Annotated in this window: 52 protein-coding genes and 5 tRNA genes (1 of these 57 running past the window's edge); 24 read left to right on the top strand and 33 right to left on the bottom strand. The window is 40.3% G+C overall.

What is annotated here, in order from left to right:
* Both bamA and BLQ87_RS28285 read right to left on the bottom strand, forming a co-directional pair.
* Window positions 1-1,871, bottom strand: the 5' portion of a protein-coding gene (gene bamA / locus BLQ87_RS28290; RefSeq protein ID WP_074612264.1) for an outer membrane protein assembly factor BamA. Its footprint begins 673 nt before the window's first position; 1,871 of the gene's 2,544 nt are visible here — the first part of the coding sequence; its start codon is at window positions 1,869-1,871; its stop codon lies beyond the left edge, outside the window.
* 310 nt (window positions 1,872-2,181) lie between these two features.
* Window positions 2,182-4,134, bottom strand: coding sequence for a KUP/HAK/KT family potassium transporter (locus BLQ87_RS28285; RefSeq protein WP_074612263.1), 1,953 nt, complete (start codon window positions 4,132-4,134; stop codon window positions 2,182-2,184).
* 197 nt (window positions 4,135-4,331) lie between these two features.
* On the opposite strand from BLQ87_RS28285, the gene BLQ87_RS28280 reads away from it, so the two are divergent.
* From BLQ87_RS28280 to bcp, 4 genes are all read left to right on the top strand, one after another.
* Window positions 4,332-4,844, top strand: a complete 513-nt coding sequence (locus BLQ87_RS28280) for a T9SS type A sorting domain-containing protein (protein WP_245723947.1) — start codon at window positions 4,332-4,334, stop codon at window positions 4,842-4,844.
* An 89-nt stretch (window positions 4,845-4,933) separates the two neighbouring features.
* On the top strand, window positions 4,934-5,545 hold the full coding sequence (locus BLQ87_RS28275) for a fumarylacetoacetate hydrolase family protein (protein ID WP_074612261.1): 612 nt from the start codon (window positions 4,934-4,936) through the stop codon (window positions 5,543-5,545).
* A 5-nt stretch (window positions 5,546-5,550) separates the two neighbouring features.
* Complete coding sequence (locus BLQ87_RS28270; RefSeq protein ID WP_083362093.1) at window positions 5,551-7,272, top strand: M23 family metallopeptidase; 1,722 nt, start codon at window positions 5,551-5,553, stop codon at window positions 7,270-7,272.
* 4 nt (window positions 7,273-7,276) lie between these two features.
* On the top strand, window positions 7,277-7,738 hold the full coding sequence (bcp, locus tag BLQ87_RS28265; protein ID WP_074612260.1) for a thioredoxin-dependent thiol peroxidase: 462 nt from the start codon (window positions 7,277-7,279) through the stop codon (window positions 7,736-7,738).
* Window positions 7,739-7,787: 49 nt separating this feature from the next.
* Here bcp and BLQ87_RS28260 read toward each other — a convergent pair whose 3' ends face one another.
* Entirely contained in the window at window positions 7,788-9,290 is a 1,503-nt protein-coding gene (locus tag BLQ87_RS28260) for a response regulator (protein ID WP_074612259.1), read from the bottom strand.
* 178 nt (window positions 9,291-9,468) lie between these two features.
* Window positions 9,469-10,752 (bottom strand): sugar MFS transporter, encoded by a 1,284-nt coding sequence (locus BLQ87_RS28255; protein ID WP_074612258.1) that lies wholly within the window; start codon window positions 10,750-10,752, stop codon window positions 9,469-9,471.
* Between the two features lie 242 nt (window positions 10,753-10,994).
* Between BLQ87_RS28255 and BLQ87_RS28250 the strand changes: the two genes are divergently transcribed.
* The 6 genes from BLQ87_RS28250 to BLQ87_RS28225 are packed head-to-tail and all read left to right on the top strand — an operon-like array spanning window position 10,995 to window position 15,748.
* Window positions 10,995-11,840: a transketolase gene (locus tag BLQ87_RS28250; protein ID WP_074612257.1), complete on the top strand. Its 846-nt coding sequence runs from the start codon at window positions 10,995-10,997 to the stop codon at window positions 11,838-11,840.
* A gap of 4 nt (window positions 11,841-11,844) precedes the next feature.
* Window positions 11,845-12,804 (top strand): transketolase family protein, encoded by a 960-nt coding sequence (locus BLQ87_RS28245; protein ID WP_073232523.1) that lies wholly within the window; start codon window positions 11,845-11,847, stop codon window positions 12,802-12,804.
* Window positions 12,805-12,856: 52 nt separating this feature from the next.
* Window positions 12,857-13,417 carry an RNA polymerase sigma factor gene (locus BLQ87_RS28240; RefSeq protein ID WP_074612256.1) on the top strand — a complete coding sequence of 187 codons (561 nt, stop codon included), beginning with the start codon at window positions 12,857-12,859 and terminating at the stop codon, window positions 13,415-13,417.
* Window positions 13,418-13,451: 34 nt separating this feature from the next.
* Window positions 13,452-14,078, top strand: coding sequence for a hypothetical protein (locus tag BLQ87_RS28235; protein ID WP_143010565.1), 627 nt, complete (start codon window positions 13,452-13,454; stop codon window positions 14,076-14,078).
* A gap of 11 nt (window positions 14,079-14,089) precedes the next feature.
* On the top strand, window positions 14,090-14,539 hold the full coding sequence (locus tag BLQ87_RS28230) for a hypothetical protein (RefSeq protein ID WP_074612254.1): 450 nt from the start codon (window positions 14,090-14,092) through the stop codon (window positions 14,537-14,539).
* Window positions 14,540-14,554: 15 nt separating this feature from the next.
* Window positions 14,555-15,748 (top strand): aspartate aminotransferase family protein, encoded by a 1,194-nt coding sequence (locus BLQ87_RS28225; RefSeq protein ID WP_074612253.1) that lies wholly within the window; start codon window positions 14,555-14,557, stop codon window positions 15,746-15,748.
* 5 nt (window positions 15,749-15,753) lie between these two features.
* On the opposite strand, the gene BLQ87_RS28220 is transcribed toward BLQ87_RS28225, so the two are convergent.
* From BLQ87_RS28220 to BLQ87_RS28205, 4 genes are all read right to left on the bottom strand, one after another.
* The gene (locus tag BLQ87_RS28220) at window positions 15,754-16,674 is read right to left on the bottom strand and encodes a DUF58 domain-containing protein (RefSeq protein ID WP_074612252.1); all 921 of its coding nucleotides are present in this window, start codon (window positions 16,672-16,674) and stop codon (window positions 15,754-15,756) included.
* 66 nt (window positions 16,675-16,740) lie between these two features.
* Complete coding sequence (trxA, locus tag BLQ87_RS28215) at window positions 16,741-17,058, bottom strand: thioredoxin (protein ID WP_074612251.1); 318 nt, start codon at window positions 17,056-17,058, stop codon at window positions 16,741-16,743.
* Window positions 17,059-17,192: 134 nt separating this feature from the next.
* The gene (dnaE, locus tag BLQ87_RS28210) at window positions 17,193-21,623 is read right to left on the bottom strand and encodes a DNA polymerase III subunit alpha (RefSeq protein WP_074612250.1); all 4,431 of its coding nucleotides are present in this window, start codon (window positions 21,621-21,623) and stop codon (window positions 17,193-17,195) included.
* Between the two features lie 95 nt (window positions 21,624-21,718).
* Complete coding sequence (locus BLQ87_RS28205) at window positions 21,719-22,219, bottom strand: lipocalin family protein (RefSeq protein WP_245723946.1); 501 nt, start codon at window positions 22,217-22,219, stop codon at window positions 21,719-21,721.
* Window positions 22,220-22,450: 231 nt separating this feature from the next.
* Between BLQ87_RS28205 and mdh the strand changes: the two genes are divergently transcribed.
* Together mdh and BLQ87_RS28195 are read left to right on the top strand one after the other, a co-directional pair.
* Window positions 22,451-23,389: a malate dehydrogenase gene (mdh, locus tag BLQ87_RS28200; protein ID WP_074612249.1), complete on the top strand. Its 939-nt coding sequence runs from the start codon at window positions 22,451-22,453 to the stop codon at window positions 23,387-23,389.
* A 5-nt stretch (window positions 23,390-23,394) separates the two neighbouring features.
* Window positions 23,395-23,820 carry an aspartyl protease family protein gene (locus BLQ87_RS28195; protein WP_074612248.1) on the top strand — a complete coding sequence of 142 codons (426 nt, stop codon included), beginning with the start codon at window positions 23,395-23,397 and terminating at the stop codon, window positions 23,818-23,820.
* A 60-nt stretch (window positions 23,821-23,880) separates the two neighbouring features.
* Here BLQ87_RS28195 and BLQ87_RS28190 read toward each other — a convergent pair whose 3' ends face one another.
* Entirely contained in the window at window positions 23,881-24,303 is a 423-nt protein-coding gene (locus BLQ87_RS28190; RefSeq protein ID WP_074612247.1) for a hypothetical protein, read from the bottom strand.
* Window positions 24,304-24,407: 104 nt separating this feature from the next.
* The gene (gyrB, locus tag BLQ87_RS28185; protein WP_074612246.1) at window positions 24,408-26,366 is read right to left on the bottom strand and encodes a DNA topoisomerase (ATP-hydrolyzing) subunit B; all 1,959 of its coding nucleotides are present in this window, start codon (window positions 26,364-26,366) and stop codon (window positions 24,408-24,410) included.
* A 257-nt stretch (window positions 26,367-26,623) separates the two neighbouring features.
* Between gyrB and BLQ87_RS28180 the strand changes: the two genes are divergently transcribed.
* From BLQ87_RS28180 to BLQ87_RS28170, 3 genes are all read left to right on the top strand, one after another.
* Entirely contained in the window at window positions 26,624-27,223 is a 600-nt protein-coding gene (locus BLQ87_RS28180; protein WP_074612245.1) for an OmpH/Skp family outer membrane protein, read from the top strand.
* 109 nt (window positions 27,224-27,332) lie between these two features.
* The gene (locus BLQ87_RS28175) at window positions 27,333-27,821 is read left to right on the top strand and encodes a nucleoside deaminase (RefSeq protein ID WP_074612397.1); all 489 of its coding nucleotides are present in this window, start codon (window positions 27,333-27,335) and stop codon (window positions 27,819-27,821) included.
* Between the two features lie 2 nt (window positions 27,822-27,823).
* Window positions 27,824-28,549 (top strand): EcsC family protein, encoded by a 726-nt coding sequence (locus BLQ87_RS28170; protein WP_074612244.1) that lies wholly within the window; start codon window positions 27,824-27,826, stop codon window positions 28,547-28,549.
* A 1-nt stretch (window position 28,550) separates the two neighbouring features.
* Here BLQ87_RS28170 and BLQ87_RS28165 read toward each other — a convergent pair whose 3' ends face one another.
* Window positions 28,551-28,952, bottom strand: a complete 402-nt coding sequence (locus BLQ87_RS28165; protein WP_074612243.1) for an RNA-binding S4 domain-containing protein — start codon at window positions 28,950-28,952, stop codon at window positions 28,551-28,553.
* 78 nt (window positions 28,953-29,030) lie between these two features.
* Here BLQ87_RS28165 and BLQ87_RS28160 point away from each other — a divergent pair, with 78 nt between their 5' ends.
* From BLQ87_RS28160 to miaA, 6 genes are all read left to right on the top strand, one after another.
* Window positions 29,031-29,849 carry a 2,3,4,5-tetrahydropyridine-2,6-dicarboxylate N-succinyltransferase gene (locus BLQ87_RS28160; RefSeq protein ID WP_074612242.1) on the top strand — a complete coding sequence of 273 codons (819 nt, stop codon included), beginning with the start codon at window positions 29,031-29,033 and terminating at the stop codon, window positions 29,847-29,849.
* 4 nt (window positions 29,850-29,853) lie between these two features.
* Window positions 29,854-30,981, top strand: coding sequence for a glycosyltransferase family 4 protein (locus BLQ87_RS28155; protein ID WP_074612241.1), 1,128 nt, complete (start codon window positions 29,854-29,856; stop codon window positions 30,979-30,981).
* A 6-nt stretch (window positions 30,982-30,987) separates the two neighbouring features.
* Window positions 30,988-31,554, top strand: coding sequence for an L-threonylcarbamoyladenylate synthase (locus BLQ87_RS28150; RefSeq protein ID WP_074612240.1), 567 nt, complete (start codon window positions 30,988-30,990; stop codon window positions 31,552-31,554).
* Window positions 31,555-31,579: 25 nt separating this feature from the next.
* On the top strand, window positions 31,580-32,986 hold the full coding sequence (locus BLQ87_RS28145; RefSeq protein WP_074612239.1) for a CCA tRNA nucleotidyltransferase: 1,407 nt from the start codon (window positions 31,580-31,582) through the stop codon (window positions 32,984-32,986).
* A gap of 70 nt (window positions 32,987-33,056) precedes the next feature.
* Window positions 33,057-33,713 (top strand): IS1096 element passenger TnpR family protein, encoded by a 657-nt coding sequence (locus BLQ87_RS28140; protein ID WP_074612238.1) that lies wholly within the window; start codon window positions 33,057-33,059, stop codon window positions 33,711-33,713.
* A gap of 9 nt (window positions 33,714-33,722) precedes the next feature.
* On the top strand, window positions 33,723-34,634 hold the full coding sequence (gene miaA, locus BLQ87_RS28135) for a tRNA (adenosine(37)-N6)-dimethylallyltransferase MiaA (RefSeq protein ID WP_074612237.1): 912 nt from the start codon (window positions 33,723-33,725) through the stop codon (window positions 34,632-34,634).
* On the opposite strand, the gene BLQ87_RS28130 is transcribed toward miaA, so the two are convergent.
* From BLQ87_RS28130 to rpsU, 18 genes are all read right to left on the bottom strand, one after another.
* Window positions 34,631-34,945 (bottom strand): DUF3467 domain-containing protein, encoded by a 315-nt coding sequence (locus BLQ87_RS28130; RefSeq protein WP_074612236.1) that lies wholly within the window; start codon window positions 34,943-34,945, stop codon window positions 34,631-34,633. The two genes, miaA and BLQ87_RS28130, sit on opposite strands and share 4 nt — an antisense overlap.
* 90 nt (window positions 34,946-35,035) lie before the next feature.
* Window positions 35,036-39,322, bottom strand: a complete 4,287-nt coding sequence (rpoC, locus tag BLQ87_RS28125; RefSeq protein WP_074612235.1) for a DNA-directed RNA polymerase subunit beta' — start codon at window positions 39,320-39,322, stop codon at window positions 35,036-35,038.
* Between the two features lie 91 nt (window positions 39,323-39,413).
* A complete protein-coding gene (rpoB, locus tag BLQ87_RS28120) occupies window positions 39,414-43,217 on the bottom strand; it encodes a DNA-directed RNA polymerase subunit beta (RefSeq protein WP_074612234.1) in 3,804 nt (1,267 codons plus the stop codon).
* A 154-nt stretch (window positions 43,218-43,371) separates the two neighbouring features.
* The gene (gene rplL / locus BLQ87_RS28115) at window positions 43,372-43,746 is read right to left on the bottom strand and encodes a 50S ribosomal protein L7/L12 (protein ID WP_074612233.1); all 375 of its coding nucleotides are present in this window, start codon (window positions 43,744-43,746) and stop codon (window positions 43,372-43,374) included.
* A 63-nt stretch (window positions 43,747-43,809) separates the two neighbouring features.
* Window positions 43,810-44,331, bottom strand: a complete 522-nt coding sequence (gene rplJ, locus BLQ87_RS28110) for a 50S ribosomal protein L10 (RefSeq protein WP_074612232.1) — start codon at window positions 44,329-44,331, stop codon at window positions 43,810-43,812.
* A gap of 2 nt (window positions 44,332-44,333) precedes the next feature.
* Window positions 44,334-45,032 (bottom strand): 50S ribosomal protein L1, encoded by a 699-nt coding sequence (rplA, locus tag BLQ87_RS28105; protein WP_069382436.1) that lies wholly within the window; start codon window positions 45,030-45,032, stop codon window positions 44,334-44,336.
* Between the two features lie 23 nt (window positions 45,033-45,055).
* Window positions 45,056-45,499 carry a 50S ribosomal protein L11 gene (rplK, locus tag BLQ87_RS28100; RefSeq protein ID WP_073232496.1) on the bottom strand — a complete coding sequence of 148 codons (444 nt, stop codon included), beginning with the start codon at window positions 45,497-45,499 and terminating at the stop codon, window positions 45,056-45,058.
* Window positions 45,500-45,578: 79 nt separating this feature from the next.
* Window positions 45,579-46,121, bottom strand: a complete 543-nt coding sequence (gene nusG, locus BLQ87_RS28095) for a transcription termination/antitermination protein NusG (protein ID WP_073232495.1) — start codon at window positions 46,119-46,121, stop codon at window positions 45,579-45,581.
* Window positions 46,122-46,130: 9 nt separating this feature from the next.
* The gene (gene secE / locus BLQ87_RS28090; RefSeq protein ID WP_062550292.1) at window positions 46,131-46,328 is read right to left on the bottom strand and encodes a preprotein translocase subunit SecE; all 198 of its coding nucleotides are present in this window, start codon (window positions 46,326-46,328) and stop codon (window positions 46,131-46,133) included.
* Window positions 46,329-46,341: 13 nt separating this feature from the next.
* Window positions 46,342-46,412: transfer RNA gene (locus tag BLQ87_RS28085), tRNA-Trp, on the bottom strand.
* A gap of 116 nt (window positions 46,413-46,528) precedes the next feature.
* Window positions 46,529-47,716, bottom strand: a complete 1,188-nt coding sequence (gene tuf / locus BLQ87_RS28080) for an elongation factor Tu (RefSeq protein WP_074612231.1) — start codon at window positions 47,714-47,716, stop codon at window positions 46,529-46,531.
* Between the two features lie 122 nt (window positions 47,717-47,838).
* Window positions 47,839-47,910 (bottom strand) — tRNA-Thr (locus BLQ87_RS28075).
* 100 nt (window positions 47,911-48,010) lie between these two features.
* Window positions 48,011-48,083 (bottom strand) — tRNA-Gly (locus tag BLQ87_RS28070).
* Window positions 48,084-48,093: 10 nt separating this feature from the next.
* Window positions 48,094-48,176 (bottom strand) — tRNA-Tyr (locus BLQ87_RS28065).
* A gap of 41 nt (window positions 48,177-48,217) precedes the next feature.
* A tRNA-Thr gene (locus tag BLQ87_RS28060) sits at window positions 48,218-48,290 on the bottom strand.
* Between the two features lie 207 nt (window positions 48,291-48,497).
* Complete coding sequence (gene hpf, locus BLQ87_RS28055; protein ID WP_074612230.1) at window positions 48,498-48,845, bottom strand: ribosome hibernation-promoting factor, HPF/YfiA family; 348 nt, start codon at window positions 48,843-48,845, stop codon at window positions 48,498-48,500.
* A gap of 14 nt (window positions 48,846-48,859) precedes the next feature.
* Complete coding sequence (locus BLQ87_RS28050) at window positions 48,860-49,744, bottom strand: tyrosine-type recombinase/integrase (RefSeq protein ID WP_074612229.1); 885 nt, start codon at window positions 49,742-49,744, stop codon at window positions 48,860-48,862.
* Window positions 49,745-49,881: 137 nt separating this feature from the next.
* Window positions 49,882-50,076: a 30S ribosomal protein S21 gene (gene rpsU, locus BLQ87_RS28045; RefSeq protein ID WP_062551169.1), complete on the bottom strand. Its 195-nt coding sequence runs from the start codon at window positions 50,074-50,076 to the stop codon at window positions 49,882-49,884.
* 140 nt (window positions 50,077-50,216) lie between these two features.
* On the opposite strand from rpsU, the gene BLQ87_RS28040 reads away from it, so the two are divergent.
* Window positions 50,217-50,588, top strand: a complete 372-nt coding sequence (locus tag BLQ87_RS28040; protein WP_074612228.1) for a hypothetical protein — start codon at window positions 50,217-50,219, stop codon at window positions 50,586-50,588.
* 93 nt (window positions 50,589-50,681) lie between these two features.
* On the opposite strand, the gene BLQ87_RS28035 is transcribed toward BLQ87_RS28040, so the two are convergent.
* Window positions 50,682-51,854 carry an acyl-CoA dehydrogenase family protein gene (locus BLQ87_RS28035; protein ID WP_074612227.1) on the bottom strand — a complete coding sequence of 391 codons (1,173 nt, stop codon included), beginning with the start codon at window positions 51,852-51,854 and terminating at the stop codon, window positions 50,682-50,684.
* A 199-nt stretch (window positions 51,855-52,053) separates the two neighbouring features.
* Here BLQ87_RS28035 and BLQ87_RS28030 point away from each other — a divergent pair, with 199 nt between their 5' ends.
* Window positions 52,054-53,100, top strand: a complete 1,047-nt coding sequence (locus tag BLQ87_RS28030) for an ATP-binding protein (protein ID WP_083362092.1) — start codon at window positions 52,054-52,056, stop codon at window positions 53,098-53,100.
* On the opposite strand, the gene BLQ87_RS28025 is transcribed toward BLQ87_RS28030, so the two are convergent.
* The 3 genes from BLQ87_RS28025 to BLQ87_RS28015 form a co-directional block, all read right to left on the bottom strand.
* On the bottom strand, window positions 53,101-53,844 hold the full coding sequence (locus BLQ87_RS28025) for a LuxR C-terminal-related transcriptional regulator (protein WP_245723945.1): 744 nt from the start codon (window positions 53,842-53,844) through the stop codon (window positions 53,101-53,103).
* A gap of 438 nt (window positions 53,845-54,282) precedes the next feature.
* Window positions 54,283-54,810: an adenine phosphoribosyltransferase gene (locus BLQ87_RS28020; RefSeq protein ID WP_074612225.1), complete on the bottom strand. Its 528-nt coding sequence runs from the start codon at window positions 54,808-54,810 to the stop codon at window positions 54,283-54,285.
* Window positions 54,811-54,812: 2 nt separating this feature from the next.
* On the bottom strand, window positions 54,813-55,727 hold the full coding sequence (locus tag BLQ87_RS28015) for a ComEA family DNA-binding protein (RefSeq protein WP_074612224.1): 915 nt from the start codon (window positions 55,725-55,727) through the stop codon (window positions 54,813-54,815).
* An 81-nt stretch (window positions 55,728-55,808) separates the two neighbouring features.
* Here BLQ87_RS28015 and BLQ87_RS28010 point away from each other — a divergent pair, with 81 nt between their 5' ends.
* Window positions 55,809-57,560, top strand: a complete 1,752-nt coding sequence (locus BLQ87_RS28010; RefSeq protein ID WP_074612223.1) for a lysophospholipid acyltransferase family protein — start codon at window positions 55,809-55,811, stop codon at window positions 57,558-57,560.
* The last annotated feature ends 111 nt before the right edge of the window (window positions 57,561-57,671 follow it).

Genomic DNA, 57,671 nt, shown 5'->3' with positions numbered 1-57,671 from the left:
AAGACCGGGTGGTCGCGGGAATCTCTGCTCAGTTCCTGTGATAAACTGATATTATATGCTGTCCCTATATTAAACTTATATCCGGAATAATTGTTCAGGATATATTGCTGGAAACTTAAAGCGTGGCTCAACTGGAAATAGTTATCCGGAAAGTTTAACTTTCTACCCAAACTTACCGTTACCCCATTTAAACGGATTCTACCTGGTGCAGTATTGGCTACAGAGCTGTAAACCGACTGCATGGAAGTAAAGCCGCTGAGTCCAAAACTGATTGGTTTTTTACCACCTAACCATGGCTCAGAGAAAGAGAAACTGTACGACTGATAGTATTTACCATTAGTTTGTCCGCGTAAGCTCAGCTTCTGGCCGTCACCTCTTGGCGTTGCGCCACGCCAGTCGCCGTTAAGCAGGTTCTTTAAGGAGAAGTTATTGAAAGTAAGACCTAGAGTACCGATGATGTTACCACCGCCAAAACCACCTGATAGCTCTACCTGATCTGAAGGTTTTTCCTCTACTGCATATTCAATATCTACGGTTCCATCTGCCGGATTTGGTTTAGGTGTAGGTACTGTTTTCGACTCATCGAAGTTCCCCATCTGCCCGATTTCACGAATGCTACGCATCAATAAATCTTTAGAGAATTTATCTCCAGGTTTAGTACGGACATCACGCAATACCACTCTATCATTGGTGATGGTGTTTCCTTTAACCGTAATTCTGTTATTCGTATACTGAGGACCTTCATAGATACGCACTTCCACATCAACGGTATCACCATAGATTTTAGTCTGAACCGGATCTACGTTAAAAGTTAAATAACCATCATTCAGGTATAAACTCGATACATCATCACCGTTAGGGCTACCTCTTAATTTCTTTTCCAGTTTCCCCTCGCTAAATACCGCTCCTTTTTCAAGGCCAAGAATTTGCTCCAACTGTTTTCCGGTATATTTTGCATTACCAGCCCAGGTGATATTTCCGAAGTGATATTTAGGTCCTTCAAACATATCCAGCTTAATGCCTACTGCTTTATCGCTATACTGATATACGCTGTCTTTAAGAATCACCGCATCACGGTAACCTTTATCCTGCATTTTGGCAACCAGTGCTTTCTTATCTTCTTCGTATTTCTCTTTATTGAATTTACCCGAACCAAAGATTTTATAGAACGCCTGCTGCTTTGTCTTCTTCAAAAACTTGCGAAGCTTCGCATCGGAAAACGCCTGATTTCCGGTAAAGTTAATTTCATGGACTTTTACCTTACGGCCTTTGTCTACACTAACTTCCAGGATGACATGGTTTTCCTGATTCGGATCAACCTTGGTTTTATACGTTACCGCAGTAAAGAAATACCCTTTTTCCAATAAATACTTTTTGATCGTATTTGTAGTGGTATTGTAAAGGTTATCATTGATGATCGTCTTGGTCGCTTTCGCATTTAGCTTTTCCAGAATGTCTGTTTTCTGAGACTTGCTAAGCCCCTGAATATCAAAAGTACTCAAACGCGGACGTTCCACTACTTCGATATCGAAGAAAACAGAATCACCCTCAATTTTAACAACATCCAACTGCACATCATCAAATAAACCTTGTTCCCAAAGGATTTTAATGGCATTGGCAGTAGCCTCACCAGGAAGCACAATACGCGCGCGCCTAGTCAGTTTTGAAAGGGTAATGATCACATCTTTATCTAAAAATTTCGCTCCTGTAAGTGTCACATCTGCAATGATATACTCCTTTGGGTTAAAATAATTCAGATCCAGACCATTAACTTTTAATGTAGGAGTTGCAGGATTGGACTGTGGACGGATCTGTGCCATTGTTGGTAAACCAATCAATAACAGCAATAGAAGTTGATATGTATTTTTCATTTGCGGGCTTAAAATGGACCGCAAACTAGCTTTATCATATGTTAAATTAATTTAAAGTATGTTAAACAACACTAAAGAATGTTAACAAATGTTAAGAGGTAAATTCAACTCCTTGCTAAAGGACATACCTTATTTTTTTATCAAAAGACAGAGATTTTCGCAGATCATCGTCTCAAATTTCCTATGCAACTCAACACAGGTTTAAATCAGACTATTTCTCCAAAAGTAAATCCACAAAAAAACTCTATAAAATATAAAAGGGCTCCTGCCTGGAGCCCTTTACATTCAATTTTAGTCGTTTTAATAGGCCCTATACCGGAAGCCTCGTCAATTCAATATCATCTGGCGTAACAAAGATCAACGGAACTTTTTCTACATCCACATAGCTGGAATCAAGACCAAAACTTCTTTCTTCAGAAAGACTGAAACGTTTCAGAATAAAGTAATAATCCATTACACTACGCTCATAAAAGCTCAGCTTCGAGAACTTAGACAAATGCTTTTCTAAGAGTACAAACCTGAAATCTCCCGCAATTTTATGCTTATTCAGTGAGGTATACTGACTGGTAATATCGACTTCTCCATTTTTCACCAGGTCTTCAATTACCTTTCTATACAGTAGATTTACGCTCTGCTCTACCCGGAATCCCAATTTAAAGTCGATCCGGATCAGCTTACCTGGAATCAGGAATTCCACTTTATATTCCCTTGTATAAGGTTCATCCACTACATCAACATGAACCAACCAGTATATATCTGCCCGTTTGGGTTCCTTTTGAATAATAGAGTAAATAATTTTTGATTCAATCTCTGTTTTAAAATTTGCGCTGGTCAGATAAACCAATTGAGAAGAATATTTAGGCACGGATTCATCCACACTCAGTTCAGAAATGATCTGATAGTAGTCTTCGATCTCTACATATTTAACAAATCTGTTTTTAATTTTTCTGGCAACATACCAGCTCCACATTACGGTAAACAGTGCTGAGCCGATCAATACGGTCATCCAGCCGCCGTGGAAGAATTTCGCAAGGTTACCGATAAGGAAGGTAGATTCGATGACGCCATAAATGGCTAAAAATATCAAAATCACATATAACGGTACCTTTTTACGTTTCATATAAGCCGCTACCAATATCGTAGTAGACAAGAAGGTCAGGTTGATAGCCAATCCATAAGCCCCCTCCATTGCCCCTGATTTTTTGAAAATCAATACGATCGCCACACAACCGATCCAAAGTAACCAGTTGATTGAAGGTACATAAATCTGACCCTTCTGATTACTTGGATAATTGATCCTTACCTTCGGCCATAAGTTTAATCTTACTGCCTCAGAGATCAGTGTAAATGATCCTGTAATCATCGCCTGACTGGCAATAACCGCAGCTAATGTAGCTAGGGCAACCATAAATAGTAAATAAGCAGGAGGAACAATTTCAAAGAAAGGGTTTAGCTCTACTTCATAATGAGGTCTGTGTAATACCCATACTCCCTGACCAAGATAATTCAGAATTAACATCGCTTTTACAAACACCCAACTCACCCTGATGTTGTTCTTTCCACAGTGCCCCATATCTGAATACAAGGCCTCTGCCCCGGTAGTACATAAAAAAACACCACCCAAAATGAGCAATGCTGCAGGGTTATTGACTAATAATACAATAGCATAATAAGGGTTCAACGCTTTCAAAATGCTGAAATCCTGAACAACAAACAAAATTCCTAATAATCCTAATGCACTGAACCATAAAAACATTACTGGGCCGAAAAGCTTCCCAACCAGGTTCGTTCCAAACTGCTGAATGATAAACAAAATGGAAATGATAATGATGACGATAGGAATAACAGGAACATCAGGAAATTTTAACTGTAGGCCTTCTATAGCCGTGGTTACCGTGATACTGGGGGTAATAATCCCGTCTGCCAGCATTGCACATCCTCCTATAACGGCAGGAATGACGAGCCACTTGGCATTCTTTCGGACCAGGGAGTATAGAGAAAAAATTCCTCCCTCCCCTTTATTGTCTGCTTTAAGCGTAATGACAACGTATTTAATCGTCGTCTGTAAGGTAAGCGTCCAGATGATACAGGAAATTGCACCGAGCACTAATTCCGGGGTGACCGTCTGTCCGGCACCCTTTACCGCTGTGAAAATTGCCTTTAATGTATAGAGTGGTGAAGTACCAATATCCCCATAAACAATCCCAAGACTAATGAGTAACCCTCCGGCACTGAGCGCATTTAAATTTTTTTGATTTGACACTTTCTTCTAATTATGCGGTAAAATTACAGTAAATAAACAAATTTACAATCCCATAAAATGCAGGAGGCTCTCCTTTTTCTATAAAATGCCAAATGTAAGGAACGACGTAAGTTGTTAAATATTGTTAAATATTTAATAAGTAAACAAAATCATTGATTTTTTTGTTTTATTATTTATATTTTTGGCATTATCCAAACATGAATAGAAAACTACGAATAGCGCTGCTCTTAAACATTTCTTGCATTTTATGCATGAGTGTCTTCTGTAGCCTTAATGTTTTCGCTCAGCGTTCAGATAGCACCATCTCCAATGTAAGGGCAAAAAAGATTTATAAAACGCCTCAGATCAAAGCTAACATTCCTACCTATAAGCCCCGCTCTACTTTTGGCTATATTCCTTACAACGATGTTGCCAATACAAAGACCGCTTCCAATATCAAGCAGGACAAAATCCTTACTGTACTAAAAGTGTATCCAAATCCGGTAAGTGATCAGATTAATCTGATCCTAAGGTTAGACCGTGAATCGAATCTCTCGGTAAAAATAATGGATCTTCTGGGTAATGAAGTAGTGACCCTCTCCAATGAACGTATACCCTCCGGTGAGCAAACAAAAAGTTATACGATTCCCAACCGCTTAAACAGCGGTATCTATTTCCTAAAGATCGTTTCCGGATCTGAAACTGTGGTAAAACGCATATCGGTTCTATAATTCCCCCTATTCTTTAGTATTTTTGGCCTTGAGGAAACTTTCGGGATTTTATCTTGTTAGCTACATAATCATTAAACACAAATCTGAAGATGAAGATAATTGCCATTGGCCGTAACTATGTTGCGCATGCCAAAGAATTAAACAACCCCATTCCGGGAACACCGGTTATATTTCTTAAACCGGATACTGCAGCACTGAAAGACAACAAACCTTTTTATATCCCTGACTTTTCATCAGATATTCATTACGAACTGGAAGTTGTCCTTAAAATCTGTAAAGAAGGAAAACACATTTCAGAAAAGTTTGCACCGAACTATTATGAGGAACTGGGACTCGGCATTGATTTTACGGCAAGAGACATTCAGGCCATCCATAAAGAAAAAGGATTGCCATGGGAACTCGCTAAAGCGTTTGACCATAGCGCAGCCTTCAGCAACTTTATCCCAAAAACAGAAATTGAAGATATATACAACCTTCCCTTTGAACTTAAAATCAATGGAACATCCAAACAAAATGGAAATACGAAAAACATGATCTTCTCTTATGAGCACATCATTTCCTTTGTCTCGAAATACATCACCTTAAAAAAAGGAGACCTTATCTTTACAGGAACCCCCGAAGGTGTGGGCCAGGTTCATCAGGGCGACAAACTGGAGGCCTGGATGGCCGGACAGCAATTACTTAATTTCGATATAAAATAGCTTCAATGATTAAAGCAAAACTCCTACTTCTTTCGCTGGTATTCCTGACCGGCTCTGCACAGGCTCAACAAATTTTCAGCAATAACAAATACCCACTGGTGGATTTCAGATCGCCCCTGGACATCATTCCTCCGGCACTGGCAGGTTCATTCGGAGAACTCAGGCCCAACCATTTCCATTCAGGAATGGACTACCGTACCAATCAACGGGAAGGATATCCTGTATATGCGATCGCAGATGGCTATATCTCCCGCCTCAGGGTACAAAACAGCGGCTTTGGACTTGCATTATACATCAACCATCCGAATGGATACACCTCAGTATATGGTCATTTACAACGCTTTAACCCGAAAATCGCAACACAGGTAAAGACCATACAATATCAGAAGAAGTCTTATGAAATAGATGAATTCCCAAATTCAATACAAATTCCGGTACGTAAAGGAGAAGTGATCGCCTATACGGGAAATACAGGGAGTTCAGGAGGTCCACATTTACACTTTGAAGTGAGGGATACCAAAACTGAAGCTACCATCAATCCTCAATTGTTTGGCTTCGAGATTCCAGACAATATTCATCCCGTGATCTATTCGATGTATGTATACCGACTGAATAAAAAAAGCTTTAATGAATTTACACCCAAACAATATTTCCAGGTGATTGGTGGGGCAGGTAATTACAAACTAAACAAGGTAAATACCATCAACCTCAGCGGAGAAGTCGGTTTTGGAATTATCGCAACCGATAAGCACAATGGTGCTTCGGGTACCAATGGTGTTTATTCCATAGAATTGGAACTGGATGGCAAGACGGTATTCACTTCCTCCTTAGAGAAATTTAAATTTGAAAATAGTAAAGCCATAAATTCTCATATTGATTATCCTACATTTATCAATACGCGGAAAAGCATTCAAAAAAGCTTTGTGGACCCTGGAAATCCATTAACTATTTACAGTAATCTGGTCAATAACGGAAGGATAGATTTCTCAGATGGAAAGCTTCACGAGTTAAAATACATCATTACAGACTCGAAAGGGAATAAGAGTATCCTTCCATTTAATGCGCAGGCAGACAGCAAATCGACCATCAGTACCCCGGAGCAGAATCCTGGAACACTTTATTCCTATGCCAATCAAAATGAATTCAACAATGGAGAAGTAAAAGTGATTTTCCCTAAAGGAACGCTATATAATGACTTGAATTTCCATTACAAAACTTTGCCAAAGCCTGCTGGAAATGCCTATTCTGCTGTTCATCAGATCCAGAATAGCCTGACCCCGCTTCATACCGGTTTTGAAATCTGGATTAAAGCAGATAGCAGCTTGAGTAAATATAAAGAAAAGGCGCTGATCGTAAATACAGGCAGGTCTTCTCAGGGTGGCTACTTTGAGAATGGGTATGTAAAAGCAAAGCCCCGGAACTTTGGTGCTTTTTTCATCACCATAGACACCCTCCCTCCAACACTCACACCGATCAACATTAGCGATGGGAAAAATATGGCTGGGATCAGCAAAATGTCCTTCAAGTTAAGGGATAACTTATCCGGCATCAAAAGCTTTAATGGTTTTATCGATGGCAAATGGATCTTAATGGAATTTGATACAAAGTCGGCCAGTTTATGGCATACCTTTGACGACAGAACAAGTCCGGGAAAACATACCCTGGAAGTAATTGTTACTGATATGAAAGACAACAACAGGAACTATTCAATCACGTTTTATAAATAACATTATGAGTGAATTACAAGAAGGTCAGGCAGCTCCTGACTTTACCGCAGCAGATCAGGATGGAAATACAGTTTCTTTAAATCAGTTTAAAGGCAAGAAAGTAGTCCTTTATTTCTATCCAAAAGATGATACCCCAGGATGTACGGCTGAAGCATGCGACTTCAGAGACAATTACCAGGGCCTAATTGCAAAGGGAATTGTGGTATTGGGCGTAAGTGTGGACGACGAGAAATCTCATCAGAAATTTGCGACGAAGCACAGCCTTCCTTTTACCCTAATTGCAGATACAGACAAAAAAATCGTGGAAGCTTATGGCGTTTGGGGAGAAAAGAACATGTATGGCAAAAAATACATGGGAACAAACAGAAAAACGTTCCTGATTGACGAGGAAGGAAACATCTCGCATATCATTACTAAGGTAGATACCAAAAACTCAACAGCGCAAGTACTGGAACTGTTAAAATAAAGACAAGAACATGGCGGCGAGAATGAATAAAAGCCGCCGTCATGGTTCTCTATAGCCCCCCGGCTGTGCTGCCTACCAACATTTCTATCTTTTGATAGAGTTCGGTAGCATCGAAAGGCTTGGAAATATAATCGTTCATGCCGATATCGGCACATTTTTCCAATTCTCCTTTTATGGTATGCGCTGTCATTGCCACAATGGGAATTTCACCCTTATGCCCTTCCATCATCCGGATGATACGGGTGGCCTCATAACCATCCAGTTCGGGCATTTGCAAGTCCATTAATATAATATCAAAATCGCCCTTTCTATATTCATCAATAGCAATTTTTCCGTTTTCGGCAACAGTAGTTTCATAGCCTCGCTTCTCTAGTAATTTGAGTACCAAAAGCTGATTAATCGGATTATCTTCTACGACCAGAATCCGGACTCCTTTTCCCGTTTCTACCGGGATATCAGGTAACACGGATAGCAACTGCAGCGTTTTCCGGCAAACCTGTTCAGTTACTCTGCCGAAAGTCAGCCTGAAATAAAAGTCAGAACCAGTGCCCACAATGCTATCCAGAAATACCTCTCCACCCTGTAATTCTACCAATCGCTTTACAATACTTAAGCCAAGCCCTGTCCCTGCATATCTTCTGGAGGTATCATTGGTCACCTGTTCGAAGAAATCAAATACTTTTTGATGTTTATCGACAGGAATCCCTATTCCGGTATCCTTTACCTGAAATTCAACCGTTACCGTGTCCGCCAGCTTTTCGACGACATGGAGGGAGATCCTTACCTCTCCCTGTTCAGTGAACTTTATGGCATTGGAAGTAAGATTTAAAAGAATTTGTCCTAAACGTACCGCATCACCACTAAGGACTACCGGCATGTCTTCGGGAATCAAATAAGAAAATTTCAATTCTTTAATCGCTGCTGCAGGTTCCATCAACCTGTATATAGAGCGCACCGTATCTTTAAGCACAAATGGCTGATTAACGAAGTTGATATCACCCGATTCTAGCCTGGAAAAGTCGAGAATATCATTCAATATTGCCATGAGCTGATCGGCCGATTTAATGATCATTTGAAGGGATTCCCTTTCATCTTCATTCACCAGAGACTCTTCCAGTAGTTTTGCGAATCCCAGCACACCATTCATCGGTGTCCGGATCTCGTGACTGATATTTACCAAAAAAATTTGTTTGGCTTTCTCCGAAGCTTCTCTCTTTCTCCGTTCTCTGATAATCTTCTGCTCTGCCATTTGAAGGGAAAGATCCTGAATCCTAAGGGTCTCCACCATTTCCTGGGATGACGAAGACTGCCCTTCAATAATCTTCTCAGGAGCGTCAAAAATACATTTGATACGTTTTACTAAAACAAAACACAAAACGAGTACCATCGCCCCGGTAAATGAGGACAAAGCAATCAAAAACAGACTTTTATCGGAAAACAGTAATGTCCCGTAACCGATGAGCGTAGCGAGGGTGATAAGCGATATCAAAAGATATAACCTTCCTGATACAGAAATGTTATTCAACCTCTTTTTTAAGGTGGAAATGAGCATATAAAAACGTTAAAGCGTAAGCGCCCCCCTATCGGATGATGTATAAAAATACCATTTTACCCCTGACTTTGTTTTTATAATGCCCGTTCATTTTGTTCAGTATTAAACAGATAGCTCAACTCCAAACAAAAAAGACAGAAAATAAAAAGGGGAAGCTTTCGGCCTCCCCTTTTTCATATTAAGATTTAGTTCTGATCTTATGCCCACGAGCGGCAAAAAACCAGATGTATAAATAACAAGGCAATACGCTGACAAAAAATGCCAATTGGAAATGCATATGCGCGTAATCTTTTAAATAACCATAGATCAACGGCCAGATCGCTCCACCGGCAATACCCATAATCATAATTGCAGATCCGGTTTTTGTGAATTTACCCAGGTCTTTAATTCCCAGAGGAAAGATCGCCGGCCACATCAGTGAATTTGCCAATCCCAATAAGCCAACAAATACAACCGAAGTATACCCCGTGGTCAGGTAGGCTGCAGTGATAAAAATCACACCCAAAATAGCGCAGATTTTTAAGGCGGCTTGCTGGGTAATGTATTTAGGGATCACAATAATTCCAATCACATAACCAACCAACATACTAGCCAGCGTCAGCGTAGTAAAGTATTTACTGATATCGGCACTAATTCCAAGGGATTTACCATAAACTCCGATAATATCACCTGCCATTACTTCCGCAGCAACATAAACAAAGATACAGAAGGCACCAAGGAACAAATGTGGAAACTGGAAAATGGAAGTTTTAGTTACGCGAACCTCATTGTCTGCCAGAACTTCTTCCTTATCTACATCCACTTCGGGAAGGTTAGAATACTTGATAAACAAAGCAAAAGCAGAGAAAACGATTGCCAATACTATATATGGGGTATGAACACGCCCTAATACCTCTTGTAGTAAAGCTTCACGCTCCAGCACCGTAGTCGCCGCATCAGCGATTTTTGTTTCAATAGCAGAAGCATTCTTAAGGAAAATAGTTCCCATGATAATCGGTACAATCAGACCTGCAAATTTATTACACAGCCCCATGATACTGATCCGCTTCGCTGCACTTTCTATTGGGCCAATGATACTGATGTATGGATTAGAAGCGGTTTGCAATAAGGATAAGGCCGCACCCTGAATGAAAATGCCAGTCAGAAATAAACCAAAGCTTCTGGTATTCGCTGCCGGAATAAAGATCAGCGAGCCGAATGCCAAAATAAGCAAACCGATAATAATTCCGTTTTTAAAACCAAGCTTCCTTAAAATCCAGGAAGAAGGAAGTGCCAGAAAGAAGTAGGCAATATAAGAAGCAAATGTTACCAGAAAAGCCTCAAAATCGGTCTTAAGACCGCAAGCTAATTTAAGAAAGGGGATTAAGGTACTATTGGCCCAGGTTACAAAGCCAAAAATGAAGAACAAAGCCCCAATGGTTACAATGGGAGAAATTACTGATTTTTGTGTTTGGTTTGTCATGATTTGGTTTAAGTATTTTTAGTTTTCAATTTTGCGGTGTTTGGTTAGTTTTTTTATGAAAATCGAAGATATCAGTTCCTAAAAATATAGAATTCTACGGAATATCACGCTTATTTTGCAAAAAGCGTAGCAAAATAAACAAATATCCCCTACCTTTTGGCCTGATACCAAACTTTACCTTAAGATGTTAGGTCCAAAGTATTTTTAATTACATTTGTCATATTAATCAATAACCCCAATTAATGAAACATACAATCAATGAATTAGAAGATATCGCTTCTCAAGTAAGAAGAGATATTGTTAGAATGGTGCACGGTTGCCAGTCAGGCCACCCGGGAGGATCATTAGGATGCGCAGACTTCATGACTGCATTGTATTTTGATGTCATGAACTACTCTACTGATTTTAAAATGGACGGAATAGGAGAAGATTTATTTTTCCTTTCTAACGGACACATTTCACCGGTTTTCTATAGTGTATTGGCAAGAGCAGGTTACTTTGAGGTGAGCGAACTTGCAACCTTCAGAAAATTGAATTCAAGATTACAGGGACACCCGACCACTCATGAGCACCTTCCGGGAATCAGAATTGCTTCCGGATCTTTAGGTCAGGGCATGTCTGTAGCAATTGGGGCTGCACAAGCTAAAAAATTAAATAAAGATAAGTCCATCATATATTCCTTACATGGAGATGGTGAATTACAGGAAGGTCAGAATTGGGAAGCCATCATGTATGCACCTTTTAATAAAGTAGACAACCTGATTTCCACCATTGATTATAATGGTCAGCAGATTGATGGTCCTACAGAAAAAGTACTTTCATTGGAGAGTCTGCAAGCCAAATTTGAAGCTTTCGGATGGCATGTAATTACCTCGAATGGTAATGATATGGACGATATCGTTAAAGCATTGCACTATGCTAAATCTTTAACCGGTAAAGGCAAACCAATTTTAAACTTAATGAGTACAATCATGGGTAATGGTGTAGATTTCATGATGGGATCTCACAAATGGCATGGTGTTGCTCCAAATGACGAGCAGCTTGCAACAGCCTTAGCACAATTAAACACGACCCTAAAAGACTACTAAGACCATGAAAAAGTACACATATACTGAAAAGAAAGATACCCGTTCCGGTTTCGGAGCAGGATTACTTGAAGCCGGAAAAAAGAATCCCGAAGTGGTTGCACTTTGTGCCGACTTAGTGGGATCTTTGAAAATGGATGCCTTTATTAAAGAATTTCCAGAGCGCTTTTTCCAAATCGGCATCGCCGAAGCAAATATGATCGGCATCGCTGCAGGTCTGACCATCGGCGGAAAAATTCCTTTCACAGGAACTTTTGCCAACTTCTCTACAGGAAGGGTTTATGACCAGATCAGACAATCCGTTGCTTATTCCAATAAAAATGTAAAGATCTGTGCTTCACACGCCGGATTAACTTTGGGCGAAGATGGGGCAACTCACCAGATCCTGGAAGATATAGGTTTGATGAAAATGCTTCCTGGTATGACCGTGATCAATACTTGTGATTATAACCAAACCAAAGCAGCAACCATCGCGATTGCAGAATTTGAAGGTCCTGTTTACTTACGTTTCGGACGCCCGGTAATTCCTGTATTTACTGATCCTGATCAAAAATTTGAAATCGGCAAAGCATGGATGGTAAATGAAGGTACGGATGTAACCATCGTTGCTACCGGGCACATGGTATGGAAAGCAATTGAAGCCGGAGAGAAATTGGCAGAAATGGGCATTGATGCAGAGATCATTAATATCCATACCATTAAACCTCTGGACGAAGAAGCCATCCTGAAATCTATCAAGAAAACAGGTTGTGTGGTTACTGCTGAAGAACACAATAAATTTGGTGGTCTTGGTGAAAGTGTGGCAAGATTACTTTCTACAGAGCTTCCATCACCTCAGGAATTTGTTGCAGTAAATGACAGTTTCGGAGAAAGTGGAACGCCTGATCAATTGATGACTAAATATGGTTTAGATACCATCAACATCATCGAAGCGGTTCAGAAAGTAATGAAAAGAGCAAACAAATAAGAACTGTAATGGTTCTGGTATCTGTATAAAACTCACAGATAAAAGACAATAAATGAAGCAGGTTGAAGATTCAGAAATCTTAGAGAAATTTTCCAGCGAAAAAACTCGGCATGAAGGCTTTAACCTGCTTCTTGGTAAATATCAGCAAAAGATCTACTGGCACATCCGCCGTTTAGTTATCGATCACGACGATGCCGACGATCTGGTTCAGGAAACCTTCGTTAAAGTCTGGAAAAACCTGGATAAGTTCCGTAGCGATTCCAAATTGTATACCTGGGTTTACCGTATCGCCACCAATGAATCAATTACCTTTCTGAATAAAAAAAAACAACGGAACAATACTCCATTGGATGAAGTTTCCGATGAACTCGCAGAAACCCTCGTCGCATCCTCCTATTTTAACGGAGATAAAATTCAAATGAAATTACAGCAAGCCTTGCTGACTTTACCCGAAAAACAACGCCTGATCTTTAACATGAAATACTTTGACGATCTCAAATATGAAGAAATATCTGAGGTCACAGGAACGAGCGTAGGGGCTCTTAAAGCCTCTTTTCACATCGCTGTAAAGAAAGTTGAGGTTTTTATGCTAAATGAAGACATTACCTTTTAAACCTTTTGCCCCGGATTGTATCAATATAGTAGTAATGGAAAATGATTTAGAAAATAGCGATTGGAAAAACGAAGCCCCCTACCTGGCCGGGCTTGGTATGAAATCTCCTTTTTCTGTTCCTGAAGGCTATTTCGGGCAACTTCCTGAGCGTATTCATCAGGCTATATATCTGGAAAATCTCAAGGCAGAACTTCCGGAAGATGGCTTTAAAGTTCCGGAAAATTATTTCGATGAGCTTAACACAGAAATCGAAACTAAGCTTGCCGCCGGGCGGTTAAAAGAAATGGTGCCGAATAATGGTTTTGCCGTTCCCGGAGATTATTTTAGTCAGCTGCAGACTAAAATCGCCGAAAAAACAAAGCGTAAGGAAACTAAAATCGTTCGCCTGTGGCATTCTAAGTTATTAAAGTATGCTTCTGCAGCTTGTTTCGTATTGGTCAGTGCCACTGGAATTTATTTCTATCCAGGAAATTCCAGCCGACAGGCAGCCTCTGCTGAACTGGCAAATGAACAAATGCTTTACGATATCGATGAAAATACCATTATAGAACACATTCAATCCAATAGTCTGAAAGCGGAAAGCCCGGCTGTAGCAGACGCCGATTTAGAAAACTACATTCTCAGCAATTATAGCCAGAATGATATTGCTTCAGATTTATAATTATTACCAAAATGAAAAACAGAGTCATTGCCGCCTTTCTTTTGATGTTACCGTTCTTTGTCTCCGCACAAAGAGGAGAAAGATCTCCGGAAATAGAAGCATTCAGAATTAGTTATTTAACACAAAAGATGGACCTTTCTGAGGACGAGGCTAAGGTCTTTTGGCCAATATTTAACGAATTTCAGAAAGAACAGACGGCTTTAAATAAAGAAAGAAATCAGAACATGATCAGTTTCAGGAAGATCCCGGAGATTGACAACCTTTCCGATACAGAAGTACAAACCCTAATCGTGAATGAGCTGAATTTTAAACAGAGAAACCTAGCTATTGAAAAGAAATACTATTACAAGCTGAAATCCAATCTACCCATCAAAGTAATCGGCAAATACTATCGTGCACAGGAAACGTTCAAAAGAGAACTGCTTTCCAGATACAAAAAAGGGGGACCTGAGCGAAATTAATTTGTATTTTTGTGTATGCTTACACAACGTCAATTATTTCTTCAACATAACGCCCAAACCACACTAGAGCCCCTTCTTTTAGAATTCACCAAAGCCAGCGGTATGTATCTTTATGATACAACAGGAAAAAAGCACCTTGATCTGATTGCCGGGATTGGTGTAAGCAATGTTGGCCACTGTCACCCGGCCGTAGTCAACGCAGTGAAAGAACAGGTAGAAAGCTATATGCACATTATGGTATATGGTGAATTTGTTCAAAGTCCACAAGTGAATTTCGCTAAAGCACTGGCCGACGTGCTTCCGGAAAATCTGAACTGTACTTATTTTGTCAACTCCGGAACTGAAGCAGTAGAAGGTGCGATGAAACTGGCAAAAAGGTATACCGGAAGATCAGAAATCATTTCCTGTTATCATTCTTACCATGGAAGTACACAAGGCGCACTCAGCTTAATGGGTAACGAAGAGTTCAAACAGGCCTACAGACCCCTCCTTCCTGACATCACTTTCATCAACTACGCAAGTTTACCGGATCTGGACCTAATCACAAACCGGACTGCTGCAGTTTTTATAGAAACGGTACAGGGTGAAGCAGGGATCAGAACTGCAGATAAAGCCTATTTTGAAGCCCTTAGAAACAAATGTACAGTTACGGGTACCTTATTGGTCCTCGATGAGATTCAATGCGGTTTCGGACGTACAGGGAAGCTTTTCGGCTTTGAGCATTACGGCTTTAACCCTGACATCCTCTTGTTGGCCAAAGGAATTGGTGGCGGCATGCCAATTGGTGCATTTATCAGTTCTACGGAAATCATGAGGGCTCTGGCCACAAACCCCATCTTAGGCCACCTGACTACTTTTGGTGGTCATCCGGTAAGCTGTGCTGCAGGTCTTGCAACGCTTCAAACGATACTTAACGAAAATATCATTGCCGAAGTAGCCGAAAAAGGAGAATTGTTTAAAAAACTATTGGTTCACCCTGCCATTAAAGAAGTTCGCGGAAAAGGCCTGATGATGGCAATAGAATTTGAGAACTTCGAGATCAATAAAAAGATCATTGATGCCTGCATTGCAGATGGTGTGATCAGCGACTGGTTTTTGCATTGCAGTAATTCCATGCGTGTGGCTCCCCCATTGATCATCACAACAGAAGAAATTCATTATGCTTGCGAGGTTATTCTGAGAAATGTAGTGGCAATAGCAGGCAACTAAATCCCTTAACTCATTTTCTGCCGCTTGATCAGATAAGCTTGCAAAATAGGATGAAAGCCGGCAGCAATGTCGGCATCAATCATATCGATCTTATATTGACTACACTTCAGATCGATCGCCTTTCTGTAACTACTCATCCGGGAAAGGTAATCCTCTTTTACATTTGAAGCATGTGCCTTGATGACTGCCCCTGTTTCCATATCGACAAATTCATAAGGACGGTTTTCAAATTGAAAATCTACCTCTTTAGACTTGTCAGTTACATTAAAAATAATCACCTCATGTTTATTGAATTTCAGGTGTTGAAGCGCAGAGAATAAGGCTTCAATATGATCCTCTCCATGAAGCGTATTCAGCATATCGCTAAAGATCACCACCAATGAACGCTTGTGGATCAGCTCCGCAATCTGATGTAAAGCCTGGGCCACATCGGTTTTCACATTCATCTGCTCCGAAACGAGGAGTTGTTCCAAATGATTAAACAGGTATTTCTGATGCGTAGTCGTTGATTTTGCAGGGGTATTTAGCAACAAATGATCGGTAAACAAGCTTAACCCGAAAGCGTCCCTTTGTCTTTTAAGCAGATACACCAGCGAAGCAACAGCCTGTACAGAAAAATTGAGTTTATTATATTCCTTAGCAGGGAAATACATAGAAGAGGATACATCAACAATAAACTGACACCTCAAATTGGTCTCTTCCTCATATCGCTTGCTAAACAGCTTATCGGTTCTGGCAAAAAGCTTCCAGTCAATATTCTTTACACTGTCTCCTACATTGTATAAACGGTGCTCAGCAAACTCCACAGAAAATCCATGAAAGGGACTTTTATGGAGACCGGTAATAAAACCTTCAACAACTTGCCTGGCTAATAATTCCAGGTTACCATTGAAATGGAGTGTTTGTTCATCAATTGCTGACTGCATAGCGTAAATATAAAAAAAGCGTTCATAAACTATGAACGCTTTTTAAACTAGTATATGTCGAGTTTATTATAACTGCTTATCTAATTTTTGTGCCAATACTGATTTTGGAACTGCACCAACTTGTTTATCTACTACTTCTCCATTTTTGAAGAACAATAAAGCCGGAATGTTGCGGATACCGAATTGAGTCGAAATTTGAGGGTTGTTATCCACATTCACTTTACCTACGATTGCTTTTCCATCGTATTCTTTTGAGATCTCGTCTACGATCGGTCCCACCATGCGACATGGACCACACCATTCTGCCCAAAAATCAACCAAAACGGGTTTATCTGATTTTAATACAACTTCCTCGAAGTTTGCATCTGTAATTTCCAAAGCCATAATTCTTATTTTTATTTTATTAGTTTTTTTATCTTCTACTTGCCTGAATACTTAGCCGTTGCCTTCGTACCCAAACCAGGGTACAAAGATATAATCAATTGTAATGCCATCAGCCTGACAATGCCAAAATGACATTAGTTCAACTTAGGATTGACGTTTAAGGCAGTTAACTGCTCTAAAAAATTATTGTTGGGATTAATCTTCAATGATTTCGAGGGCAATTTAACATTTACATTTTGTTCCCGGTCATAAACGTCAAATAATAACTGACAATTCTGGTGATCCGTGTTCGCCTTGTTCTCTTCCAGAATCGCATGGATCTTACTCATAAAGTCATCTGTAATCTTTTCTATGGGTACCTGAATGGTTACGCTCTTGGCCAGTTTATCGCGCAATTCCGATAACAGGCTGATCGATGTGATCTTGAACTCCCAATCGCCCTCTTTTCTGAAACGCTCACCAACCCTTCCACGAATCTGAAGGAAATATCCATCCGTAAGGAATTGTTTGAACTTGATGAAATCATCACCAAACAATGCAAGCTCACAGGTATCGTCGTAATCTTCAAAGACAATTGTTCCGAAAGGTTTTCCGGTTTTAGTCATCCTTTGCGCAGCAATGACCACCAATCCGCCAACCACCAGCTCCCGGTTCTTGATGCCCTCAAACTCAGCAAGCACCTCTTCATTAGAATCTCCGGTTCTGATCTTATTTACCAGCGACAAGTGTTTCACTTTATGCTGACAGAATTCTTTCAGCTCCAGTTTATAATTATCCAACGGGTGACCACTCAAAAAAATCCCAATTGCATCTTTCTCATATTTCAACCTGTCGATCAAACTCCATTCCGGAGCGACTGGCAAACTCGGCTCGTAAATCATGTCTGCAACAGAGCCTCCAAATAAGGACGACTGAGCAGAAGATTCGTTGTTTTGGAAGTCATTTGCAAACTTGATCATCTTCTCGATGCCATTCATCTTATCATTGATGCCGACAAAGAAATATTGTGCCCTGTGGTATCCAAATCCATCAAAAGCACCGCTATAGACAAAGCTCTCGTAAGCTTTCTTATTTACAGTACGCGTATTTGAACGCTTCGCGAAATCATACACACTCCTATACTGACCGCTTTCATTGCGTTCCATAATGATGCTTTCTACTGCTTTTTCTCCCACACCTTTGATTCCTGATAAACCAAAACGGACCTGTCCGCTAATGTTTACAGAGAACTTCGTTCCCGACTCATTTACATCCGGACCAAGTACAGAAACACCCATCTGCTTACATTCTTCCATAAAGAATGCCACCTGTTTAATGTCACTCATATTGTTGGAAAGTACCGCCGCCATATATTCAGCAGGATAATGTGCTTTTAAATAAGCCGTCTGATAGGCAATCCAGGCATAACAGGTAGAGTGGGATTTGTTGAAGGCATAAGATGCAAATGCTTCCCAATCTTTCCAGATTTTCTCCAGAACAGTAGGATCATGTCCTTTCTCCGCAGCCTGAGCTACAAATTTCGGTTTCATCTTATCCAAAACATCCTTTTGTTTCTTACCCATCGCCTTACGCAGAACGTCGGCCTCACCTTTGGTAAATCCGGCAAGTTTCTGGGACAAGAGCATCACCTGCTCCTGGTATACGGTAATTCCGTAGGTTTCTTTTAAATATTCTTCACAGGCATCAAGGTCATACTTGATTTCCTCTTCTCCATTCTTTCTGCGAACAAAGCTGGGAATATACTCCAATGGTCCCGGACGGTACAAAGCGTTCATGGCAATTAAATCCCCGAATACGGTAGGTTTCAATTCCTTCATATATTTCTGCATCCCGTTAGACTCGTATTGGAAAATACCGATCGTTTCCCCGCGCTGAAAGAGTTCATAGGTCTTTGCATCGTCAATTGGGAAATTATCCGGGTCAAGGTCAATATTATGCCGGAACTTCACGAGCTTCACAGTATCCTTTATCAGGGTTAATGTTTTTAACCCTAAAAAGTCCATTTTCAATAAACCGGCACTCTCTACCACGGAGTTGTCAAACTGCGTAACGTAAAGATCAGAATCCTTTGCCGTAGCGACTGGTACGAAATTCGTAATGTCACTAGGCGTAATGATTACCCCACAGGCATGGATCCCCGTATTTCTTAGGGAACCTTCCAGAATCTGAGCCTGCTCAAGCGTCTTGGCACCGAGGTCATTGGCGTTTGCCAGTCCCTTCAGCTCCAGTACTTTTTCATATTCATCCGCCCGAAGCGCCGCTTTCAGGCTCTTCTCATCCAGGGTAAAGATTTTGGCCAGCTTCATGTTTGGGATCAGCTTGGCAATTTTTTCTGCCTCATATAAAGGAAGGTCAAGTACCCTTGCTGTATCTTTTACCGACGACTTTGCTGCCATTGTACCATAGGTGATGATCTGCGCCACCTGATTGGCCCCGTATTTATTAATTACGTAGTCCATTACCCTTCCACGGCCCTCGTCATCAAAATCGATATCGATATCGGGCATGGAAACCCTATCCGGATTCAGGAAACGCTCAAATAGCAAATCGTATTTGATAGGATCGATATTGGTAATTCCAAGACAATAGGCTACTGCAGACCCCGCAGCAGATCCCCTGCCCGGCCCCACAGAAACATCCAGTTCCCTTGCTTTCGCAATAAAATCCTGAACAATCAAAAAGTATCCGGGATATCCGGTCTTCTCAATGGTCTGTAATTCAAAATCTAAACGTTCTGTAATCGATTCGGTAATTTCACCGTAACGCTTTTTCGCCCCTACATAGGTTAGGTGACGTAAAAATTTATTTTCTCCTCTCTTACCACCGTCTTCTTCATCCTCCTTTACCAGGAATTCTTCAGAAATATCGAACTTAGGTAAAAGTACCTCACGGGCAAGTTTGTAAATCTCGATCTTATCGATTACGGATTGAATGTTGAGAATCGCTTCCGGTACATCCGCAAACAGGTTTTTCATCTCCTCAGGAGTTTTGAAATAATACTCCTGATTCGGTAAACCGAAACGGTATCCCCTGCCCCGTCCTATCGGCGTAGCTTGTTTCTCCCCCTCCTTTACGCACAACAAAATATCATGCGCATTCGCATCTTTTTTGTTGATGTAATAGGTATTATTGGTGGCAATCAACTTCACATCGTGCTTTTTTGCCAGGGCAATCAGGGAAATATTGACAATATCTTCATCTTCCTGGCTATGGCGCATTAACTCCATGTAAAAGTCTTCACCAAATTGTGATTTCCACCACAACAAAGCTTCCTCAGCTTGTTTCTCACCAAGGTTTAACAATTTACTGGAGATCTCTCCATATAAGTTACCAGAAAGTACGATGATGTCATCTTTATACTGTTCTATAACCGCCTTATCTATCCTTGGAATATAATAGAAACCTTTTGTATAGGCAATTGACGACATCTTTGCCAGGTTATGGTAACCTGCCTTATTCTTGGCCAATAACACGACCTGATACCCGTCGTCCTTTCTTTTCTTATCTTCATGGTTCTCACAAACAAAGAATTCACACCCTACAATAGGCTTAATGATCACTTCATCCGGTGTTTCCCCTTTTTCAATTGCTGCCTGATTTCTGGCTTCCACTCCTTTATTATGGTTCAGGATCTGAGCCACAAAATGAAACGCCCCCATCATATTGGCATGGTCAGTCATCGCTACCGCAGGCATTTTATAGGCTGCCGTTGCTTTGATCAGCGAAGGAATGTTAATGGTAGATTGCAGTACCGAAAACTGCGTATGGTTGTGCAAGTGAACATAGGTCGCCGAAGCCAGCTCCAGCTTGTTCTCTTCCAGCGTTTTTTTAGAAACTTTAGGCCCTTCTGCTTTTAACAATCGCTTTCTGATCTCATCAGAAGCGGCTTTTAAATTCAGGTGATTTAACCCAACACGCTGGATTACCCCGGGATTCCGTTCTTTATAGGACTGTATGTAGGCTACATTAGTTTGTAGCTGATCAAGTGTAAATACTTCCAGTTTGATCAATTGAAGAAAGCAACGTGTCGTTGCTTCCACATCGGCAGTTGCATTGTGTGCTTCCGCAAAGGGCTCCCCAAAGAGATACTGGTGCAATTCCGTTAAGGTAGGTAACTTAAATTTACCTCCACGTCCACCCGGCAAACGCAAAAGCTCTGCGGTGGTTTCAGTACAGGTATCCAAAACCGGCATCTGGCTCATCGGGCTTTCGACACCCAAACGATGAAACTCACAGCCCATAATGTTCACATCGAAACCGACATTCTGACCAACAACAAATTTAGATTTTGCCAGGGCCAGGTTAAATTTCTCCAGCACCTCCGACAAAGGAATTCCCTGTTCTTCTGCAAGCTCTGTAGAGATCCCGTGAATCCGCTCCGCATCATAGGGAATATTGAAACCATCAGGTCTGACTAAATAATCCTGATGTTCGATCAGCGTTCCAAACTCATCATGTAACTGCCATGCAATCTGGATACATCTCGGCCAATTATCCGTGTCGGTAATAGGCGCATTCCAATTGCGTGGCAATCCCGTCGTTTCGGTATCAAAAATCAAATACATAGCTAGGTAATTAGAAAATCGTCTTTTTAGAAATCAATATGATTGATCAAAAATACGGATTTTTTCAGTTCTCCCTCTAATCGCAACAGATAATTTTACACAGAATGAACCTCTGGAATCGGCAGGGAGGATTTATGTTCCTGTGAAACTAATTTGGAAGTATCATAACCCTTTTTCTGACAGCGTTCTATGATTTCTGCCAGTAATTCTTTAGGTAAATTCGGCTTTCTGGCCATAATAAAAAGGTATTTAAATTTCGGATGGCCAACCACCACATAAGAGTAATCTTCGGCAAGTTCTATCACCCAGTAATCTGACTTTATTGGCCAGATAAATTGAGCTTTGAACCGCGTATTCCTACTTCCACGAATCACAAAAAGCTTGGAGCGAAAATATTTCTGCTTGTCTTGCCCCAGTACTTTATATCCCGTAAAAACAGCGTAATAACCATCAGGGTGAATCACATAGGTCTCCACCGTTTGGCGCCAGTGCTTGTCCATAAAAGTCGGTATGGAATACAAAGAATACCACTTTCCGGCATACGACATGATATCAACTTTTTCTACCGGTACATTATCCATAACAGGGTCCATCATTTTGCGACTATTAAGCAAATGTAAATTCTTTATCATAAAACCAGCAAGGTTGAAGAAAGTTTTAAAAAGCGTTTTTTAAACTGACCTAAATTTCTAACTTCGGCTTGAGACATTCCCCAACATGGTTTGCGTCATATATTAATTTTATCCTAAATTTATAGTCATAGATCAGTATTTAAAACAATAGATTTAAACCAGGAGGAAAACCTTTAAAATAAAATTAGATTCATTATGAAAATAACGGTTGTAGGTGCCGGCGCAGTAGGCGCCACTTGTGCAGATAATATTGCCAGAAAAGAATTAGCAGAAGAGCTCGTTTTATTAGACATCAAAGAAGGTTTTGCAGAAGGCAAAGCAATTGACATGATGCAAACCGCCACTTTATTAGGCTTTGATACAAAAATTACCGGCGTAACCAACGATTATAGCAAAACAGCAGGTTCTGCAGTAGCCGTAATTACTTCCGGACTTCCACGTAAACCGGGGATGACACGCGAAGAACTGATCGGAATTAACGCCGGAATTGTAAAAGGTGTAGCAGAAAATATTTTAAAATATTCTCCTGATGCCATCATTATCGTGATCAGTAACCCAATGGACACGATGACTTACCTGGCATTAAAATCCCTTGGATTACCTAAAAACAGAATCATAGGAATGGGTGGAACATTAGACAGTGCCCGTTTCAAATATTATTTAAGTGTTGCTTTAAACTGCAATTCCAATGATTTGCAAGGCTTTGTAATCGGCGGCCATGGTGACACTACGATGATCCCTTTAACGCGCTATGCGACTTACCAGAGCTTACCAGTGTCCAATCTGTTGGATAAAGCAACCCTGGATAAAGTGGCAGCAGATACCATGGTTGGTGGAGCTACGTTAACAGGTCTCTTAGGAACCTCTGCGTGGTATGCGCCGGGTGCTGCAGGAGCTGCCCTGGTAGAAAGCATTGTCCGCGATGAGAAAAAATTATTCACCTGCTGTGTATCTCTTGACGGAGAATATGGTCAGAAAGACATCTGTCTGGGTGTTCCCGTAATCGTTGGACGTAACGGATGGGAAAAAATAATCGATTACAAATTAAATGAAGAAGAACAAGCTGCATTTAATAAAAGTGCAGATGCGGTACGCGCCATGAACAGTGTATTGCAGGAGATGAAACTAGTTTAGATTTAATGAGAACCATTTCTGTTCCTTTAACCTTAATAAATTTACAAGATGATGGTTTCCACCTGTTGGTGGAAATTGTCATTTTTGGAAAGAAATCCTTTGCAGTATTGGATACAGGTGCTTCCAGATCTGTATTTGACATGGCATTGATCAAAGCAAATATCTCTGAACTGGAACACAGTGAAGAAACACATGCTACTACCCTTTTTGCCACATCAACCACTCTTCAGGCCACTATCCCTAAATTAAAAATCGGCAGATTGCTGATTCATGATTATGATACGGTTGCGCTTGATTTAGATACGGTTAACCAGGCATACGAGCAAATGGGCCACCCTAAAGTAATCGGGATCATCGGAAGTGACATCCTGCTGAGGTACTATGCGAATATAAACTATAGAAAATTAAGGTTATTTCTTTACGCAGATTAATTCCTTAAAAGGACCTTTACAAAAGATTATACTTACCGGATAAGGTCCTTTATATGCCTTCTAGTTAACAACTACGGTATGCGTCCCATCAGGGTTTACAATAATAGAGGTTGCTCCGTTATTGATGACAGTAGAATGTGTACCGTTAGGGTTCACTATCAAACCGGTAGCGCCATTGTCAATAAAGGTAGAATGAGTCCCGTCGGCATTCACAATAACGCTGATATTGCCGGTTTTCATCATCGTTGAATGTAACCCTTCCGGACTGACAAACAAAACACTATTCCCATTTTTGATGAGTGTACTATGCTTGCCTGTCGCATCCACAAGTGTAGTGATGTTTCCTACCTCCAGCTTACTGACAATTGTTACTTCCCGGTTTAACGGGCTGAGGAAGCCCGGCGGACAGGCATTCGTTTTTTGCCGTGCCTTCAATCCATAACAGACCGGAAAAACCAGCAGGAATAAAATTAATCTTTTCATAATCAACTATTTGTGTGTACTACAATATACACAATCAAAAAATTAAACACAAAAAAAAGGAGCGATTGAAAAATCGCTCCTTTTTGCAAGTTACCCCCCTTTAATTAAGCGTCAATCTTAGCATATTTTGCATTTCTTTCGATGAAATCCCTTCTTGGACCAACCTCATCACCCATTAACATGGAGAAAGTATGGTCACATTCCGCTGCATTTTCAATCGTTGCCTGTAATAACGTACGGGTAGAAGGATTAAGGGTAGTATCCCATAACTGTTCCGCGTTCATCTCTCCAAGACCTTTATAGCGTTGGATATGTACACTTTCTTCTTTACCAGCACCTTTTAAACGTTGCACTGCTGCATCACGTTGTTGGTCATTCCAGCAATATTCGAAATCTTTCCCTTTTTTTACCTGATACAAAGGCGGCGCAGCAATGTATACATAACCCGCTTCGATCAAGGACTTCATATACCTGAAGAAGAAAGTAAGAATCAAGGTCGTGATGTGGGATCCATCGATATCCGCATCCGTCATGATCACTACTTTATGGTAACGCAGCTTTGTCAGATTTAAAGCCTTATCATCCTCCGGTGTTCCGATACTTACACCAAGCGCAGTAAACATATTCTTGATCTCGTCGTTCTCGTAGATCTTATGCTCCATTGCTTTTTCCACATTCAGAATCTTACCTTTTAAAGGAAGAATCGCCTGGAAATTACGGTCCCTGCCTTGTTTAGCAGTTCCACCCGCGGAGTCTCCCTCCACCAGGTATATCTCACATTTCTCCGGATCACTGTCAGAACAATCGGCAAGCTTACCTGGAAGGCCTGAACCACCCATTACACTCTTACGTTGAACCATCTCACGAGCCTTACGGGCTGCAGCACGTGCTGTAGCAGCAAGAATCACTTTATTTACGATCAGCTTCGCTTCTCTTGGATATTCTTCCAGATAGTTACTCAACGCTTCACCAACGGCCACATCAACTGCACCCATTACCTCAGAATTACCCAACTTTGTTTTCGTCTGGCCTTCAAACTGTGGCTCCTGTACTTTTACAGAAATAACCGCAGTTAAACCTTCTCTAAAGTCATCACCGGTAATCTCAAATTTCACATTTTTAAGCAATCCTGATTTATCAGCATACGCTTTCAATGTTCTGGTTAAACCTCTTCTGAAACCTGCAATATGTGTACCTCCCTCATGGGTATTAATGTTATTCACATAAGAGTGTACATTTTCCGCATAGCTATCATTGTATTGCAAAGCAAGCTCTACAGGAATTCCGTTTTTAATTCCTTCTACATAAATCGGCTCTGCAATCAACGAAGGACGACCTCCATCTAAAAACTGAACAAATTCCTTTAATCCACCTTCAGAAAGGAAAAGCTCTGAAATCGGATTTCCCTGATCATCGAGCTCACGCTCGTCAGTAAGGGTTAGTTTAATTCCTTTATTCAGGAAAGACAATTCTCTCAACCTGCCGGCCAAAGTATCATAACGGTACTCTGTCGTTTGGGTAAAAATTTCCGGATCCGGAGTAAACATAATAATTGTTCCTCTTTTCTCCGTCTCTCCGATCACTCTCACATCATACTGAGGTTTCCCTTTTTCGTATTCCTGCTCCCATACTTTTCCATCAAGGTGAACTTCTGCTCTCAAATGCGTTGATAATGCGTTCACGCAACTTACCCCCACACCATGCAGACCACCGGAAACCTTATAAGTGTCTTTATCAAATTTACCACCAGCGTGTAATACCGTCATTACAATTTCCAGAGCAGACTTTTGCTCCTTCTGCATAATTCCCGTAGGAATACCACGTCCGTTATCTTCAACCCTGATCGAGTTGTCTTTAAGAATATTTACATATATCGTGTCAGCATGACCTGCCAACGCCTCATCTATAGAGTTATCTACTACTTCGTAAACTAAATGATGTAATCCTTTTACTCCGGTGTCTCCTATATACATCGAAGGGCGCTTACGCACCGCTTCTAAACCTTCTAATACCTGTATATTATCTGCCGAATAATTTGACTTTGGATCCTTTTCTTCGCTCATATTTTTAATAAAACAATTAGACTCAAAGATAACCATTTTAGGGCAATTAACCGCAAATGTGGATAACTATCTACCCATAAAAGGCCCAAAAAACACGCTAAAAATCACAGTTCTTTAGGATACTAATTTTGAAATTTTATATTTGTTGAAATTTATCCGCCAAAAATGGAAGGGGCATCCGTAAAAACAGGTCTTAAACCGACTGGAAGGATGATGGGAACCAAAAATTAAAATAAAATATCAATTATAATCATTAGATGAAAAGATCAACATTAAAACTTAGCAGCATTGCTACTGCAGTTGCATTAGTTTCCGTAATGGCTTCTTGCCAAAACAAAGAAAACACCAGTGCACCTGCTACAAAATCTGAGTCGGCTACGGTGACTAGCGCAGAGAAAATCGTCTATGTGAATTCTGATTCCCTGTTAACAAAATATCAGTATTTCAAAGACTTAAAAACGAAACTTGATGCGAAGTCAAAAACTGCACAAACAGATCTTGCTTCTAAACAACAGGCATTCCAACGTGAAGTAGCACAATATCAGCAACAACAAAACACCTTACCTGCTGATCAACGTGCTTCTACAGAAGAAAGACTTGCCCGTAAACAACAGGAATTACAAGCTTATTCTCAAAATGCAGGGGCTGCCCTTCAAAATGAGCAAGCTACAGAGAATGAAAAATTATATGATAAAGTTGCACAATACCTGAAAACTTATGCCAAAGGAAAAGGTTTCAAAATGGTGTTAACTTACTCTAAAGGTAACAGTGCAATCCTTTTTGCTGATGAGTCTTTAGACGTAACAAGCGAAGTAATCGTAGGATTAAACGAAGCTTACAAAGCAGACAAAAAATAGTTCTTCCTGCTAAGAATTTAAATGCCCTGATCATTCGGGGCATTTTTTTTGCGCTATGAAATCAAAGCTATGCTACTGTAGTATAGTAATAATGAACAAAAACACAATTATGCGAGTTAAAGAAAACAATCCACACGAAAAATTCATGCAACTTGCCATCAGTCTTTCTGAAAAGAATGTAACCGAAGGTCTTGGCGGTCCTTTTGGAGCTGTAGTCGTAAAAGACGGCAAAATTATAGCCAAAAGTGGCAATAAAGTAACCACAACAAATGATCCGACTGCCCATGCAGAAGTTTCTGCGATTCGCCTGGCCTGTAAAAAACTAGAGACATTTGACCTTAGTGGGTGCACCGTCTATACCAGCTGTGAGCCCTGCCCGATGTGCTTAAGTGCCATCTATTGGGCAAGAATCGAGACCATCTACTATGCCAACACCAAGGTCGATGCAGCAAACATTGGCTTCGACGATAAGTTCATCTACGATGAAATTGAAAAGCCAATGGCAAAACGTACCTTACCCATTCACCAGATGATGAGGACGGAAGCGCAACAGGCTTTCCAGCTCTGGGAAAAATCCTCAATGAAAATAGACTATTAAAAATGGATAAGTATCAGGAAAATATCCGGATAGAACTGGAGTTCTGGAAACGGGAAATGATGGAGAAACCTTCCTTTCTGAACAAAATGACAAACAATATTCAGAAGAAAATCAACAGTTACATTCCTGAGAAAGTCCACACCGCAATTACAGTGACCATTAAGAAAATGGTTCAGGCCGTGCTGTATGGCTCCACCTACACCACTTCAACGGTCCCTGCAATAGAAATAAGCCTCCTGCATAGGGAAGCCCTGGTGAAACAAAAAATCGACAACTATTGTAAAACCGGTGCTGCAGAAGGAGGAATTACCGGTGCCGGTGGATTCCTCATGAGCATGGCTGATTTTCCGGTATTAATTGGCATAAAGATGAAAATGCTCTTTGAAATCGCAGCACTTTACGGCTTCGATGTTAAAGACTATAAGGAACGTTTATACATTCTCTATATCTTCCAGCTTGCATTTTCCAGTCAGCATGGACGTACGAAAATCTTTATGCATATGGAAAACTGGGATCAGAAACTCCATATCCTTCCTGAAAATTCCGAAAATTTCGACTGGAAGACCTTTCAGCAGGAATACAGAGATTACATAGACCTCGCCAAAATGGCACAGCTCCTTCCCGTTGTCGGAGCTGCTGTAGGTGCTGTTGCCAATTATCAACTGATAAAAAAACTAGGCAAAACTGCAATGCAGGCTTATCGAATGAGGCTCATCGATCAAGTCTGATTTATTCCTCTTCTTTAAAAAGATCGTCAGTAAGCGCATCGGTCTCCCGGCGGTCTTTCTTTGTTGGCCTTCCGGTTCCACGGTCCCTTTTCAGTGCAGGGGCATGAAACATGCTTTTAAAGCCGTAGGTTTCTTCTTCAGGAGTAATGTCCTTATACTTCGTCACTGCAATTTTCGCTTCTACCCTATTGTATAAAAGCTCAACCACTTCGATCACTTTCTTCTCAATTCCCTTGGATACCTGGTACACATCCCCAGGCTTTACTACTGCTGAAGCTTTAAGATTCTGACCATTAAACTTAATCCGACCGGCCTTACAAGCCTCTGTCGCCAAGCTCCTGGTCTTAAATAATCTAATCGCCCATAAGTACTTATCTATCCGTAATTTTTCCTGCTCTGCCATAAAAAATCAAAAATACATTATAGAAAACAATGGTCTATACATAAAATTGATTTATTTTGTCAAAAAATAACTTACAACATGATAGCACAATTAAAAAAGTTAGTAGAAGCCGCTTGGGAAGACAGAACTTTATTAGAATATAGTGAATATTGCGAAGCAATAGAAACGGTGATTATGCAGTTAGATAAAGGTGAAATGCGCGTTGCTGAGCCTGTACTTAACTCGTGGGGAGTGAACGAGTGGATAAAAAAGGCAGTAATCCTTTATTTTCCAATCAGAGAGATGAAAGAAATTGAAGTTGGTCCTTTTGTATTTCATGATAAAATGAAATTGAAAACCAATTATAAAGAATTAGGTGTAAGGGTTGTTCCTCATGGTATCGCACGTTATGGCGCTTATTTAGCCAAAGGTGTAATCATGATGCCTTCTTATGTAAACATCGGTGCCTACATAGACGAAGGTACAATGGTAGATACCTGGGCCACTGTAGGTTCATGTGCACAAATCGGAAAACACGTTCACTTAAGTGGTGGTGTAGGTATTGGTGGTGTTTTGGAACCAATTCAGGCAGCGCCGGTAATCATTGAAGACAACTGTTTCCTTGGTTCAAGAGCAATTGTTGTAGAAGGTGTACGCGTAGAAAGAGAAGCAGTTCTTGGTGCAAATGTGGTATTAACTGCTTCTACAAAAATCATTGACGTAACCGGAAGTACGCCAATTGAATATAAAGGAATCGTTCCTGCACGTTCTGTGGTAATTCCAGGTAGCTATGCGAAAAAATTCCCTGCCGGAGAATTCCAGGTTCCATGTGCATTGATCATCGGTCAACGTAAAGAATCTACAGATAAAAAGACTTCCCTTAATAATGCATTAAGAGAAAACAATGTAGCGGTATAATATAATGAAGATTGGTTTTGACGGAAAAAGAGCAACAAACAACTTAACAGGACTGGGAAATTACAGCAGATCGTTAATTGCTCAGCTCGCTGAATTTTTCCCTCAAAACCAATACTTTGTATACAGCCCAAAAATAAAAGAACATGCGCAGATCAGGCATTTCTTAACGGCCAAAGGCATTGAGTCCAGGCTTCCTGATCAACCAGGATTATTCTGGAGGACTTCCGGAATAAAAAAACAACTGCTAAAAGACAACATCGACCTGTTTCATGGTTTGAGTCATGAAATTCCGCTCCAGATCCAAAATTCCGGTATCCATAGTATTGTCACCATTCATGACCTGATCTTTTTAAAGTTCCCACAGTATTTCGGGCGGATCGACCGGTTGATCTATAAAATGAAAGCCCGCTACGCCTGCAGGAATGCCGACAAGATCGTCGCCATCAGTGAATGTACAAAAAAAGACATCATCGAATTTTTCCATACGGATCCTGATAAGATCGAGGTCATTTACCAGAGCTGTGACGATAGTTTCAAATCTCCTTCATCAGCACAGACCAAACAGGAAGTAAGGATTAAACATGATTTACCTCCCAAATACATCCTGAATGTAGGAACTATAGAGACCAGGAAAAACCTCCTAACGCTCATCAAAGCATTACCACAGATCCATGCCGGTTATAAACTCGTAGTGGTAGGAAAAAGGACCGCTTATGCGGATCTCGTTCATCAGCAGATCGCAAGCCTGGGTTTAAAAGACAGGGTTCATTTTCTTCAGAATGTTCCCTTTGATGAACTCCCTTCCATCTACCAGATGGCGGATGCGTTTGTATATCCATCCCTTTATGAAGGTTTTGGAATCCCAATTATAGAAGCGCTTTATTCTGGTATTCCGGTGGTCGCAGCAACGGGTTCCTGCCTGGAAGAAGCAGGTGGAGAAAACAGCTTGTACGTCTCCCCTTATGACCATGCCGCCTTATCAGCTGCCATCAACAAAATACTGAACGATCCTACCCTAGCCGGGGATATGAAAATAAGGGGACTGGAATATGTTCAGAAATTTAATACCCGGGTCATCGCCGGAGACCTGATGAAAGTTTACACCCAGGTGCTTTCCAGTCACCAGAAATAACTTTTTATGCTTAGAACAGAAATTGAAAAGGCCCTTAACGTTTTAAAAAATGGAGGGGTTATCCTCTATCCTACTGATACCGTTTGGGGATTAGGTTGCGATGCGACCAATGAGGCTGCAGCAGCCAAAATAAACGCGATTAAAGAACGTAGCGCGGACAAGAGTTTTATTATTCTTCTGGACAATGATTCCAAGCTGCAAAGTTATGTAACAGAAATCCCGGATGTGGCTTACGATCTGATCGAATATGCAGAAAATCCACTGACGATCATATTTTCAGGAGCAAAAAATCTGGCTAAAAATGTCATCAATGAGGATGGTAGTGTAGGCATCAGAATTGTAAAGCATGATTTCTGTCAGCAGCTCATTCAAAGGTTCAGAAAGCCCATTACCTCTACCTCCGCCAATAAATCAGGATCACCTTCTCCTCTTATATTCGATGAGATTGATGAAGAAATTAAATCTGCTGTAGATTACGTAGTCGATTGGGAACAAGAGCTTCAAAACCCTAAAAAACCATCTACCATAATGAAATTAGCGCCGGGAGGGCAATTTTCCTTTATTAGAAAGTAAGTTTTATTACTTTTGTAACTCATTAATGGAAAAACATTTACAACAGTCAGTATTTAAAGTCCTTGCCGATATAGCTCAAACACATCAGATTGAAGCATACGTGATAGGTGGGTATGTGCGCGATATTTTCTTAGAAAGACCTTCCAAAGACATTGATATTGTGGTATTGGGGAATGGTATCGAATTCGCCGAGTTAGCGGGTAAAGTACTAAAAACCAAGGTTGCAGTGTTCAAAAACTTTGGCACTGCCATGTTAAAAACCAAAGATCTGGAGATCGAGTTTGTGGGCGCAAGAAAAGAATCTTACCGCTCAGATTCCCGGAAACCGATTGTAGAAAACGGCACCATAAAGGATGACCAGCTGAGAAGGGATTTCACCATCAATGCCCTGGCCATCTCCCTGAATAAAGAAAATTATGGTCAACTGGTAGACCCTTTTGGCGGCACCACTGACCTGGAAAATAAACTCATCAAAACACCGCTCGATCCTGAAATTACCTTTTCAGACGATCCTTTGAGGATGATGAGGGCCATTCGTTTTGCCACCCAGCTGGATTTCAGCATCGACGAAAGTGCCATCAATGCCATTAAGAAGCAGAAAGAAAGAATTTCAATTGTTTCCAAAGAGCGCGTTACCGATGAGCTCAATAAGATCATTCTTTCAAAAACCCCTTCTATTGGTTTTAAATATTTGTTTGATACCGGTCTTTTACACCTCATCTTTCCACAAATGTCTAACCTTTATGGGGTGGATTTTATAAATGGAAAAGGGCATAAAGACAATTTCTATCATACTTTACAAGTACTGGACAATATTTGTCTCGCTACCGACGATCTTTGGCTTCGCTGGGCGGCCATTCTTCATGACATTGCCAAACCGGCGACAAAACGTTTTGAAGAAGGACATGGCTGGACCTTTCATGGGCATGAAGACAAAGGAGCGCGCATGGTGCCCCAGATCTTTAACCAGTTAAAACTTCCCCTGAACGAGAAAATGAAATTGGTGCAAAAGCTGGTACAACTTCACCTTCGCCCGATTGTGCTGGCGCAGGAAGTGGTTACCGATTCTGCAGTAAGAAGGCTTTTGTTTGATGCAGGAGAAGACATTGAAAGTCTCATGATGCTCTGCAATGCAGATGTAACAACCAAAAACGAGTACAAAGTAAAAAAATACCGCAATAACTTTGAACTGGTAAAACAGAAACTCAAAGACGTAGAGGAACGTGATAAAATCAGAAACTGGCAACCTCCAATTACCGGCAATGACATCATGGAAGTATTCGGTCTTGGGGCAGGTAAAGAAGTAGGTCTGATTAAAAACGCCATCCGGGAAGCAATTCTAGAAGGTGAAATCAAAAACACCTACGAAGAAGCATTACAGTTCATGCTGGAAAAAGCAAAGGAATTTGGCCTTCTACCTGTAAAGCAGTAATACAGCCCTAAGGCAGGAACACAAATTATAGATAATATTTTTTAATTTTATAGCTAGAAAAAAAGCTCAGATGGCAATTTATAGATTTAGAATAAGTTTTGAAGATTTCGATGAAGTGGTTAGGGAAATCGATATAAAATCAAACCAGACATTTGAAGATTTACATCGCGCGGTACATCGCTCAACAGGATACTCTGCTGAAAAATCTTCTTCCTTTTATGTGAGTACTGATCACTGGATCAAAGGAGATGAAATTGCTTACCTGCCTACCCAACGTAAAACGGATAGAGGGGTTACCTTAATGGAGAAAGCAAAGTTGAGTAGTTTTATTGAAGATCCGCATCAGAAGTTTTATTATATCTACAACTTTGACCGTCCCTTCGATTTTCACGTAGAACTGATCAAGATCATTCTGGAAACCGACCCCAAGCTCGAATACCCCGTACTGGTTAAAAGTACCGGAGAAGCGCCTAAAATCATCGACAAAGACAATTTTGGCGCGGTAGCTGTATCTTCAAACGCGGAATCAACGGAATTTGATTTTCTGAATGAGATGGACTTTGTTCCTGAAGATACAGAAGAAATTGAAGCCATGGGCGGAAGAGGAATCAATACGGAAGAAAAGACGATTGATGATGATGCCGAAGAAGATGGAGACGATTCAGATGACTTCGGAAGTGACGATAGCTACGAAGACGAAGAGTACGACAGCAAAGAAGACTATTAGTGCCCGGATATGGCATTAGATAAAACCTTAATTGTAATTGTCGGCCCTACCGGAATAGGAAAGACTGCACTGGCCATCGCATTGGCCGGACACTTTTCTACAGAGATCATTTCGGCAGATTCCCGTCAGTTCTTTAAGGAGATGGAAATAGGAACGGCAAAACCTTCTCAGGAAGAGTTGGCAGCGGCTCCCCATCATTTTATCGATTCCCATAGTATTGAAACACTTTTCAGTACCGGCGACTTTGAAATACAGGCGCTCCAGCTCATGGAGGAACTTTTTAAAAAACAGGATCTGCTGATTATGGTCGGCGGATCCGGTTTATACATCGATGCCGTTTGTAATGGCCTGGATAACCTCCCGGACACCGACCTGAACATCCGCGAACAACTCAAAGAACAGTTGGAAAAAGAGGGCATAGCATCCATCAAAGCACAATTGAAAACCTACGATCCGGAGTATTATGAAAAGGTAGATCAGGCCAATCCGCAACGAATGGTCAGAGGCCTGGAATTCTTCCTTTCTACCGGCGAAAAACTCTCTTCTTACCAAACCAACAGTAAGAAACAACGACCATTCAACATCATCAGGATAGGCTTAAATATGGACCGTACGGCCCTGTATCAGCAGATTAACCTCAGGGTAGATAAAATGATGGAAGCAGGTCTTCTGGAGGAAGTAAAGGGGCTTCAGGATTACCGGAAATACAATGCCCTTAATACGGTTGGCTATTCCGAATTATTCGATTACCTGGATGGTAACATCACGCTGGAAACAGCAGTAGATAAGATCAAACAAAATACAAGACGTTTTGCCAAACGTCAGCTCACCTGGTTTAGAAGGGATGACAGCACTACCTGGTTTACACCGACTGAAAGCAAAGCGGTCATCCTTCATATTGATAAAATCTTAAATTCTTAGGCCTGAGCTGTTGGTCCGCCAAAGTTCATCGGAAATCCCGGAGGCTCTTCCTGTGTTTTAATTCTTCCGTGTGCAGCTTCGTATTTTTCCAGATTGTCCTGCATTGCCACCATTAGTCTTTTGGCATGTTCAGGGGTCAGGATGATCCTCGACTTCACTCTTGCTTTAGGTACTCCAGGCATTACCCTGATGAAATCCAGAACAAATTCTGTATTAGAATGTGTAATAATAGCAAGGTTTGAAAAGATCCCTTCTGCAACTTCTTCAGAAAGTTCAATGTTTAGCTGGTTATCGTTGTGCTGTTCTTCCATAACACAAAACTACCGCTTTAAAATCATTACATCCAAAAAAAAATCCCCCAACTTTAACAGAAGGGGGATCTTTCAAAAGATATTTAAATATTAAGCATCTACTTCTTCTTGTTTCGAAGCTAATAATTTATCGTATTCTTCCTGAGAACCTACAATGATACGCTCATATCCACGTACACCTGTACCTGAAGGAATTAAGTGTCCAACAATTACGTTTTCTTTTAATCCAAGCATGTTGTCACGTTTACCAGCAATTGCTGCTTCGTTTAACACTTTTGTAGTTTCCTGGAATGATGCTGCAGAGATGAACGATTTCGTTCCTAATGAAGCACGTGTGATACCTTGTAACATTGAACTCGCAGTTGCAGGTCTTGCATCACGAACTTCAATTTGTTTCAAATCTTTACGTTTCAATTGAGAATTTTCATCTCTTAATTTACGTAGAGAAAGAATCTGTCCAGGTTTCACAGCGTTAGAATCACCGGCATCAACAACAACTTTTTTGTCATAGATCTCGTCGTTCTCGATCATGAAGTCCCAACGATCTGCAGAGTTGTTCTCTAAGAAAGTGGTATCTCCCGGATCTTCAATGTGAACTTTCTGCATCATCTGGTGTACAATTACCTCAAAGTGTTTATCATTGATTTTCACACCTTGTAAACGATAAACCTCCTGGATACCATTCACTAGGTATTCTTGTACAGCCGCAGGGCCTTTAATCGCTAAGATATCCGCAGGAGAGATAGAACCATCAGATAACGGCATACCAGCTTTCACAAAGTCATTATCCTGAACAAGGATGTGTTTAGACAATGGAACAAGGTATTTTTTAACTTCTCCGTCTTTAGATTCGATAGTCATCTCACGGTTACCACGTTTAACACCACCTAAAGTTACCACACCATCAATCTCTGTTACTACAGCAGGATTTGAAGGGTTACGTGCTTCAAAAAGCTCCGTTACACGTGGTAAACCACCCGTGATATCTCTTGTTTTACCAGTTGCACGAGGAATCTTAACAAGGATCTGACCAGTTTTAACTGCATCACCTTCATCAATTGCGATGTGGGCACCTACAGGGATGTTATATCCTCTGATCAATTCACCTTTTTTATCCACAACCCGTACAGAAGGGTTTTTAGTTTTATCACGTGTATCGATAATTACTTTCTCACGGTGACCGGTTTGCTCATCAGACTCTTCGCGGAAGGTTACACCCTCAACGATAGCGTCAAATTCGATTTTACCGGCAAACTCTGAGATAATTACCGCATTATATGGATCCCATGAACAAATCCTGTCACCTTTAGTGATTTTAGCACCATCCTCAACGTACAAGAATGCACCATAAGGAATGTTATTGGTCATGATCACTTTATTTGTACCAGGCTCAACAATTTTGAACTCTCCTGAACGACCTAAAACAATTTGTTTTACACCTTCTTCAGTATCATTCTCTACAGTACGAACATTTTCAAATTCAATGATACCATCAAATTTAGCATTGATCTGAGATTCTGCAGCGATGTTCGATGCAGTACCCCCAACGTGGAACGTACGTAGTGTTAACTGTGTACCCGGCTCACCGATTGACTGTGCAGCAATTACACCGACAGCTTCCCCTTTTTGAACACGTTTACCAGTAGCTAAGTTACGTCCGTAGCATAATGCACAAACACCACGTTTGTTTTCGCAGGTTAATACCGAACGAATTTCAACGCCTTCTAATGGAGACTCTTCAATTGCTTTAGCAATATCCTCATCAATATCCTGACCAGCAGCTACCAATAATGCACCATCCAAAGGATTAAATACATCATGTAGAGAGATACGGCCTAATAACCTGTCATATAACGGCTCAACGATGTCTTCATTATCTTTCAATGCAGTCGTGTACATACCTCTTAAAGTACCACAATCTTCTGCATTAACGATCATATCCTGGGCCACATCATGTAAACGACGTGTTAAGTAACCCGCATCAGCTGTTTTTAACGCCGTATCCGCCAAACCTTTACGCGCACCGTGGGTAGAGATAAAGTACTCTAATACCGACAGTCCTTCTTTAAAGTTCGAAAGAATCGGGTTTTCGATAATCTCACCACCTGAACCTGATTTCTGAGGCTTAGCCATCAAACCACGCATACCGCATAACTGACGAATCTGCTCTTTCGAACCACGGGCTCCAGAGTCCAACATCATATAAACAGAGTTGAAACCTTGGTTATCGCTTGATAACTGAGTCATCACGAATGATGTTAAACGGTTATTGATACGAGTCCAGATATCGATAATTTGGTTGTAACGCTCGTTGTTGGTAATGAATCCCATGTTATAGTTATTCCTTACTTCATCAACCTCAGCAGAAGCCTGCTCTAATAAAGCATGTTTCTCCACAGGAATGTTTACATCTTGTAAATTAAATGATAAACCTCCTCTGAATGCCATTTGGAAACCAAGCTCTTTGATATCATCAAGGAACCTCGCTGCACGAGCCATACCAGTAATTTTCACTACTGTACCAATGATATCTCTAAGAGATTTTTTAGTCAGCAATTCATTGATATATCCTACTTCTACCGGAACCATTTGATTAAACAGTACACGACCAACAGTAGTTTCCAACAATTTATTAACGATTGTTCCGTCTTCTAATTTCACATTTACCTTAACCTTGATAAATGCATGAAGATCGATTTGTTTTTCATTGTAAGCAATGATCACCTCTTCAGGAGAGTAGAAAGAGAAATCTTGTCCCTTAACTACGCGTCCTTCGTCAGTTCTACGGCCTTTAGTAATGTAATAAAGACCCAAAACCATATCCTGTGAAGGTACAGTGATCGGAGTTCCGTTTGCCGGATTTAGAATGTTGTGCGCAGCAAGCATTAATACCTGTGCTTCTAAGATTGCGGCGTGCCCTAATGGTAAATGTACTGCCATCTGGTCACCGTCAAAATCCGCGTTGAATGCGGTACATACTAAGGGGTGTAACTGGATTGCTTTACCTTCTACCAATTTCGGCTGGAACGACTGGATACCCAATCTGTGCAACGTAGGCGCACGATTCAGTAATACCGGGTGTCCTTTTAAAACATTCTCCAGAATATCCCAAACTAACGGGTCTTTTCTGTCTACAATTTTCTTTGCAGATTTTACTGTTTTAACGATACCCCTTTCAATCATCTTGCGAATGATAAACGGTTTGAATAGCTCAGCAGCCATATCTTTTGGTAAACCGCACTCGTGTAATTTAAGGTTTGGACCTACAACAATTACCGAACGGGCAGAATAATCCACACGTTTACCTAATAAATTCTGACGGAAACGACCTTGTTTACCTTTCAGGATGTCTGAAAGAGATTTCAAAGCACGGTTACCTTCAGTTTTAACCGCATTTACTTTACGTGAGTTATCGAACAACGAATCTACCGCTTCCTGTAACATACGTTTTTCGTTACGTAAGATTACTTCCGGCGCTTTGATCTCGATCAAACGTTTCAAACGGTTGTTACGGATAATCACACGACGATACAAATCATTTAAATCTGAAGTCGCAAAACGACCACCTTCCAATGGAACCAACGGACGCAATTCCGGTGGAATAACAGGAACAATCTTGATGATCATCCACTCTGGGTTATTCTCAATACGGGTTCTTGCACCACGGAAAGCTTCCACTACCTGTAAACGTTTCAAAGCTTCGTTTTTACGTTGCTGAGAAGTTTCGTTTGCAGCCTGGTGACGCAGGTTATATGATAAAGTATCTAAATCAATACGTTTCAATAAATCTTCTAACGCTTCAGCACCCATTTTGGCGATGAATTTATTAGGATCCTTATCGTCTAAATATTGGTTTTCTTTAGGCAACTTATCAAGAATATCAAGATATTCCTCTTCAGTTAAGAAATCCATGTACTGAATACCTTCTTCTGCCATGAAACCAGGCTGAATTACTACATAACGCTCGTAGTAAATGATCAGGTCTAATCTCTTTGTAGGCAATCCTAACAGGTATCCAATTTTATTTGGCAGGGAGCGGAAATACCAGATATGCGCAACAGGAACCACCAAATTGATGTGTCCCATACGCTCTCTACGTACTTTCTTTTCCGTTACCTCAACACCACAACGGTCACAAACGATCCCCTTATAACGGATACGTTTATATTTACCGCAATGACATTCGTAATCTTTTACCGGACCAAAAATACGCTCGCAAAACAAACCATCACGCTCAGGCTTGTAAGTACGGTAATTGATAGTCTCAGGTTTTAACACCTCACCACTAGAGCGCTCTAAAATAGCCTCCGGCGATGCCAAACTAATGGTGATCGAGGTGAAATTGCTTTTTAATTTATTATCCTTTTTGTAAGACATAGCTCTTTTGTTTGAAAGTTGAAAAATTTAAAAAGCCGGGATGCTTTTCAGGCGAGGCCTTAGCGGCATCCCGGCAAAATAACTTTCAACATTAGTCTAACGTAATATCTAGACCTAATCCACGTAACTCATGTACCAATACGTTAAACGATTCTGGTACACCCGGCGTAGGAAGGTTTTCGCCTTTTACAATCGCCTCATAAGTTTTGGCCCTACCGATCACATCATCTGACTTAACAGTTAAGATCTCCTGCAGGATATTAGCAGCACCAAATGCCTCTAATGCCCAAACCTCCATCTCACCAAAACGCTGACCCCCGAATTGAGCTTTACCACCCAATGGTTGTTGTGTAATTAATGAGTATGGTCCGATTGAACGGGCGTGCATCTTATCATCAACCATGTGTCCTAATTTCAACATGTAGATAATACCTACAGTTGTTGGCTGGTCAAATTTCTCACCCGTTAAACCATTATGTAAGTAAGTTCTACCAGAAGCTGGTACACCGGCTTTAGCAATCCACTCTTCTACCTCGTCATGTTTAGCACCATCAAAGATCGGAGTTGCGAATTTCACACCCAGTTCTTTACCGGCCCATGCCAATACAGTTTCGTAGATCTGACCCAAGTTCATACGTGAAGGTACACCCAGTGGGTTCAACACGATATCAACAGGTGTTCCATCTTCTAAGAATGGCATATCTTCATCACGAACGATACGGGCTACAATACCCTTATTACCGTGACGACCAGCCATCTTATCACCTACTTTTAATTTACGTTTTTTAGCTACATAAACCTTTGCCATCTGTACAATACCTGAAGGCAATTCATCACCAACACTGATGGCGAATTTATCACGTTTGTATGCACCTAATTCTTCGTTCACACGAATACCATAGTTGTGCAACAGCAATTTAATCTGGTCATTTTTGTCATCATCAGTAGTCCATTTGTATGGATTGATGTGTGCATATTCCAGATCAGCTAAACTTTTCTGCGTGAACTTAGCTCCTTTAGGGAATAAAAGCTCCTTGTAAACGTTGAATACACCCTGAGATGTTTTACCATTCACAATCTGGAACAATTTATCTACCAGTTCATTTTTCAGATTCGTTGTAGCAAGGTCATATCTCTTGTCTAATTTCTCTATCGCTGCTTTTTCTTCAGCTTTAGTAGTTTTCTTAGCTCTTGAGAATAACTTGGTATCAATTACCACACCTTTGATAGATGGAGGCGTTTTCAATGATGCATCTTTCACATCACCTGCTTTATCTCCAAAGATCGCACGTAGTAATTTCTCTTCCGGCGAAGGATCAGATTCTCCTTTAGGAGTGATCTTACCGATAAGGATGTCTCCTTCTTTAACTTCAGCACCTACACGGATGATACCGTTTTCATCTAAATCTTTAGTCGCTTCTTCAGAAACGTTAGGGATATCTGGTGTTAATTCCTCTTCTCCACGTTTTGTATCACGTACTTCTAACTCAAACTCTTCAATGTGTAATGAAGTAAAGATATCTTCACGAACAATACGCTCGTTGATTACGATCGCATCCTCAAAGTTATACCCTTGCCAAGGCATGAAAGCAACTTTTAAGTTTCTTCCTAATGCCAGTTCACCATTTTCAGTTGCATAACCTTCACATAGTACTTGTCCTTTAACAACTTTCTGACCTCTCTTAACGATTGGTTTCAGGTTGATACAAGTATTCTGGTTGGTTTTCTTGAATTTGATTAATTTATAAGTTTTGCTATCACCTTCAAATGAAACCAAACGATCTGAATCGTTACGTACATATTTAATGGTGATCTCATTTGCATCTACATATTCTACTACACCGTCACCTTCAGCATTGATCAGTGTTCTTGAATCGCGGGCTACGCGACCTTCTAAACCTGTACCAACGATTGGTGCCTCAGGACGTAACAATGGTACGGCCTGACGTTGCATGTTGGATCCCATCAGGGCCCTGTTCGCATCATCATGCTCAAGGAAAGGAATCAACGACGCAGCAATCGAAGTAATCTGATTAGGTGCCACGTCCATTAAGTCTAATTTCTCAGGCTCAATAACCGGGAAGTCACCCTCGTAACGTGCTTTAACACGTGTAGTGGTGAAATTACCTTGATCGTCATAAGCAGCATTCGCTTGTGCAATAGTTTTACCGTCTTCATCTTCTGCAGACAGGTAAATCACATCCTCATCAACCTGAACGATACCGTCTTTAACTTTTTTGTAAGGGGTTTCAATGAAACCTAAGTTATTGATCTTCGCGTGAACGCAAAGAGACGAGATCAAACCAATGTTTGGTCCCTCAGGAGTTTCAATCGTACAAAGACGACCGTAGTGAGTATAGTGAACGTCACGCACCTCGAAACCGGCACGTTCACGTGAAAGACCACCCGGGCCTAAGGCTGAAAGACGACGTTTGTGCGTAATCTCTGCCAGAGGATTCGTCTGGTCCATGAACTGCGACAACTGGTTTGTTCCAAAGAAGGAATTAATAACCGACGATAAAGTACGGGCATTAATTAAATCCGTTGGTGTAAACACCTCATTATCACGAATGTTCATACGCTCACGAATGGTACGGGCCATACGCGCCAAACCAACACCAAATTGAGCGTACAATTGCTCACCTACTGTACGAACACGACGGTTCGACAAGTGATCAATATCATCCACTTCTTCTTTAGAGTTGATCAGTTTGATCAAATATTTAACAATCGCAATGATATCTGCTTTTGTCAATACTTTTACGTGATCAGGAGTATCCATTTTCAACTTACGGTTGATGCGGTATCTACCTACATCTCCCAAGTCATAACGTTTATCCGAGAAGAACAAACGCTCAATGATACCTCTTGCAGTTTCCTCATCAGGTGGTTCTGCGTTACGCAAAGCACGATAGATGTTTTCAACAGCCTCTTTTTCAGAGTTTGAAGTATCTTTTTGTAAAGTATTATAGATAATGGTATAATCAGCCTGACTGGCACCATCATCTTTAGATAAGATGATCGTTTTAACGCCTGCGTCAATGATCATATCAATATGGTCATCTTCTAAAACAGTATCCCTGTCTAAGATCACTTCGTTACGATCTATGGAAACTACCTCACCGGTATCTTCATCCACAAAATCTTCAACCCATTTTCTTAATACCCTTGCAGCAAGTTTACGTCCGATGAATTTCTTTAAACCTGATTTGCTAACTTTTACTTCATCAGCAAGATCAAACAATTCAAGGATGTCTTTATCAGAATCATAACCGATCGCACGCAATAAAGTGGTTACCGGGAATTTCTTCTTACGGTCGATATACGCATACATGACGTTATTTACGTCAGTTGCAAACTCGATCCATGAACCTTTGAAAGGAATCACACGTGCAGAATAAAGCTTAGTTCCATTTGTGTGACGGCTTTGGCCGAAGAACACACCTGGCGACCTGTGTAATTGAGAAACAATTACGCGCTCTGCACCGTTGATCACGAAGGTACCTTTAGGTGTCATATATGGTATGGTTCCCAGGTACACATCTTGAATGATGGTTTCAAAATCTTCGTGTTCTGCATCATTACAAGAAAGTTTCAGCTTCGCTTTTAATGGAACACTATACGTTAACCCACGGTCAATACACTCAGGTATATCATAACGAGGTGGATCAATAAAATAATCTAGGAATTCAAGAACAAAGATGTTTCTAGAATCTGTGATTGGGAAGTTTTCAGCAAACACCTTAAATAAACCCTCTGTGTGACGGTTATCTGAAGTTGTTTCGATCTGAAAAAATTCTCTGAATGATTGCAACTGTACATCTAGAAAATCCGGGTAATCTATGATGTGCTTACTACGTGCAAAATTTACTCTTTGGTCGACTTTATTTGCCAATGGACTAAAGTTAATTTAGTTTAAGAATAAACTATTTGTTTGGTTTGCCGTTAAACGTATTCACCAACCAAACAAGATGAAATGTTTATAAACAGGTATAGACTCCGACTATACAGTCGGAGTCTATGGTTAAAGTTATATTAAAATTAAGTTATTACTTAATTTCAACTACAGCTCCAGCTTCTTCTAATTGAGTTTTCAAAGCAGTAGCTTCGTCTTTAGAAACACCAGCTTTTAATTCTTTTGGTGCACCATCAACTAGATCTTTAGCTTCTTTCAAACCTAAACCAGTTAAGTCTTTTACCAGTTTCACAACTGCTAATTTAGAACCACCAGCTTCTTTCAATATTACATCAAAAGTAGTTTTTTCTTCAGCTGCAGGAGCAGCATCACCAGCAGGACCTGCAATCGCAACTGCAGCAGCAGCTGGTTCGATACCATACTCGTCTTTTAAGATTTGAGCTAATTCGTTAACTTCTTTAACTGTTAAGTTTACCAATTGCTCAGCAAACGCTTTTAAATCTGCCATTTTTATAGATTTTAAAAATTTACGTAAAATAATTTATTATAATATGAACTTATAAGGTGTTCCTTAACCTTCTCTCTCTTGAAGAGTTTTAACAATTCCTGCAATTGTATTGCCACCTGACTGTAAAGCCGAAATAACGTTTTTAGCTGGTGATTGTAATAGACCAATGATGTCTCCGATAAGCTCTTCTCTTGATTTCAAGCTTACTAAAGTATCTAATTGGTTGTCACCGATAAATACCGTTGAATCGATATATGCTGCTTTAAGTTGAGGTTTATCAGATCCTTTTCTCAAGGCTTTGATCAGCTTAGCTGGACCATTACCTGTTGTAGAGAATAATAATGCTGATTGACCTTTAAGGGCAACAAAGATCTCTGATGCATCGCCTTCTAATCCTTCAATCGCTTTTCTGATTAAAGTATTTTTAGCTACCTGCATTTCGATCCCGCTTTCGAAACATTTGCGACGGATATTGTTTACTTTCTCAACAGATAGACTTGATGTATCGGCAATATAAAAATTACCGAATTCCTGCATCTTCGCTTGAAGAGCCGAAACGACTTCGTGTTTTTCTTCTCTGTTCATAATTAGATACCCGCTACTGATTTAGTTTCGATTGCAATTCCAGGACTCATAGTAGAAGAAACATGAATGCTCTTAAAATAAGTTCCTTTTGCAGCAGATGGTTTTAGCTTAGAAATTACCTGAAGTACTTCTAATGCGTTTTCATATATTTTTTCTGCTGGGAATGATACTTTTCCTACTGAAGCGTGAATGATACCACTTTTGTCAACTTTAAAATCAATCTTTCCGCCTTTTACATCAGTAACTGCTTTACCAACTTCGTTGGTTACAGTTCCTGACTTAGGGTTTGGCATAAGGTTACGTGGACCTAAAACGCGGCCCAGTTTACCTACTTTTGCCATACAAGCAGGAGTAGTGATAATAATGTCAACATCAGTCCATCCACCTTCAATCTTGGCTACATATTCGTCTAAACCTACAAAATCTGCACCTGCCGCTTTAGCCTCTTCTTCCTTATCAGGAGTACAAAGAACTAATACACGTACAGTTTTACCTGTACCGTGTGGTAAAGTAGCAATACCACGTACCATTTGATTGGCCTTACGTGGATCTACACCTAAAGCTACATCGATATCTACCGATGCATCAAATTTAGTTGTAGTAATCTCTTTTACCAAAGCAGCCGCATCCTGTAAAGAATACGTTTTACCAGATTCTAGTTTAGCATGTGCCTTTTTTTGATTTTTTGTTAATTTAGCCACTGTTGTAAACTGTTTTTTGTTAATTAATTTGTCCAAGGTGCATCACCGCTAACGGTGATTCCCATACTGCGTGCTGTACCTGCAACCATACTCATTGCAGATTCGATAGTGAAAGCATTTAAATCAGTCATTTTATCTTCAGCAATTGACTTAACCTGATCCCAAGTCACCGAACCAACTTTCTTACGGTTGGGCTCAGCAGAACCACTCGTTAATTTAGTAGCATCCTTTAACTGGATAGCAACCGGAGGGGTTTTGATGATAAATTCGAAAGACTTGTCAGCATAAACAGTAATTACAACTGGTAATACTTTACCGGGCTTATCTTGGGTACGAGCATTGAATTGTTTGCAAAACTCCATGATGTTCACCCCTTTAGCACCTAACGCAGGTCCTACCGGTGGTGATGGATTTGCAGCTCCACCCTTGATCTGTAACTTAACAAGTGCACTGACTTCTTTTGCCATTTTCTGTTTTGTTAATTTTAATACTCAATGTTATAATGTTGGAAGCAAGTAACATTTAAGATCTTATATGAATTGAATTCTATTCTTTTTCTACTTGCATATAGTTAAGCTCCAATGGAGTTTTTCTTCCGAAAATCTTAACCATAACTTTTAGTTTTTTCTTCTCTTCGTTTACCTCTTCGATCACACCAGTGAAACCATTAAATGGTCCATCCATTACTTTGATGTTCTCTCCGACATAGTAAGCTACGTTCATGGTTTCGCCTTGCTGGCTCATCTCATCAACTTTACCTAAAATACGGTTAACCTCTGCCTGACGCATAGGAACCGGGTTTCCACCTTTATCCCCTAAAAAACCAATCACACTATTAACGTTCTTAATAATGTGTTCAAGTTCTCCGTCCAAATTCGCTTCAATTAAAACATATCCGGGATAGAAGTTACGCTCTTTTGCAATTTTTTTTCCCTCTTTCATCTGGTAGTATTTCTCCATTGGGATTAATACCTGAGGCACAAGATGAGAAAAACCTAAACGGCTAATTTCAGAATCGATATACTGTTTTACCTTCTTCTCTTTTCCGCTAACAGCCCTAACTACATACCATTTTAACTGATCGTCCATTTAGCTATATTAATTAGAAAGTGATTTATAAAAAGTATCTAAAACAAAAGTAGATCCCTTATCCATTGCAAAAACAACTAATGCAATGATAAACGAAGCTACCAGAACCAGCACTGCAGAATTTTGCAATTCTCCCCATGTAGGCCAAGTAACCTTCTGGGTCATTTCTTCATACGATTCTTTAATAAATTGAACTACTTTAGCCATAATTAATTTTTTGCACGGGAACAAGGATTCGAACCCTGATCAAAGGTTTTGGAGACCTCTATTCTACCGTTGAACTATTCCCGTGTATAAGCTATTTCCTTTCCAGAATTTAGCAGCTTCTTTAGAAACAAAGTACTCAGGCGGTTTAAAAGCCTAAGTACTTTGCTTTATTGTTGTTTCTTATCCCTAAGGATAAAATACTATTTTAAAATTTCAGTTACCTGACCAGCACCTACTGTTCTACCACCCTCACGGATTGCGAAACGTAGACCTTTTTCCATTGCGATTGCGTTGATCAATTTAACTGTGATCGTAACGTTATCACCTGGCATAACCATTTCAGTTCCTTCAGCTAGTGAGATCTCACCAGTAACGTCTGTGGTACGGAAATAGAATTGTGGACGGTATTTGTTAAAGAATGGAGTGTGACGTCCACCTTCTGCTTTTGATAATACATAGATCTCAGCTTTGAAATCTGTGTGAGGAGTTACTGAACCTGGTTTACAGATAACCATACCACGACGGATATCAGTTTTCTCAATACCACGTAACAATAGACCTACGTTATCACCTGCTTCACCATAATCAAGGATCTTACGGAACATCTCAACACCTGTTACAGTTGATTTAAGATTTTCAGCACCCATACCCAAGATTTCAACTGGATCTCCAGAGTTGATTACACCACGCTCAATACGACCAGTTGCAACAGTACCACGACCAGTGATCGAGAATACATCTTCAACAGGCATTAAGAATGGAAGTTCAGTTAAACGTGGAGGAATTGGAATGTAGCTATCTACAGCATCCATAAGCTCCATGATTTTTCCAACCCATTTCGGATCGCCGTTCAAGCCACCAAGAGCTGAACCTTGAATCACAGGGATATCATCACCAGGGAATTCATAGAAAGATAACAATTCACGAACTTCCATCTCTACTAATTCTAGTAATTCAGGATCGTCAACCATATCCACTTTATTCATGAATACTACCAATGAAGGAACACCAACCTGACGAGCCAATAGAATGTGCTCACGAGTTTGTGGCATCGGACCATCTGTAGCAGCTACAACGATGATAGCTCCATCCATTTGTGCAGCACCAGTAACCATGTTCTTTACATAATCCGCGTGACCTGGACAGTCAACGTGTGCATAGTGACGGTTAGCTGTTGAATACTCAACGTGTGCTGTATTGATAGTGATACCTCTTTCTTTTTCCTCTGGAGCAGAGTCAATAGAATCAAATGAACGCGCCTCAGATAAACCAGCATCAGATAACACTTTAGTGATAGCTGCTGTTAAGGTTGTTTTACCGTGGTCAACGTGACCGATTGTGCCGATGTTTAAGTGCGGCTTGCTGCGGTCAAACTTTTCTTTTGCCATGTTTTTATACTTATTAGTAGTTTATAACTTTTTATTAATTAATTGTTTTGATACAAATTCAACACAAAAAACCTTGTTCAACTGCCATAATTACAGATTCAACAAAGCTTGTTTTTATCTTGAGCCAAAGATGGGACTTGAACCCACGACCTCTTCCTTACCAAGGAAGTGCTCTACCGCTGAGCTACTTCGGCTTTTTAATCTCAGCTTGTAATCTAAGTTAATTAAGTAGCTTAATTGATATCCTAATTAAACTACTTAATTCTATGCCGATTTCCCAGCTTTTCCAATTTGAGCGAAAGACGAGGTTCGAACTCGCGACCTATAGCTTGGAAGGCTATCGCTCTACCAACTGAGCTACTTTCGCTTTTTTATTGTGGGGGGAGAAGGATTCGAACCTTCGAAGTCTTGCGACAACAGAGTTACAGTCTGTCCCATTTGGCCACTCTGGTATCCCCCCGCTTTTATCTTGCCAATACTTTACAGCACCGAAGTTAAAAGAGCCTCCTATCGGGATCGAACCAATGACCTACTGATTACAAGTCAGTTGCTCTACCAGCTGAGCTAAGGAGGCTTATATCATTCATTGCTGATGGTTGAGCAATGATTTTTATAATGTTTAATCTTTCACAGAACTTTCCGAATCTTTTAAGAGAAACGCCCTCTCTGATTGGGATTGCAAATGTACACGAATTTTAATACGATCCAAAATTATTTTCAAAAAAAATTGGCGGGTTTTAGTCCCGCCAACCTTTTTATCAAAAACGCTTAAAATATCCTCCTAATAATCAGATACTTCGTTAGCATTTAAAATTGCTTTATGTTCACTTAATTTTTCTCTTGTCTTGTCTTTATGTTTAGTAATTTGTTTTCTCAGGGACTCAATTGCTAAATCCGTCGCCTCTTCAAAAGTTTTACATTGCTCCTTTGCGAACATCGTAACACCCGGAACGATCAGTTTGATCTCACTTATTTTGTTTGCCTCATCATCTACATTCTCTAATTTCAAATAGACCTCCCCACTAATGATCTGGTCGAAGAACTGATCTAACTTGTCAACTTTCTTCTGAATAAACTCTAACAACTTCTGGTCTGCATTGAAATGGATCGATTGAACTGTAATTTTCATTGTTTCCTCCTTTTTTATGCCTTTGGATGGGCTTGTTTATATATTGATTTTAATCTTTCTACGGAGTTATGGGTATATACCTGGGTTGCTGCCAGGCTGGCATGGCCCAATAACTCTTTTATTGCATTTAAATCTGCACCCCTGTTCAACAGGCTTGTTGCGTATGAATGACGCAATACATGCGGACTTTTTTTATCCTGTGTGGATACGTTTGTCAAATAACTGGTCACTATTCTATAGATGAGCTTAGTATAAGCAGGAGCTCCTTTATCTGTAACGATTAAGACCCCCGTTTTGTTATTAAAATTCTGTAACGTTTTCAAGTCAATGTAAGCTTTCAGCTGATCTCCAAGGACTTTGCCTATCGGAATAATTCGTTCTTTATTTCTTTTTCCCAAAACCCGGACCGTAGCGCCATAAAAATCAATATCCGATTCTTTCAGCGACAGCAGTTCCGCCAAACGCATACCGGTCCCGAATAAGGTTTCGATCACCAGTTTATCACGTACAGAAGGAAAAGTATCATCAAAAAATTCTCCCGAATCGAGCAGGACATCCAGCTTTTGATCGTCCACAAATACAGGAAGTCGTTTAGGTACTTTAGGCGCCTTTACAAGCGTCATCGGATTTACGGGAATCAAACCCTCGCGGGAAAGGTGTTTATAGAAACTGCGAAGCGTAGAGAGCTTCCTTCCTACAGAATTCTCAGAAACATGCTCCTCCAGAAGGGTCACCATAAAATTTCTTACATGAACATACCCTACTTCAGTTAAAGGCAATTCAAATGTTTGCTGCATATATTCACTAAACTGCAACAAGTCCGTTTTGTAAGACTGAATGGTATGTGGAGAATAACGCTTCTCGTGCTGGAGGTATGTCAGGAATTGAGCAATAATCATAAAAACTATTTGTATGACACGATGAAGTGAATATACAAAACATAGCTCAGCTAATTGTTTTTATTTTAACATAAAAAATAAAAAAGCGCTACCGGGTTTACCGACAGCGCTTTAATATCATTTAAACTTTTCAGAAACTATACAGTTCCTTCAAGTTGCATGTTTTGCTTGTAAATAGCATGTTTAACTAGTGTACGACGAGCTACAGATTTTTTCTCATAAGCTTGGCGGCTACGTAATTCTCTTAACACACCTGTTTTCTCGAATTTCTTCTTGAAACGTTTTAAGGCTTTATCTAGTGATTCGCCGTCTTTAATATTAATGATAATCATAACGTAATATACCCCCTTTCGTTGTTTTTAGGACCGCAAAGATAGGGCTTTGTTTTGAGAATCAAAACAATAAGTGTAAATTTATTAAAAACAAACATCCTATATATAATGTATATGTTTAGGACTTATTTAAATCACCTATGAAATCAAAGAAAACGCTTTTTATCATCCTTGGAGTGCTGATCCTTATCCTTGCAGGATTCTTTTACTTCCGCTACAACTTTGTCCTGGGAGAAGGCGTTAAAGCCGGAGAGCTCAACTATGTAGTAAAGAAAGGATATATCTTTAAAACCTATGAAGGAAAGTTAATCCAGGCGGGAATCCGCTCCAAGCAAACCGGCAACATTCAATCCAATGAATTCGAGTTCTCCGTTGAAGATAAAGCCATAGCAGAGAAAATGATGCTCAACAGCGGAAAGGTTTTTGAACTGCGTTATAAAGAATATATCGGCGCACTTCCATGGAGAGGATACAGTCCTTTTGTGGTCTATGAGATCATTTCCATTAAGTAATGAATAAAAAATCCGATGATCATCTCTGGTCACCGGATTCCGTTTTTGGTTATATTTGGTTAGAATATGCTTTTTAGAATAGTAAGGTACGAATTAATCTTTTAAAACTTCCCTTGCAATCACAATTTTTTGTATTTCTGATGTTCCTTCTCCAATTGTACACAATTTACTGTCCCTGTAATACTTCTCTACCGGGAAATCTTTAGTGTATCCATATCCACCGAAAATCTGTACAGCCTCTGTGGCACACCTTACAGAAACCTCTGATGCAAAATATTTAGCCATCGCTGATTCCTTGGTCATAGGTAATCCACGGTTCTTTAAATCTGCTGCCTGACGGATCAACAAGTCTGCGGCTTCAATCTCTGTCGCCATATCTGCCAGTTTAAAACTGATCCCCTGGAAGTTTGCAATCGGCTGTCCAAACTGATGACGTTCTTTTGCATATTGAACTGCGGCTTCATAAGCACCCTTAGCAATCCCTAAAGATAAAGCTGCAATAGAAATCCTTCCACCATCCAATACTTTCATGGCTTGTTTAAATCCTTCGCCAACATTTCCAAGCAGATTTTCTTTAGGCACCCTGCAATTGTCGAAAATCATTTCTGTAGTCTCAGAAGCACGCATACCTAGTTTATTCTCTTTTTTACCAGCAGAAAAACCAGGAGTACCACGCTCTACTACGATCGCAGAAATTCCTTTTGAACTGCCTTTCTCTCCGGTACGAACCATTACGACAGCAATGTCACCTGATTTACCATGGGTAATCCAGTTTTTTGCACCATTGATCACATACTCATCTCCATCAAGGGTTGCGGTTGTCATCATGCGCAAAGCATCAGAACCCGTATTCGCTTCTGTCAGCCCCCATGCACCAATCCATTCCGCAGTAGCCAATTTAGGCAACCATCTATGTTTTTGTTCTTCATTCGCAAAAGCTAAAATATGACCAGTACATAAAGAATTGTGTGCTGCCAGAGATAAACCGATAGAACCACAAACTTTAGCTACTTCTACAATCACATCTACATATTCCTGGTATCCAAAACCAGAACCACCATAAATTTCAGGGACCAGTACGCCCATCAATCCCAGCTCACCTAATTTCTTAAAAATCTCAACCGGAAAATGTTGAGCTTCATCCCATTCCATTACATTGGCACGAATATTCTTTTCAGCAAAATCTTTTACCATCTTCCTGATCATCTCCTGATTTTCTGAGATACTGAAGTTGTATCCTACAGAACTATCCATCATTTCTAACATATCTTATTGTTTGAATTTGGGCAATTATAATGATTTAAAACCAGAGCAACAGCAGTTCAAAATTCGCCTGATGATAGAACGAAACGGTATTTAGTTCATTAACCGTACCCCTTCATTTTTAAGGAAAACAAATGAGTCGAGAAAGTTTTTTTATTTTTTTTATTTTAGTTTTGAAAAATATCTGAAAAGAAGCGCAATCATGAAATTTATTACCAGAAAAGATGTCCTTTTACAAATAAAAAGGGACCTTATCGGAAAAGATGCTTACCGTGGAGTAACGTTAACCTATTCCTGGATGGCCAATCAGTTCGGACATTTTTCCCTGGGCTTTATCCCCACCTTTATTTTATATAAGATACTCAGCTCAAAAACAGAAATAAGCCAGGTAGAGATCTGGTCTCCACTGATCATCTGGGGATGCTGGATTTTGTTTGAACTGTATAATTTTCTTGGTCCGCTCCTCCTCAACGTTCCTATAAAAAAAACGACCTCCGGAAAAAAGACCTACATCTTTAACCCCGAATGGGCGAATGTCACTTTCGACACCCTCACCGATCTTTGCTTCTTTGGGATTGGCGCTCTCGCCTGCAGCCTGATTTGCCTCTATTCCCTACCGATCATGATCGGATTTGTCATTTTGTGCCTGCTTTCCCTTTATCCTTCTTATTATTGGTATTCGACAAAGATGCACCTGCAAAATGCCGGTTATCCCTTCCAACTTCGGCTAAGCCAATGGAACTTCAATATGCAGGAGCAGCACAAAAAGATGATCAGCGATTTTTTAAACTGTGAAGAAAAGGGGAAGCACCTATTGCTCTTCGGCTCTAAAGGAAGTGGAAAGACCTCTCTTTCCGTTGGAATTGCTACAGAAATGTCCATCAGAAACAACCGCTGCAGCTACGTAACGGCTACAAAGCTATTGTCTATGTTTTTTGAGCAGAGTGACAACAGTAACCTTTCACCAGGTTCATGGACGTGGCACGACTCCTCCCTCCTGGTAATTGACGACATCAATCCCGGCGGGCTCATTAAAAAGGATATTTTAAGGGCAACTTTATTCTATGAATTGCTCAATAACCCTCATTATGGTCCTTTTAACATTCAACATATTAAAGCCATGAATATCATCTGGGTAATGGGAAATGAGGAACCTTCTGAAAAGGTGGAAGATACCTGGGAACACCTCCTCGGACTGATAGGCGTACCGGAGTCAGACATCATTACTGTAAATCTGGGAGGTGCTTAACTAAGGCAAAATATAGTTGTCGTAGGCAAAGCTGACCAGGTGGGTCAGGCTTTTCACATTGAAACGTTTATATAATGGAATGATCCTTTTCTCTATCGCAGAATGGGAAACTTTAAGCGCATGGGCGATTTCTTTAAAAGAATAGCCTTTCGCCACCAGTTCCAAGGCTTCCTTCTCTTTGTTAGAGATGGCCAGGTAGCTAAACAGAATTTTATTCAGCTCCTCTTCAAACTTTTCTTTTTCCGGCCCATAAGCAGCATAACGCATCACTTTTCCAAAGATCAGACTTCTGTTCACCTGAAAACGCCCAATGATCGATTCGATCTTTCCATTTTCCGAACTGAAAACCCCTACCCTTGCAGAAATGGGAACCTGCGTCCCGTTCTTATGGATCTTTTTCAGTTCAATGGTAAAACTATATTTTTCAAGATCCTTCGTCTTATGATGAATGAACTTTAAAGCTTTATCGTTCAGTTCATGAGAAAAGTGGGCAAATTCCGGTGCAGACATGTTGACAATAGCCAGCATATTGATTTCATCATCTTTATACCCTAAAACATCTTCCCAACCGCTGGCATAAATCATCCGGTTTTGTTTAAAGGAATAGATATACACTGCTTCATCCGCAAACTTCGGAATGCGCTCATCAAAAAACAGCGCCTCCTCACTTTTCAGATCCGCAGGAACAGCTGTGATAAAAGTCTTAGAATAATCACCAAAATTCTCTCTCTCTTGCATTTTCATCAGTATATTTTCGTTTTTCAGCGGTTATGAAGCGATCATATGCATGTTCTCTACTTTTTGTAAGCGCGATACATATGATGATTTCATTAGATCTTTAACAAAAAGAATAACCAAAACTGCGTGTTTTCGCAGTTGATACTCCCCATGTAGTCCTGTAATTTTACGGCAAATTAGAAATTAACCTACTTTATCCAAAGTATTAATGGAGAAATAAAATTATTCATTCTAAATATAATCACAATGTATCTCAAAAATGTTAACAAATCGTATGTGACCCGGTATTCGATTCTCATACTAAAGGTCATTGCAGTAGCACTTTTTATATTTTGCTTCTACCAGGCTGCAAAAATTAGCTCCTAATATATCTCCCCCCCTATATTTATGAACATGCAATCCTAACCAGTTTAGGATTGCATTCATACAAATCTCTAAAAAAGATTAATAGGAAGCTAACGAGCAAACCTTAACTGTGTAAGGACTTAATCGCGTTCTCCCATTTAAAAAATCCAGACTAATGATAAACGAGTAGGCAGCTACCTCTGCACCTAGTTGCATCACGAGTTTGGAGGCTGCCACAACGGTCCCTCCTGTAGCCAACAGATCATCGTGGATCAGGACCCGTTGTCCGGCAACCAAAGCATCCTCATGAACTTCAATCGTTGCAGTGCCGTATTCCAGATCATAGCTTTGCTGTATGGTTTTATAAGGCAGTTTCCCTGCCTTACGGATGGGAATAAAAGGTACATTTAAAAGCTGGGCCAATGCCGGTCCAAATAAGAATCCCCTGCTTTCAATTCCTGCAACCACATCAATCTCTATGCCTTTCAATTGTGCAGCTAAAGCCTCAGCGATCTCCAGACAAAGCTTTGGGTCTTTCAGGATTGGTGTAATGTCTTTAAAAATAATTCCCGGTTTCGGGAAATCGTTCACATCGCGGACGGTCTGCTTAATTTTTTCTTCAATCATCTTTAAAAAATAAGATAAGGGGCCAGCCTCCCTATAATTTCAGGCGTTAAAATGGCGACCTTATTTAAGTCGGCAATATTACTATAATTTCCGTGTTGTTTTCTATATTGTATCAGTGCATTTACTTGTTTATAACGGATATAGGGATGATTCTTAAAATCCGCAAGCTCTGCCGTATTGATATTGATCTTTTTCAGCTTATCCGGATCGATACTCACCTGATTTTTAACCTCGTTATATTTAAGGGAATCTATGCCAAATACCTCCATCAGCTGTTCCTTTTTATGGAATCCGCCTATCCTTTCCCTATAGGCAACAATCCTTCTGGCGAAGACCATACCTATTCCTTTTATCTGATCCAACTCCAGGGTATCCGCGCCATTCAGCTCTATAAGCTTCAATTCTTTAGAAATGGGAACCGGTGTAGTGGCGATGGCCTGAACCTTCTGTGGTGTAGAAAGCTCAGTTCCGGCAATTTGTACATAGGGCTCAAGTAGGTTATACAACTGAGCGCTAATGGTGTACATCTTTTGCAAATCCGTTTTCTTACGGAATACTCCTCCCTTCGACCGGTAATTTAAAATCGCCTGAGCCTGTTTTTCAGATAAACCTAGTTTTTGCCAATCATCGATGTCAATTACATTGGGATCAAAATAAAATAATACGGATTTTCTTTTCTCGAGATGGCCTTTTGCAGAAAAAATTCGGGGCTCCATCTTTTTGTACGCTTCCGGCTGACTGGCCATGGCAAATTTCAGCACGGCCAACTGCTCTTCCGCTGTGGGAAGCTCCTGGGGCCTTAAGGCTCGGTAAACCATAGGAAATACAGAAACTCCGGCCAGTAGAATTAACAAAACCATCAGGCCATTAAATTCCCTTCTGGAAAATTCAAAGTAGTTATTTAGCCATTTTCTCATCACCTGTCTAATCTACTTACTGTTATTTAAAAATATAAATCTTATTTTTGAAATTGCTTTATTATTCACAAACAAAATTAAATGAAGATCATAACCACCAAAGAGTTTGCAAAGGCCACTAAGATAGATAAGTTAGGTGTGCCTGGCCTGGCCGCCTTACTTATGGAGATGATGAAATTGAATGATATCAACAAGGTTTTTTCCCAAAATGAACATTTTAACGGTTTAGAGTTTGTTGATAAAATCCTGGAAACTATTGGTGTAAGTATAGATTTTGATGAGGACGATTTAAAAAGTATTCCAAAGACAGGAGGATTCATCGCAATAGCCAATCACCCTTATGGTGGAATAGAAGGCCTGGCCCTGGTAAAACTGTTGTGTACAGTAAGACCGGAATCCAAGGTAATGGTGAACTTTATCCTTAAAAAGATCCCCAATCTAAGTGAATTCTTCGTTGCGGTAAATCCCTTCGAAAATGTACAACATACTTCCAGCATCAGCGGACTCAAAGCGACTTTTGACCTTCTTCAAAGCGGCACTCCTATCGGGATATTCCCTGCGGGTGAGGTTTCGACCTTCAGCCTGGACAAACAGGAAATCACCGATAGGTTATGGCACCCTGTAGTAGGTAAACTGATTGCAAGAGCAAAACTACCGGTTGTTCCTATTTATTTCCATGGCAACAACGGCGTGCTGTTTAACATCCTTAGTTTCATCCATCCTACTTTAAGAACCGCTAAGCTTCCCTCAGAATTCCTGAATAAGCAAGGTCTTAAAATTAAGGTCAGAATAGGCAAACCTATTCATATTGAAGACATCTCGTACAGAAACAATACCAATAAATTACTTGATTTCTTACGTGCCCGGACCTATGCTTTAGGAACAGGCCTTGATGAGGAAAAGAAATTATTCAATCCCATCAACCTTTTCAAGATCAAGAAAAAGCCGGAACCCGTTATTGAGGAAACCGAACGTTCGCTAATCGTAGCAGAAATTGAAGACCTGGAAAGCTTCAGGGTATGGCAGGAGAAGAATTATGAGGTGTACATCACTCCAACGTCCATCATTCCAAATATCTTAAGAGAAATTGGCCGTTTGCGTGAAATTACCTTCAGAGAAGTTGGCGAAGGAACGAATAAGAAAATCGATCTGGACAATTACGACATCTATTACCATCACTTATTCATCTGGGATAAGGACCAGCAAAACATTGTAGGTGCCTACCGCATTGGTAAAGGAGATGAGATCCTAAATACGATGGGCAGAAGAGGTTTCTATCTTTCGGAGCTCTTCAAAATTAAAGAACCTTTTTACCCTTTACTGCGAAAAGGAATAGAATTAGGCAGGTCATGGATCCGCAAGGAATACCAGTTGAAACCGCTTCCTTTATTTTTACTGTGGAAAGGTATTTTAAAGTATTTACTGGACAACCCTCAGTACCGCTACATGTTTGGCCCGGTAAGTATCAGTAATAACTTCTCTAAGTTCTCCAAATCACTCATTGTGGATTACATCACCAAGAACCACTTTGATTACGAACTGGCGGCTTATGTGAAGCCTAAGAACAAATTTAAAGCAGACCTGTCTGCCATAGATAAAAACCTTTTGATTGAAAGCAGTGAGTCTCTGAAAGATCTGGACAGTCTGATTTCAGATATTGAAAATTCGCATATTAAAATTCCGGTATTGTTAAGACAGTACATGAACCTGAATGCGAAGATCATTTGTTTCAATATTGATCCTAAATTTTCTGATTGCCTCGATGGATTCCTGGTAGTGGATATGCAGAATATCCCTTCAGAAATGCTGGAGAAGATTGGTAAGAATTTCTAAAAAGCAAAAGCGTCCTAATTGGTGTGACCCCAAAAAGTTGGACAGATTCAAAATTAAGTTTTTTGTACGAGAGCTCGGTATTCCACCGGGCTCTTTCCATTTAACCTGTTT

This window comes from Pedobacter steynii (assembly GCF_900103665.1).
Classification (GTDB): Bacteria; Bacteroidota; Bacteroidia; order Sphingobacteriales; family Sphingobacteriaceae; genus Pedobacter; species Pedobacter steynii.
This window is presented reverse-complemented; position numbering and strand designations above follow the sequence as displayed.

What these genes read in the sequence shown, in the direction of transcription:
- BLQ87_RS28280 (WP_245723947.1), top strand. Translation starts at nt 4,332, where the DNA reads ATGAATAGAAAACTACGAATAGCGCTGCTCTTAAACATTTCTTGCATT.
- BLQ87_RS28275 (WP_074612261.1), top strand. Translation starts at nt 4,934, where the DNA reads ATGAAGATAATTGCCATTGGCCGTAACTATGTTGCGCATGCCAAAGAA.
- BLQ87_RS28270 (WP_083362093.1), top strand. Translation starts at nt 5,551, where the DNA reads ATGATTAAAGCAAAACTCCTACTTCTTTCGCTGGTATTCCTGACCGGC.
- bcp (WP_074612260.1), top strand. Translation starts at nt 7,277, where the DNA reads ATGAGTGAATTACAAGAAGGTCAGGCAGCTCCTGACTTTACCGCAGCA.
- BLQ87_RS28260 (WP_074612259.1), bottom strand. Translation starts at nt 9,290, where the DNA reads ATGCTCATTTCCACCTTAAAAAAGAGGTTGAATAACATTTCTGTATCA.
- BLQ87_RS28255 (WP_074612258.1), bottom strand. Translation starts at nt 10,752, where the DNA reads ATGACAAACCAAACACAAAAATCAGTAATTTCTCCCATTGTAACCATT.
- BLQ87_RS28250 (WP_074612257.1), top strand. Translation starts at nt 10,995, where the DNA reads ATGAAACATACAATCAATGAATTAGAAGATATCGCTTCTCAAGTAAGA.
- BLQ87_RS28245 (WP_073232523.1), top strand. Translation starts at nt 11,845, where the DNA reads ATGAAAAAGTACACATATACTGAAAAGAAAGATACCCGTTCCGGTTTC.
- BLQ87_RS28240 (WP_074612256.1), top strand. Translation starts at nt 12,857, where the DNA reads ATGAAGCAGGTTGAAGATTCAGAAATCTTAGAGAAATTTTCCAGCGAA.
- BLQ87_RS28235 (WP_143010565.1), top strand. Translation starts at nt 13,452, where the DNA reads ATGGAAAATGATTTAGAAAATAGCGATTGGAAAAACGAAGCCCCCTAC.
- BLQ87_RS28230 (WP_074612254.1), top strand. Translation starts at nt 14,090, where the DNA reads ATGAAAAACAGAGTCATTGCCGCCTTTCTTTTGATGTTACCGTTCTTT.
- BLQ87_RS28225 (WP_074612253.1), top strand. Translation starts at nt 14,555, where the DNA reads ATGCTTACACAACGTCAATTATTTCTTCAACATAACGCCCAAACCACA.
- BLQ87_RS28220 (WP_074612252.1), bottom strand. Translation starts at nt 16,674, where the DNA reads ATGCAGTCAGCAATTGATGAACAAACACTCCATTTCAATGGTAACCTG.
- trxA (WP_074612251.1), bottom strand. Translation starts at nt 17,058, where the DNA reads ATGGCTTTGGAAATTACAGATGCAAACTTCGAGGAAGTTGTATTAAAA.
- dnaE (WP_074612250.1), bottom strand. Translation starts at nt 21,623, where the DNA reads ATGTATTTGATTTTTGATACCGAAACGACGGGATTGCCACGCAATTGG.
- BLQ87_RS28205 (WP_245723946.1), bottom strand. Translation starts at nt 22,219, where the DNA reads ATGATGGACCCTGTTATGGATAATGTACCGGTAGAAAAAGTTGATATC.
- mdh (WP_074612249.1), top strand. Translation starts at nt 22,451, where the DNA reads ATGAAAATAACGGTTGTAGGTGCCGGCGCAGTAGGCGCCACTTGTGCA.
- BLQ87_RS28195 (WP_074612248.1), top strand. Translation starts at nt 23,395, where the DNA reads ATGAGAACCATTTCTGTTCCTTTAACCTTAATAAATTTACAAGATGAT.
- BLQ87_RS28190 (WP_074612247.1), bottom strand. Translation starts at nt 24,303, where the DNA reads ATGAAAAGATTAATTTTATTCCTGCTGGTTTTTCCGGTCTGTTATGGA.
- gyrB (WP_074612246.1), bottom strand. Translation starts at nt 26,366, where the DNA reads ATGAGCGAAGAAAAGGATCCAAAGTCAAATTATTCGGCAGATAATATA.
- BLQ87_RS28180 (WP_074612245.1), top strand. Translation starts at nt 26,624, where the DNA reads ATGAAAAGATCAACATTAAAACTTAGCAGCATTGCTACTGCAGTTGCA.
- BLQ87_RS28175 (WP_074612397.1), top strand. Translation starts at nt 27,333, where the DNA reads ATGCGAGTTAAAGAAAACAATCCACACGAAAAATTCATGCAACTTGCC.
- BLQ87_RS28170 (WP_074612244.1), top strand. Translation starts at nt 27,824, where the DNA reads ATGGATAAGTATCAGGAAAATATCCGGATAGAACTGGAGTTCTGGAAA.
- BLQ87_RS28165 (WP_074612243.1), bottom strand. Translation starts at nt 28,952, where the DNA reads ATGGCAGAGCAGGAAAAATTACGGATAGATAAGTACTTATGGGCGATT.
- BLQ87_RS28160 (WP_074612242.1), top strand. Translation starts at nt 29,031, where the DNA reads ATGATAGCACAATTAAAAAAGTTAGTAGAAGCCGCTTGGGAAGACAGA.
- BLQ87_RS28155 (WP_074612241.1), top strand. Translation starts at nt 29,854, where the DNA reads ATGAAGATTGGTTTTGACGGAAAAAGAGCAACAAACAACTTAACAGGA.
- BLQ87_RS28150 (WP_074612240.1), top strand. Translation starts at nt 30,988, where the DNA reads ATGCTTAGAACAGAAATTGAAAAGGCCCTTAACGTTTTAAAAAATGGA.
- BLQ87_RS28145 (WP_074612239.1), top strand. Translation starts at nt 31,580, where the DNA reads ATGGAAAAACATTTACAACAGTCAGTATTTAAAGTCCTTGCCGATATA.
- BLQ87_RS28140 (WP_074612238.1), top strand. Translation starts at nt 33,057, where the DNA reads ATGGCAATTTATAGATTTAGAATAAGTTTTGAAGATTTCGATGAAGTG.
- miaA (WP_074612237.1), top strand. Translation starts at nt 33,723, where the DNA reads ATGGCATTAGATAAAACCTTAATTGTAATTGTCGGCCCTACCGGAATA.
- BLQ87_RS28130 (WP_074612236.1), bottom strand. Translation starts at nt 34,945, where the DNA reads ATGGAAGAACAGCACAACGATAACCAGCTAAACATTGAACTTTCTGAA.
- rpoC (WP_074612235.1), bottom strand. Translation starts at nt 39,322, where the DNA reads ATGTCTTACAAAAAGGATAATAAATTAAAAAGCAATTTCACCTCGATC.
- rplL (WP_074612233.1), bottom strand. Translation starts at nt 43,746, where the DNA reads ATGGCAGATTTAAAAGCGTTTGCTGAGCAATTGGTAAACTTAACAGTT.
- rplJ (WP_074612232.1), bottom strand. Translation starts at nt 44,331, where the DNA reads ATGAACAGAGAAGAAAAACACGAAGTCGTTTCGGCTCTTCAAGCGAAG.
- rplK (WP_073232496.1), bottom strand. Translation starts at nt 45,499, where the DNA reads ATGGCAAAAGAAGTCAGTGCACTTGTTAAGTTACAGATCAAGGGTGGA.
- nusG (WP_073232495.1), bottom strand. Translation starts at nt 46,121, where the DNA reads ATGGACGATCAGTTAAAATGGTATGTAGTTAGGGCTGTTAGCGGAAAA.
- secE (WP_062550292.1), bottom strand. Translation starts at nt 46,328, where the DNA reads ATGGCTAAAGTAGTTCAATTTATTAAAGAATCGTATGAAGAAATGACC.
- tuf (WP_074612231.1), bottom strand. Translation starts at nt 47,716, where the DNA reads ATGGCAAAAGAAAAGTTTGACCGCAGCAAGCCGCACTTAAACATCGGC.
- hpf (WP_074612230.1), bottom strand. Translation starts at nt 48,845, where the DNA reads ATGAAAATTACAGTTCAATCGATCCATTTCAATGCAGACCAGAAGTTG.
- BLQ87_RS28050 (WP_074612229.1), bottom strand. Translation starts at nt 49,744, where the DNA reads ATGATTATTGCTCAATTCCTGACATACCTCCAGCACGAGAAGCGTTAT.
- rpsU (WP_062551169.1), bottom strand. Translation starts at nt 50,076, where the DNA reads ATGATTATCATTAATATTAAAGACGGCGAATCACTAGATAAAGCCTTA.
- BLQ87_RS28040 (WP_074612228.1), top strand. Translation starts at nt 50,217, where the DNA reads ATGAAATCAAAGAAAACGCTTTTTATCATCCTTGGAGTGCTGATCCTT.
- BLQ87_RS28035 (WP_074612227.1), bottom strand. Translation starts at nt 51,854, where the DNA reads ATGTTAGAAATGATGGATAGTTCTGTAGGATACAACTTCAGTATCTCA.
- BLQ87_RS28030 (WP_083362092.1), top strand. Translation starts at nt 52,054, where the DNA reads ATGAAATTTATTACCAGAAAAGATGTCCTTTTACAAATAAAAAGGGAC.
- BLQ87_RS28025 (WP_245723945.1), bottom strand. Translation starts at nt 53,844, where the DNA reads ATGAAAATGCAAGAGAGAGAGAATTTTGGTGATTATTCTAAGACTTTT.
- BLQ87_RS28020 (WP_074612225.1), bottom strand. Translation starts at nt 54,810, where the DNA reads ATGATTGAAGAAAAAATTAAGCAGACCGTCCGCGATGTGAACGATTTC.
- BLQ87_RS28015 (WP_074612224.1), bottom strand. Translation starts at nt 55,727, where the DNA reads ATGAGAAAATGGCTAAATAACTACTTTGAATTTTCCAGAAGGGAATTT.
- BLQ87_RS28010 (WP_074612223.1), top strand. Translation starts at nt 55,809, where the DNA reads ATGAAGATCATAACCACCAAAGAGTTTGCAAAGGCCACTAAGATAGAT.